Annotated in this window: 55 protein-coding genes, 9 tRNA genes and 2 pseudogenes (1 of these 66 running past the window's edge); 8 read left to right on the top strand and 58 right to left on the bottom strand. The window is 42.6% G+C overall.

Going from position 1 to position 57671, the window contains the following annotated elements:
- The 3 genes from prdA to DW152_RS13260 form a co-directional block, all read right to left on the bottom strand.
- A protein-coding gene (prdA, locus tag DW152_RS07980; protein ID WP_118288366.1) for a D-proline reductase (dithiol) proprotein PrdA crosses the window boundary here: on the bottom strand, positions 1-412 show its 5' end (the start). 1433 nt of this gene lie to the left of the window's left edge; the window shows 412 of its 1845 coding nt (coding positions 1-412); the start codon lies at positions 410-412; its stop codon lies beyond the left edge, outside the window.
- A gap of 174 nt (positions 413-586) precedes the next feature.
- Complete coding sequence (locus DW152_RS07975) at positions 587-1987, bottom strand: proline reductase-associated electron transfer protein PrdC (RefSeq protein WP_118288365.1); 1401 nt, start codon at positions 1985-1987, stop codon at positions 587-589.
- Between the two features lie 286 nt (positions 1988-2273).
- Positions 2274-2371 (bottom strand) — tRNA-Sec (locus DW152_RS13260).
- Between the two features lie 348 nt (positions 2372-2719).
- On the opposite strand from DW152_RS13260, the gene DW152_RS07970 reads away from it, so the two are divergent.
- Both DW152_RS07970 and DW152_RS07965 read left to right on the top strand, forming a co-directional pair.
- Positions 2720-3754, top strand: coding sequence for a proline racemase family protein (locus DW152_RS07970; RefSeq protein WP_021859784.1), 1035 nt, complete (start codon positions 2720-2722; stop codon positions 3752-3754).
- 176 nt (positions 3755-3930) lie between these two features.
- On the top strand, positions 3931-4518 hold the full coding sequence (locus DW152_RS07965; RefSeq protein WP_021859785.1) for a TetR/AcrR family transcriptional regulator: 588 nt from the start codon (positions 3931-3933) through the stop codon (positions 4516-4518).
- Positions 4519-4594: 76 nt separating this feature from the next.
- On the opposite strand, the gene DW152_RS07960 is transcribed toward DW152_RS07965, so the two are convergent.
- The 8 genes from DW152_RS07960 to DW152_RS07925 all read right to left on the bottom strand — a co-directional run bounded on the left by DW152_RS07960 (position 4595) and on the right by DW152_RS07925 (position 12972).
- Entirely contained in the window at positions 4595-4831 is a 237-nt protein-coding gene (locus tag DW152_RS07960; RefSeq protein ID WP_021859786.1) for a DUF3343 domain-containing protein, read from the bottom strand.
- 19 nt (positions 4832-4850) lie between these two features.
- Positions 4851-5990 (bottom strand): aminotransferase class V-fold PLP-dependent enzyme, encoded by a 1140-nt coding sequence (locus tag DW152_RS07955; protein ID WP_021859787.1) that lies wholly within the window; start codon positions 5988-5990, stop codon positions 4851-4853.
- Between the two features lie 125 nt (positions 5991-6115).
- The gene (locus DW152_RS07950; protein WP_118288364.1) at positions 6116-7063 is read right to left on the bottom strand and encodes a selenium metabolism-associated LysR family transcriptional regulator; all 948 of its coding nucleotides are present in this window, start codon (positions 7061-7063) and stop codon (positions 6116-6118) included.
- Positions 7063-8976: a selenocysteine-specific translation elongation factor gene (gene selB / locus DW152_RS07945; protein WP_118288363.1), complete on the bottom strand. Its 1914-nt coding sequence runs from the start codon at positions 8974-8976 to the stop codon at positions 7063-7065. The genes DW152_RS07950 and selB overlap by 1 nt, the downstream gene beginning before the upstream one ends.
- Before the next feature lie 12 nt (positions 8977-8988).
- Complete coding sequence (gene selA, locus DW152_RS07940; RefSeq protein WP_021859790.1) at positions 8989-10416, bottom strand: L-seryl-tRNA(Sec) selenium transferase; 1428 nt, start codon at positions 10414-10416, stop codon at positions 8989-8991.
- A 29-nt stretch (positions 10417-10445) separates the two neighbouring features.
- Positions 10446-11486, bottom strand: a complete 1041-nt coding sequence (selD, locus tag DW152_RS07935) for a selenide, water dikinase SelD (RefSeq protein ID WP_186855938.1) — start codon at positions 11484-11486, stop codon at positions 10446-10448.
- A 174-nt stretch (positions 11487-11660) separates the two neighbouring features.
- Positions 11661-12266 (bottom strand): sulfurtransferase-like selenium metabolism protein YedF, encoded by a 606-nt coding sequence (gene yedF / locus DW152_RS07930; protein ID WP_021859792.1) that lies wholly within the window; start codon positions 12264-12266, stop codon positions 11661-11663.
- Positions 12267-12318: 52 nt separating this feature from the next.
- Positions 12319-12972 (bottom strand): PHP domain-containing protein, encoded by a 654-nt coding sequence (locus DW152_RS07925; RefSeq protein WP_118288362.1) that lies wholly within the window; start codon positions 12970-12972, stop codon positions 12319-12321.
- A gap of 203 nt (positions 12973-13175) precedes the next feature.
- Here DW152_RS07925 and DW152_RS07920 point away from each other — a divergent pair, with 203 nt between their 5' ends.
- The gene (locus DW152_RS07920; RefSeq protein WP_021859794.1) at positions 13176-14039 is read left to right on the top strand and encodes a class I SAM-dependent methyltransferase; all 864 of its coding nucleotides are present in this window, start codon (positions 13176-13178) and stop codon (positions 14037-14039) included.
- A gap of 97 nt (positions 14040-14136) precedes the next feature.
- A complete protein-coding gene (gene rd, locus DW152_RS07915) occupies positions 14137-14298 on the top strand; it encodes a rubredoxin (protein WP_118288361.1) in 162 nt (53 codons plus the stop codon).
- Between the two features lie 187 nt (positions 14299-14485).
- Here the strand turns inward: rd and DW152_RS07910 are convergent, their stop codons facing one another.
- Entirely contained in the window at positions 14486-15157 is a 672-nt protein-coding gene (locus DW152_RS07910) for an HAD family hydrolase (protein ID WP_117537771.1), read from the bottom strand.
- 195 nt (positions 15158-15352) lie between these two features.
- On the opposite strand from DW152_RS07910, the gene DW152_RS07905 reads away from it, so the two are divergent.
- Complete coding sequence (locus tag DW152_RS07905) at positions 15353-16183, top strand: hypothetical protein (protein WP_118288360.1); 831 nt, start codon at positions 15353-15355, stop codon at positions 16181-16183.
- A 388-nt stretch (positions 16184-16571) separates the two neighbouring features.
- On the opposite strand, the gene DW152_RS07900 is transcribed toward DW152_RS07905, so the two are convergent.
- From DW152_RS07900 to murB, 22 genes are all read right to left on the bottom strand, one after another.
- Positions 16572-16652, bottom strand: a tRNA-Leu gene (locus tag DW152_RS07900).
- A gap of 104 nt (positions 16653-16756) precedes the next feature.
- Positions 16757-18082, bottom strand: coding sequence for an MATE family efflux transporter (locus tag DW152_RS07895; protein WP_118288433.1), 1326 nt, complete (start codon positions 18080-18082; stop codon positions 16757-16759).
- 78 nt (positions 18083-18160) lie between these two features.
- Positions 18161-18233 (bottom strand) — tRNA-Lys (locus DW152_RS07890).
- Positions 18234-18239: 6 nt separating this feature from the next.
- Positions 18240-18311: transfer RNA gene (locus DW152_RS07885), tRNA-Gln, on the bottom strand.
- A 32-nt stretch (positions 18312-18343) separates the two neighbouring features.
- A tRNA-His gene (locus tag DW152_RS07880) sits at positions 18344-18417 on the bottom strand.
- Between the two features lie 67 nt (positions 18418-18484).
- A tRNA-Arg gene (locus DW152_RS07875) sits at positions 18485-18558 on the bottom strand.
- 56 nt (positions 18559-18614) lie between these two features.
- A tRNA-Gly gene (locus DW152_RS07870) sits at positions 18615-18685 on the bottom strand.
- Positions 18686-18692: 7 nt separating this feature from the next.
- Positions 18693-18767: transfer RNA gene (locus DW152_RS07865), tRNA-Pro, on the bottom strand.
- A gap of 120 nt (positions 18768-18887) precedes the next feature.
- Positions 18888-19367: a metallophosphoesterase family protein gene (locus DW152_RS07860; protein WP_021860180.1), complete on the bottom strand. Its 480-nt coding sequence runs from the start codon at positions 19365-19367 to the stop codon at positions 18888-18890.
- Entirely contained in the window at positions 19364-19981 is a 618-nt protein-coding gene (gene rdgB / locus DW152_RS07855; RefSeq protein ID WP_021860179.1) for an RdgB/HAM1 family non-canonical purine NTP pyrophosphatase, read from the bottom strand. Before rdgB ends, DW152_RS07860 begins: the two co-directional genes overlap by 4 nt.
- Positions 19982-21139, bottom strand: a complete 1158-nt coding sequence (locus tag DW152_RS07850) for a THUMP domain-containing class I SAM-dependent RNA methyltransferase (protein WP_021860178.1) — start codon at positions 21137-21139, stop codon at positions 19982-19984.
- Between the two features lie 335 nt (positions 21140-21474).
- Positions 21475-21672: a hypothetical protein gene (locus DW152_RS07840; RefSeq protein ID WP_021860176.1), complete on the bottom strand. Its 198-nt coding sequence runs from the start codon at positions 21670-21672 to the stop codon at positions 21475-21477.
- A gap of 297 nt (positions 21673-21969) precedes the next feature.
- On the bottom strand, positions 21970-22434 hold the full coding sequence (locus DW152_RS07835) for a DUF1700 domain-containing protein (protein ID WP_118288359.1): 465 nt from the start codon (positions 22432-22434) through the stop codon (positions 21970-21972).
- 164 nt (positions 22435-22598) lie between these two features.
- Positions 22599-24710 (bottom strand): glutamine synthetase III family protein, encoded by a 2112-nt coding sequence (locus tag DW152_RS07830; protein WP_118288358.1) that lies wholly within the window; start codon positions 24708-24710, stop codon positions 22599-22601.
- A gap of 159 nt (positions 24711-24869) precedes the next feature.
- The gene (gene fba / locus DW152_RS07825; RefSeq protein WP_021860173.1) at positions 24870-25736 is read right to left on the bottom strand and encodes a class II fructose-1,6-bisphosphate aldolase; all 867 of its coding nucleotides are present in this window, start codon (positions 25734-25736) and stop codon (positions 24870-24872) included.
- A 58-nt stretch (positions 25737-25794) separates the two neighbouring features.
- Positions 25795-26253: a prepilin peptidase gene (locus DW152_RS07820; protein ID WP_118288356.1), complete on the bottom strand. Its 459-nt coding sequence runs from the start codon at positions 26251-26253 to the stop codon at positions 25795-25797.
- 261 nt (positions 26254-26514) lie between these two features.
- Positions 26515-26586, bottom strand: a tRNA-Glu gene (locus tag DW152_RS07815).
- Between the two features lie 118 nt (positions 26587-26704).
- Complete coding sequence (locus DW152_RS07810) at positions 26705-27637, bottom strand: diacylglycerol/lipid kinase family protein (protein ID WP_021860171.1); 933 nt, start codon at positions 27635-27637, stop codon at positions 26705-26707.
- An 83-nt stretch (positions 27638-27720) separates the two neighbouring features.
- On the bottom strand, positions 27721-27978 hold the full coding sequence (locus tag DW152_RS07805) for an HPr family phosphocarrier protein (RefSeq protein ID WP_021860170.1): 258 nt from the start codon (positions 27976-27978) through the stop codon (positions 27721-27723).
- Positions 27971-28873, bottom strand: a complete 903-nt coding sequence (gene whiA / locus DW152_RS07800; RefSeq protein ID WP_021860169.1) for a DNA-binding protein WhiA — start codon at positions 28871-28873, stop codon at positions 27971-27973. Before whiA ends, DW152_RS07805 begins: the two co-directional genes overlap by 8 nt.
- 9 nt (positions 28874-28882) lie before the next feature.
- Positions 28883-29767, bottom strand: coding sequence for an RNase adapter RapZ (gene rapZ, locus DW152_RS07795; RefSeq protein ID WP_118288355.1), 885 nt, complete (start codon positions 29765-29767; stop codon positions 28883-28885).
- A gap of 1 nt (position 29768) precedes the next feature.
- The gene (murB, locus tag DW152_RS07790; RefSeq protein WP_118288353.1) at positions 29769-30680 is read right to left on the bottom strand and encodes a UDP-N-acetylmuramate dehydrogenase; all 912 of its coding nucleotides are present in this window, start codon (positions 30678-30680) and stop codon (positions 29769-29771) included.
- A 148-nt stretch (positions 30681-30828) separates the two neighbouring features.
- On the opposite strand from murB, the gene DW152_RS07785 reads away from it, so the two are divergent.
- The gene (locus tag DW152_RS07785; protein ID WP_021860166.1) at positions 30829-32109 is read left to right on the top strand and encodes an HlyC/CorC family transporter; all 1281 of its coding nucleotides are present in this window, start codon (positions 30829-30831) and stop codon (positions 32107-32109) included.
- A 19-nt stretch (positions 32110-32128) separates the two neighbouring features.
- On the opposite strand, the gene DW152_RS07780 is transcribed toward DW152_RS07785, so the two are convergent.
- The 13 genes and pseudogenes from DW152_RS07780 to pdxA form a co-directional block, all read right to left on the bottom strand.
- Positions 32129-32815, bottom strand: coding sequence for a sigma-70 domain-containing protein (locus DW152_RS07780; RefSeq protein ID WP_021860165.1), 687 nt, complete (start codon positions 32813-32815; stop codon positions 32129-32131).
- A 90-nt stretch (positions 32816-32905) separates the two neighbouring features.
- The gene (locus DW152_RS07775; protein ID WP_118288352.1) at positions 32906-33895 is read right to left on the bottom strand and encodes a hypothetical protein; all 990 of its coding nucleotides are present in this window, start codon (positions 33893-33895) and stop codon (positions 32906-32908) included.
- Between the two features lie 311 nt (positions 33896-34206).
- Positions 34207-34473 (bottom strand): hypothetical protein, encoded by a 267-nt coding sequence (locus DW152_RS07770; RefSeq protein ID WP_118288350.1) that lies wholly within the window; start codon positions 34471-34473, stop codon positions 34207-34209.
- Positions 34474-34679: 206 nt separating this feature from the next.
- The gene (locus DW152_RS13750; RefSeq protein ID WP_243059883.1) at positions 34680-35054 is read right to left on the bottom strand and encodes an SPOR domain-containing protein; all 375 of its coding nucleotides are present in this window, start codon (positions 35052-35054) and stop codon (positions 34680-34682) included.
- A gap of 228 nt (positions 35055-35282) precedes the next feature.
- Positions 35283-35810 (bottom strand): annotated as a pseudogene (locus DW152_RS13745) (N-acetylmuramoyl-L-alanine amidase family protein); the annotation flags it as partial.
- 291 nt (positions 35811-36101) lie between these two features.
- Positions 36102-37175: a M24 family metallopeptidase gene (locus DW152_RS07755; protein WP_118288349.1), complete on the bottom strand. Its 1074-nt coding sequence runs from the start codon at positions 37173-37175 to the stop codon at positions 36102-36104.
- A 131-nt stretch (positions 37176-37306) separates the two neighbouring features.
- Positions 37307-37519 (bottom strand): annotated as a pseudogene (locus tag DW152_RS07750) (FAD-binding oxidoreductase); the annotation flags it as partial.
- A 232-nt stretch (positions 37520-37751) separates the two neighbouring features.
- Positions 37752-38432: a FadR/GntR family transcriptional regulator gene (locus tag DW152_RS07745; RefSeq protein ID WP_118288348.1), complete on the bottom strand. Its 681-nt coding sequence runs from the start codon at positions 38430-38432 to the stop codon at positions 37752-37754.
- Between the two features lie 53 nt (positions 38433-38485).
- Positions 38486-39280 (bottom strand): DeoR/GlpR family DNA-binding transcription regulator, encoded by a 795-nt coding sequence (locus DW152_RS07740; protein WP_021860158.1) that lies wholly within the window; start codon positions 39278-39280, stop codon positions 38486-38488.
- Positions 39281-39385: 105 nt separating this feature from the next.
- Positions 39386-39886 (bottom strand): YcxB family protein, encoded by a 501-nt coding sequence (locus DW152_RS07735; RefSeq protein WP_118288346.1) that lies wholly within the window; start codon positions 39884-39886, stop codon positions 39386-39388.
- Positions 39887-39989: 103 nt separating this feature from the next.
- Positions 39990-41021: a 2-keto-3-deoxygluconate permease gene (locus DW152_RS07730; RefSeq protein ID WP_118288345.1), complete on the bottom strand. Its 1032-nt coding sequence runs from the start codon at positions 41019-41021 to the stop codon at positions 39990-39992.
- A gap of 18 nt (positions 41022-41039) precedes the next feature.
- On the bottom strand, positions 41040-42383 hold the full coding sequence (locus tag DW152_RS07725; RefSeq protein ID WP_118288344.1) for a four-carbon acid sugar kinase family protein: 1344 nt from the start codon (positions 42381-42383) through the stop codon (positions 41040-41042).
- Positions 42384-43403: a 4-hydroxythreonine-4-phosphate dehydrogenase PdxA gene (gene pdxA / locus DW152_RS07720; RefSeq protein ID WP_021860154.1), complete on the bottom strand. Its 1020-nt coding sequence runs from the start codon at positions 43401-43403 to the stop codon at positions 42384-42386. It lies immediately after the preceding gene.
- 303 nt (positions 43404-43706) lie between these two features.
- On the opposite strand from pdxA, the gene DW152_RS07715 reads away from it, so the two are divergent.
- Entirely contained in the window at positions 43707-44495 is a 789-nt protein-coding gene (locus tag DW152_RS07715; protein WP_117537763.1) for a triose-phosphate isomerase, read from the top strand.
- 154 nt (positions 44496-44649) lie between these two features.
- Here the strand turns inward: DW152_RS07715 and dhaL are convergent, their stop codons facing one another.
- Both dhaL and rpiB read right to left on the bottom strand, forming a co-directional pair.
- The gene (gene dhaL / locus DW152_RS07710; protein WP_118288343.1) at positions 44650-46416 is read right to left on the bottom strand and encodes a dihydroxyacetone kinase subunit DhaL; all 1767 of its coding nucleotides are present in this window, start codon (positions 46414-46416) and stop codon (positions 44650-44652) included.
- A gap of 146 nt (positions 46417-46562) precedes the next feature.
- Complete coding sequence (gene rpiB / locus DW152_RS07705; protein ID WP_021860151.1) at positions 46563-47009, bottom strand: ribose 5-phosphate isomerase B; 447 nt, start codon at positions 47007-47009, stop codon at positions 46563-46565.
- A gap of 90 nt (positions 47010-47099) precedes the next feature.
- Here rpiB and DW152_RS07700 point away from each other — a divergent pair, with 90 nt between their 5' ends.
- Entirely contained in the window at positions 47100-47885 is a 786-nt protein-coding gene (locus tag DW152_RS07700) for a Cof-type HAD-IIB family hydrolase (protein WP_118288342.1), read from the top strand.
- 117 nt (positions 47886-48002) lie between these two features.
- Here the strand turns inward: DW152_RS07700 and DW152_RS07695 are convergent, their stop codons facing one another.
- The 9 genes from DW152_RS07695 to DW152_RS07655 all read right to left on the bottom strand — a co-directional run.
- Entirely contained in the window at positions 48003-49088 is a 1086-nt protein-coding gene (locus tag DW152_RS07695; RefSeq protein WP_021860149.1) for a M24 family metallopeptidase, read from the bottom strand.
- Between the two features lie 142 nt (positions 49089-49230).
- Positions 49231-49872 (bottom strand): HAD family hydrolase, encoded by a 642-nt coding sequence (locus DW152_RS07690; protein WP_117537760.1) that lies wholly within the window; start codon positions 49870-49872, stop codon positions 49231-49233.
- A gap of 85 nt (positions 49873-49957) precedes the next feature.
- On the bottom strand, positions 49958-51463 hold the full coding sequence (locus tag DW152_RS07685; RefSeq protein ID WP_118288341.1) for a xylulokinase: 1506 nt from the start codon (positions 51461-51463) through the stop codon (positions 49958-49960).
- Positions 51464-51479: 16 nt separating this feature from the next.
- Positions 51480-52532 (bottom strand): 2-hydroxyacid dehydrogenase, encoded by a 1053-nt coding sequence (locus DW152_RS07680; RefSeq protein WP_021860146.1) that lies wholly within the window; start codon positions 52530-52532, stop codon positions 51480-51482.
- Between the two features lie 84 nt (positions 52533-52616).
- A complete protein-coding gene (locus tag DW152_RS07675) occupies positions 52617-53270 on the bottom strand; it encodes a class II aldolase/adducin family protein (RefSeq protein WP_021860145.1) in 654 nt (217 codons plus the stop codon).
- 86 nt (positions 53271-53356) lie between these two features.
- Complete coding sequence (locus tag DW152_RS07670) at positions 53357-54394, bottom strand: 2-hydroxyacid dehydrogenase (RefSeq protein WP_021860144.1); 1038 nt, start codon at positions 54392-54394, stop codon at positions 53357-53359.
- 4 nt (positions 54395-54398) lie between these two features.
- Positions 54399-55928: an FGGY-family carbohydrate kinase gene (locus tag DW152_RS07665; protein ID WP_118288340.1), complete on the bottom strand. Its 1530-nt coding sequence runs from the start codon at positions 55926-55928 to the stop codon at positions 54399-54401.
- A gap of 6 nt (positions 55929-55934) precedes the next feature.
- Positions 55935-56879: a sugar-binding transcriptional regulator gene (locus tag DW152_RS07660; protein WP_021860142.1), complete on the bottom strand. Its 945-nt coding sequence runs from the start codon at positions 56877-56879 to the stop codon at positions 55935-55937.
- A gap of 435 nt (positions 56880-57314) precedes the next feature.
- Positions 57315-57671, bottom strand: a 357-nt coding sequence (locus tag DW152_RS07655) for a dihydroxyacetone kinase subunit L (protein WP_118288339.1), incomplete at its 5' end; no start/stop codon positions are given.

The following is a 57671-nucleotide window of genomic DNA, read 5'->3' as shown; positions in this document are numbered from 1 at the left end:
CTGATGCTCCAAGAGCTCCAACCGGGATCTCAAGATTGATATCTTTTCCTTCTCCGATATGAATCTTTAATGTTCCACCTGCAACCGGTGCTGCTGCAACTGGTGCTGCTTCCTCTGCCGGTGCCTCTGCAACTTCCTCTGCCGGTGCCTCTGTTGTAGGTGCTTTCACACCATCCAGGACATCATTTGTTAACGGGCAAAGAGAATCACAAGTTTTTGTAAGTTTTGCTCCTAATACCTCTTCGATTGTCAGGCATCCATCCAGATTTAATAATCCTGAATCTACCAAATCATCAAAGATAGCCGGATCTTCCAGATTAGCTGGTTCAATTGTGATGCCAGCTTCTGCTCTACAGCATAATACCGCAGGATCATGAGCATGTTCTTTAGCTGTTTCAGCTGTGATTGACATATTGTTTCCCTCCTTGTATTGGTTGAAAAAATCTACCTGTGCTTTATCGCACATAGTAATGTATATATACAGCCACGCCCGGCAGAGAGATTAGTCTCTTTTTCCCCAGGCCGAAGAATCGGGGGTCTAAGGCCCTTGCCTGTACGTGACGGTATTACCTAAAATAGAATGTGATTAAAAGTCAATATCCTGACTTACCTGTTTAGAAACTCTCAGAGTTCTGTACAGTGGATGTCCGACTGTTCTCATAACATGGTCTGTCTGATGGAATACTTTCAAGCCCATCTTCGGTCCGGATGCCATAACTGTGTTAGAGCAGTCAGAGCAGTTACCGATGATGATATATTCACATTTGTCTTTCTTGAACTGCAGGTTGTTCTTAACCTGTCCAGGGCAGTTACCAGGTCTTAAGCACTTCAGTGGTGCACCCGGTTTATTCTCGATCGCCTGTTTACATCTGCACATAGAAACAACGTTTCCGTTCATCTTCTTAGCGATCTCTCTCATACGTTCTTCACTACCACCGCAGGCACATACTAATATACCTACATTAGCTCCGTGAAGATCCGGGAATTCAACAGTTACAAGAATTGCTCCTGTTGTCTTGGTAATCGGTGCATCTAATTCTGTAGATTTACCTGTGAAGGCTCCTCCCATGATGATCTCACCGTATTTGCCATCAATTCCACCTGCTTTCTCGATCAGTTCGCCAACGCTTACACCGACCGGCACATCCATATATACGTGTGCTGCATTACCACCGTTCAGTTTTCCGCGAACCGTTAAGTTCTTGCTGATACATGGTCTCTTCTCATCGATTGCTTCTGCAACTCGACAGGCAGTCTCAACATTTACAACTACTGCTCTTGCAGCTGATGGAAGCTGAGTTGTATCAAGGTTCACACCCAGACACTCTCTTACTACCGCACGTTCTTCTCCCATTGGATAAATATCCGGAAGCAGATGCATTGTAATAGCAGACTCCTTCTCAAGAGCTTTCTGCAGAGCTTTGATTGCTTTGTGATGTTTTTTCTTAATTGCGATAATCGTCTTCTCAGCATGTGTGATTTCCATGCAGTATTTGATACCGCGGATTACTTTATCTGTCTGTGTCTCAATCTGCTGTGTATTGTGCTCCAGTCCCGGTTCACACTCAGCAGCATTGATCAGGATATATCCACAGTCGATGCTGAAATCCTTTGACAGTTCCGGGTTGATCTCCGGATTAATCTCTCCCATCGGAGTCTCTGCCAAGTTAATGTTAAGCTTAACTCCTGTCGGGAATCCAGCTCCTCCCATTCCAACTACTCCGGCTGCTTTTACCATATCCAGTTTACTTGCATCTTCCGGCACATCGATCGGCACGAATTCATCCGGCTGCTCATCTGCAGCTTCAATGATGATTCTGTCATCTGTAATCTCTGTTACTTTTCCGTATACACTGGCATAGATGTTAGCTCCAAGTCCAGTCGGTGTAGCAATCAGTGTACCTTTTTTTACATCCGCCCCAACTTCAACGCACGGTGCACACGGTGCGCCAACATGCTGACGTAATAAAATCTGTACTTTTCCCATGACACTATTCTCTCCTTTTCTTTTATATATAAGTAAAAAACGAAACCTATACCATAGTTCGTTTACTTATTCTGACTTAACTTCGCTGTTACATTCTGTTCTTCTGACTTTTAAACTTTTAATATAATATGTAGATAATGCATACTCTCCAGCTTTCTGCTGTGAGAATATAAATTGTATAATCATTATTATTCTTTTTTTATCCGTTGTTCAGCTCGCCACATTCCTTTATTCATAGATGCTTTCTATAAGTTATTTTTTTAACGTAACATAGCTGCACTTCTTCTGGCGGAGGCATGTGGGAATCGAACCCACCCAGGACGCTCTTAACGCCCCACACTAGTTTTGAAGACTAGGAGGCACACCAGTCACCCATCTACCCCCATATTATACGCTTTTCATTCGCTTGTTAAGAATAGCACAATATTCGTTATTTTTCAACACTTTTTATTTAAATTTATAATATCAAAAAAGCATTGACTTTTCAAGGGTTTTCGTAGATAATAGAAGCAAGAGATTAAACGCGGTACTAGAATACAGTCTATTTGTTAATTTTATATCGTACTTTTGTATAATTATTCGTGTTTATCACTGAATTTGCTCTCATTTTTTTGAGTCTATTTTAAAAAAGGCACATTGCAAACTCGGGGTTTCTATGTGTTTTTATAAAATTTATAGAGGTTTTCTATAAATAATAATTATTCAATATCTCATATTAAGGAGGGACTAATTATGGAGTTAAAAGCAAATGTGAATTTTGCAAACTACGAGGCAGCACTTCAGGTTGTTGACGCACATACAGCCGGAGAATTTTGCCGTATGGTAATCGGGGGATTTCCAGAGCCGGAAGGCAACACTATGATTGAAAAGAAAAAATGGATGGAGGAGAATTACGATCACGTTCGTACAGCTCTGATGCTGGAGCCTAGAGGACACCACGATATGTTTGGCGGTTTCTTATGCAAACCAGTCAGCGACGAAGCAGATCTGGGAGTTATCTTCATGGATACAGGCGGATATCTGAACATGTGCGGACATTGTACAATCGGTTCCGTTACTGTTGCAATCGAAGCAGGACTCGTTGAATCCCACGAAGGTGAAAACGAAGTTGTTCTGGAAGCTCCTGCAGGAATCATTCGTACAACAGCTGTGGTAGAGAACGGAAAAGTTACAGGTGTTACACTTACAAATGTACCTGCATTCGTTTACAAAGACAACTTAACAGTTAATATTGACGGAGTAGACATTCCTTATACTATTTCATTCGGTGGAAGTTTCTTCGCATTAGTTGATACAACTAAGCTTGACATCGGAGAAATCAATGCCAAGACAGTTCCGGCATACACAGCTCTCGGAATGAAGATGCGTGATAAGATCAATGCTGAAGTTAAGATTCAGCACCCAACACTTGACATCACAGAAGTTGACCTTGTTGAGTTCTACGGACCAACACCAAATCCGGATCAGGCTACTATGAGAAACGTTGTAGTATTCGGTGATGCTCAGGCTGACCGTTCACCTTGCGGAACAGGTACAAGTGCTAAACTTGCTACACTTCATAAATGGGGTGAGCTTGGCGTTGGAGAAGAATTCATTTACGAAAGCTTCATGGGAACACGTTTCAAAGGTGTAATCAAAGAAGAAACTAAGATCGGTGATTACGATGCAGTTATTCCAATGGTTACAGGTACAGCTTACCTGACAGGTGTTGCTACATATATTATCGATGGAGACGATCCGTTAAAATACGGTTTCCTTATCGGATAATTATTCATCAGATTATATTTACGGGAGAGAACCTGTTTCTTGGTTCTCTCTTGTTTTATTATAGCAGTATAGAAAATGTATCATGACAGCACGGCTACATCTCCACTGCTAACCAGCGATAAATCACATTTCACGGAATTTACCGCTCATATAACAACGAGGAAAGGAAACATCGTATGCCAAGGAAAAGACAATCCACAAAGAGCCGCATTGTTAAAGCTGCATGGAATTTATTTTTCAAAAATGGTTATGAAGATACCACTGTCGAGGATATCATAGCAGCATCCAAGACTTCCAAAGGTACTTTTTATCATTATTTCAAAGGGAAGGAAGCTTTGTTAAACAGTTTATCTTATCTCTTTGACCAGAAATACGAAGAATTATATGGTGTGATCGATCCTGCATTGTCTGCTTATGACAAATTGCTTTTCCTGAATCATGAATTATTTTATATGATCAAGACAAGTGTGGATATCAAGCTTCTTGCTTACCTGTATTCTTCTCAGTTGATCACCAAAGACAAAAAATCTCTGTCTGATCACAAGCGTTTTTATTTCACATGGATCACAGAGATTATTCAGACAGCTTTAGATAATGGGGAGTTCAAGAACACCAGCACAACTGAAGAATTAGTAAATATCTATGCTATGTATGAACGTGCCATTCTTTACGACTGGGCATTATTTAAAGGCAAATTTGATCTGACAGACTATAGTGACAAGCTGTTACCGCATGTCTTGGATACCTTTGTCGAAGGAGTTTAAAATTTTATAACAACAGGAAAAGAGCAGATGGTTTTCCATCTGCTCTTTTCCTGTTGTTAGTTATGTTGTAGTATACTTATACAAGACACTCATGCATATTTTCTTCCTGAATCCCGTTCTTCTCCATCATCGCTTTGATCTGGTCACGTTCATCCAGGTTCGCGCACCAGGAAAGTCCGCATCCCGCTGATATCGCACGCGGCACCGGAATAATCCTTCCCGGAACATTCTGCTCTTTACAAGCCTTTTCCATAGCCATAGCATCTGCTGTTGTATGGAATGTAATTATAAGTTTCATTTCTTTTTTTCTCATGTCAGTCTCACTACTCCTCTTACTCGTCTTCTGCCAGTTCGTGGATCGCACGAATTGCAGTATCCACTTCCTCGTCTGTATTATAATGGGAAAAGCTGAATCTTACAGCTCCCTGTTCAACCGTTCCAAGTGCTTCATGCATAAGCGGTGCACAATGCCCACCTGGTCTTGTTGAAATACCATATTCAGTAAGAAGTTCATCACTGACTTCTGCGGAATCGTAATCACCGATATTCAGTGTCACGATCGCGCAACGCTCCTTCGTATCGAAGTCGCCGTATATTGTTACACCCGGCACATCTTTTACGCCATTATAAAAACGCCACATCAGTTCTTGTTCACGGGCGCGTATTGCATCCACGCCTGTTCTCTCCAGATAGTCCATGGCTGCATGAAGGCCTGCAATTCCATGTCCATTGAGTGTCCCCGCTTCAAGCGCAGTCGGCATCTGCACCGGATGTTTTTTATTGTATGTCTGCACACCACTTCCGCCAACCTTCAGCGGTCTGACTTCCAGTCCTTCTCTCACATAAATTCCACCTGTTCCCTGTGGTCCCAGCAGTCCTTTATGCCCCGTAAAGCAAAGAACATCGATATGCATCTTCTGCACATCTATCGGAAATATTCCTGCAGTCTGTGACGCATCAACAACAAACAATACACCATGTTCTTTCGCCATATCGCCAATCGGTTGTAATGGGATATAATTTCCTGTCAGATTCGATCCATTTGTACAAATAATCATCTTCGTCTCAGGTGTGATCGCATCTTCTATATCACGGATATCAAGAGTCCCTTTCGGATTGCTTTTCACAATCGTAAGTTTCACTCCTTTTTCCTGCATCTCATACAGAGGACGTAATACTGAATTATGCTCCAACATCGTTGTAATCACATGATCTCCCGGATTCAGCAATCCTTTGATCGCAATGTTAAGACTCTCCGTTGAATTTGCTGTAAATGCAATCTGCTTCGGATTCTCTGCACCAAAGAAACGGCATAACTGATCTCTCGTATCATAAATCACTCTTGCCGCACTTAAAGACGCTTCATTCGCCCCTCTTCCGGCATTGCCCATTGAACTCATTGCCTGCACAACTGCATCAATCACTTCCTGTGGCTTATGCATTGTTGTAGCTGCATTATCCAAATAAATCATAACTCTTATCCTCTCATACAGGCGGATAACCGTCTGCTCTTAGTATACTTGTTTTTAATTCTCCCGTCTAATAGATATATTATATGTTCGTGTCACTTTATAGATCCCATCTATTAGTCTCGTCATTACACCGCTTTCTCGCCCTGTTCTTTCTTAAGTTCATGGCTTTCAAGCCCATAAACTTCTTTTACAATTTTCACAAAACGCTCTGCACTTCTTGATAGCTGATAATTCTTATTATATACAAGATTGATATCTCTGCCGTCATCACTCTCCGGAATAGGGAATGCAAGGAGAAACCCTGCTGCCACTTCATCTTTTGTTGCCAGCTTTGATAATACAGAAATTCCCATTCCCTGTCTGACAGACTTCTTGATTGTCTCCTGATTCTCAATACTTGCAATGATGTCCAGGTCTGTCATCTTGATTCCGGCATCTTTTAACTGATTCTCTGCTTCCTTACGTGTTCCGGATCCTTCCTCACGCATGATCACATGTTCCTCTTTCATCCAGGAAATATCTTCCGGATCCATCTTCTGCAGTTTCTGATATCTTTCTGTATTCGGCGTAATAATTACCAATTCGTCCTTATAGAACGGAATATATTTGCAATGTTTCTTTTCCAGAACCGTTCCGGTAAATCCGACATCTGCCATATGATCAATAATCTGCTGTACCACTTTGCTGCTATCTGTCTCAACAATTTTAATTTGTTCATCCGGATAACGCGCATTAAAACTCATAAGTGCTTTTGGGAGAAGATGCTGTGCCGGAATTGTGGAAGCTGCAATTGTAATTCCATGTTTTTTCTCACCTTTTTCCGTTCCAAAACTCTCTTCTATCTTCTTCTGCAGATCGATCATCTGCTTTGCATATTTGTATAATTCTGTGCCGTCATCAGACAGACTTACTTCTTTTGTATTTCTTACGAATAATCTTGCGTTTAATTCTTTCTCCAGCGATGAAATATGTGCACTGATCGTCGGCTGTGTCAGGAACAGATCTTTTGCCGCTTTCGAAAAACTACCACCTTCTGCTACTTTTACAAACGCTTCTAACTGTTTCAGATTCATTAGTACGCCACCCTTTCACTCTCTGCACCGGTTTTTTTCGTTACTTTGATACTGTCCATATACTCCAGAATAGGTTTTGCACTTTTTCTGCTCGTATCAAAAATGTCTCTTACCTGTGCAATTGTAATGATCGGATCTTCCGACAGTTTTGCTAAGATGATTTCCTTCGCTTTATCCATATATTCAGTAAGCGTATACATGTCATCTGTAACTTTGACAATCTTTCCTTCTTCCAGCAAAATATTTAATATATCGTCTCCGATCTCCCGACTGACTTTTCCAAGATCAATCTCCGTATATTTCAGGAAATCATATTTTGCTTTGCGGAAGCTGTCAAGATAGATTCCGGATACTTTCTCATAAGTATCATCTTTGGTGACTTCATAATCAGGTGTACATAAAAATTCATCTACACGTTTGATGTGTCCGTCGTTTTCTTCTTTTTCAATAATTTTATCAAATACATTTGGCTTCACTTTTTTGAAGAAAGTCATCTGTACTTCTGCTTTTTTCATTCCATAACGGTATGGATGCTCTTCTTCGTATTTCTCCAGTGCATCCGTCAGCTTCTTCGCTGCTTCACGCTCAGAATCCGCATGCCAGACATAAGTATCTTTTCTCATCGGGAATGTGTAAATCGTTCCCTCTTCTTCCAACTCTTTTACATCTTCTGCAACTTCTTCCGGTGACAGTGCAGTAAGCTTCGCAAGCTCTGTACAGGAAATCAGTGTATCGCCGTGTGCTTTCGCATGCAATGCGATAACATCTGCGGAGGAACCAGATTCCTTTCTTTCCAGTTCTTCAATGACATCGTCCTGGAATCTGCGCTTAATCTTCGGATTCGGCTCCAGGATCATGCCTCCACCGATCGTCTCCATCGGTGAATAGAAGCGGACAACAAATTTGTCTCCTCTTCTGACTGCAATCTCTTCTTCCAGGCGAAGCTGTACATAACCACTCTCACCCGGTCCGATTTCTTCCTTGTCAAGAAGAACTGCACGACATAAAATCTCGCTTGTTCCTGTGAAGAAATGAAGCCGCGAATGATTGGTCAGCACGCGTAACGATGAGTCCAGCACATTCAGTTTTACATCAAGAAGATCTGTATTCTTCATACTGTTGACCGGCGCAAGCACGCATCCTCTCTTGATCTCCTTTTTCTTAACGTTGGAAAGATTGATTGCAACCCGCTGTCCTGCGTAACATTCTTTCTTATCCTCTCCATGCACCTGAATGCTTCGGATTTTACATTCTTTGCCAATCGGATACATCTCCAATGTGTCTTCTTTGGATATCGTTCCAGATACAAGTGTTCCGGTGATAATCGTTCCAAATCCTGACAGTGTAAATGCACGGTCAATTGGAAGACGCGGGATCGTGTGAATATCCTTCTGGACAATGTCATCGCTTGTCAGATGCACGATCTCATCGATCAGTTTGTCCAGTCCCTGTCCGGTTGCGGCAGATACTTCCACCACCGGCGCTCCTTCCAGAAATGTGCCTGCCAGCTCGTCTTTTACATCTTCTTCTACGAGTTCCAGCCACTCTTCATCTACAAGATCACATTTATTCAATACAATAATACTTTTTTCAATTCCCAATAAATTCAGAATATCCATATGCTCTCTTGTCTGCGGCATGATTCCTTCGTCCGCTGCAATGACAAGCAGCACAAGATCCATTCCTACTACACCGGCAACCATGTTGTTAATAAATTTCTCATGTCCCGGAACATCGATGATTCCTGCACGATCTCCACCCGGAAGGTCAAAATACGTAAATCCGAGGTCAATTGTAATCCCACGGCGCTGTTCTTCTTCCCATCGGTCTGTATTTCTTCCGGTCAGTGCTTTAATGAGTGTCGTCTTACCATGGTCTATATGCCCGGCCGTTCCAATGATGATATTTTTCATAGCCATTCTCTCCTAACGTACTTCTATCAGACTCTTCTCTTCAAACACCTGCAGTTCCTGTAACTGCTTAGCGAGTAATTTGAAATTCTGTTCATCCATCGTTCTTACATCGATCAGCACAGTGTCATTTGCTGTTCTCGGAATTAACGGCACCGGCATATGGCGCAGTCTTTCTTCAAGCTCTGTAATGCTGATCTTCTCAGGATTGATCGCAACGCCCATACTTGCGATACGCTCCAGAGGGAGAGAACCTCCGCCAATCTGTGATTCAAGTGGAACCACACTGATCTCGGCAGAAAGCTTTGCCGCTTTTAAAATACGGCATAATTTCTTAGCATCTTTAGTCACTTCGTCTAATGATTTTGTAATCATACGAAGAACAGGAATGTTCTGAACTGCCTTTTCTTCGGACAGATATTCCTGTAATACAAGTTCCAGCGTTGCCGCTGTAAATTTATCAATACGGAGAGCACGGGTAAGCTGGTTCTTCTTCATCATATCGATGTATTTCTTCTTACCGATAATGATACCAGCCTGTGGTCCTCCCAATAATTTATCGCCACTGAAACAGACAACATCCGCACCTTTTGCAATGGATTCCTGTACAGTCGGCTCGTGTGTCAGACCGTATCTTTCCAGATCAATGAGCACACCACTTCCCAAGTCTTCCACTACCGGAAGATCATGTTCCTTCGCAAGCGGGATCAGTTCATCAATCCCTACTGTATCTGTAAATCCAACAATACGGTAATTGCTTGTGTGTACCTTCAGAAGTGCCTTTGTCTCTTCTGTGATCGCATCTTCATAATCATCATAGTGTGTCTTGTTGGTTGTTCCTACTTCCACAAGTGAAGCCCCGCTCTGCTCCATAACATCCGGGATGCGGAACTTACCGCCAATCTCTACAAGCTCGCCACGGGAAACAATCACTTCCCCTCCTTTAGCAAGCGAGCTCAAAATAAGCATAACAGAAGCAGCGTTGTTATTGACTGCCATCGCAGCCTCTGCCCCTGTAATTTTGCACAACAATTCCTCGAAGTGCGAATAACGTTCGCCACGTCTTCCGGCTTCGAGATTATACTCCAGATTTGAATATCCTGTTGCAATAGCCGCTACCCTCTTCATATGTTCCGGGCTTATCGGTGCTCTTCCCAGATTGGTGTGGAGAATGGTCCCCGTACCATTCATTACCATGCGCATGTTCGGTGTATGCATTGCAGACACTGTCCGCTCGATCTTCTCCGTCAACGCTTCAATCTGTCTCTTTGCTTCCTCTTCGTCTTCACATTTTGCAATATAAGCACGCAGACGATTCATCTCCAGATGAATGGATTCCATAACCGTCTCCCGGCTATAAGTCTCTATCAACATCTGGACTTTCTCATCAGCAAGCAGCACATCCACTTTCGGGATACTGCGATACAACATATTCTTGTCCATATTTTTCTTCCTTCCACTTTTTCTTTGACTTAAAACAGTCGGATCAACTTGTCGCTCTTAGGTGCAACCTTTCCGATCACCGAAATCGTGGTATCCATGCTTGCATTCTTAAAATCTGCCAGCATCTCATTCAAATTATCCGGTGCCACACTGATTAACAATCCGCCGGATGTCTGTGGGTCATATAGCAGGTCCAGATAATACTCCGGAATGGAACCTGCGTCTACTTTCCCAATAGAATATCCTCGGTTCTTGTATGCTCCGGCCGGGACCAGTCCCATCTTCGCGAAATCGATCGCATCGGTAAGGTATGCAATGTCTTTAACATTGATTTCAAATGTCACATCACTGGCTGATGCCATCTCGACACAGTGACCGAGAAGTCCAAATCCTGTGATGTCTGTGCAGGCGCTGACGTCATATTTCTCAACCGCCTGTTTTCCTCTCTTATTCAGCGATGCCATAACCGTCTGCGCTTCTCTGATTGCTTCCGGTGATGCCATATCTGCTTTGATCGCAGTATTAACGATTCCGCTTCCTATCTGTTTCGTTAAAACCAGGATATCTCCCGGTCTGCATCCGTAATTCTTAAAGATCTTATCCGGATGCACAAAGCCTGATACACAGAGACCATATTTCGGTTCATCATCCTGCACCGAATGTCCTCCTACCAGAACAGCTCCTGCTTCCTTCACTTTGTCTGCTCCTCCGGCAAGGATATCCCCTAAAATAGCTGGATCCAGGCAGTTCGGGAATCCAACAATATTCAAAGCTACTGCCGGTTCTCCTCCCATCGCCCACACATCACTCAGTGAATTGGCTGCTGCAATCTGTCCGAACATATACGGCTCATCTACGATCGGTGTAAAGAAATCCACCGTCTGTATCATAGCAATATCATCTGTCACTTTATATATAGCGGCATCGTCCGACGTCTCAATACCTACGATCAGGTTCTTGTCCTCGAACTTCGGCAACTTACCCAGAACCTGGGCAAGGGTCTCAGGACCAATCTTAGCTGCTCACCCTGCCGTCTTCGTCAAGCTTGTCAGTTTTACATCTGATTTCATACTTGTTTTCTCCTCTCCTTGGTATTGAATGTAACTTCCGCCTCCTGCGAGGCTGTTTCCGCTATACATCTATTATATAGCCTGTTAAATATATGCAAATAAGCCGGACTTCCTGTGCGACTCACAAGTGTCCGGCTCTATTACCTCTGTTACAAAATCTGTCTGGACAAATGATTAAGGTCTGATGATCTTACCAGCACCTGCCATTGTCTCAACAATACTGTACATATTTGTTACAGTCCCTACCACCAGTTTTTCTTTCAATCCATAATAATCAAGGCATGTTCCACATGTCAGAATCTGAACCCCCTGTGCTTCCAGTGACTTCAAATCTTCCAATGAATCAGAACCTTCTGTGGTCAGAGTCGCTCCACCATTATAGAATAACATAGTTTTAGGTAAAGTATCAAGCTGTGTTATTGCAAAGATGAAACCTTTTATTAATACTTTTCCAAGTTCATCGTTACCAGATCCCATGCGGTCTGAATTAATTACTACAACTGTGTTATCTCTTGCGTCCGGCATACAAGTCTCCTCTCCTTCGCTTACTGTCTCAGGTGCTCCGTTCATCTGGATCGTAACTTTGTATTCTTTGTCAGCGATCTTCTCAGACTTTACTGCACCGCCTGAGCTTTCAGCCATCTTTGTTACGTTCTGAACAGCGATCTCATTGTCAACTAAAACTTCGATCGTCTCCGGGCCTGTGAGCGCCTGCATTGCCTTTTTGGTCTTTATAACCGGGATCGGGCAATTATCTCCCATAGCATTAACTGTAATCATAATGATTCTCCTTTCATGCCTTCCCTTTTTTATCTTATATAGATATATTCTATCATTGATGTGCGGAAAGGTAAATAGATTTCTTATTTGTAATTATATGATATTGTCCATCCTTATAAAAAGCCGGACACATCGTTCCTTTTTTAAACACTTCCAGAAATTCTTCCATTGTATGTACTTTCTCCGGAAAATAAGTGGCGCATACACCAACTTTCTCCGGTATATGACAGTCACTGGAACCAAGTGTGAAAAGTCCAAGTTCTTCTGCATATTCAGCAGCCTTATAACATGCTTCAAGCGACGTACTTCCATTCAAGACTTCCAACCCATCCAGTCCGTGCACGGTGCGTAAATTATCTTCCAGTCCTCTGTTATTATTGCGAAATGGATGTGCTGCAAAACACACGCCGCCCTGCGCTTTGACAAGATCAATAAAATCCTGTGCAGGTATCCGTTCTTTCGGATACTCTTCAATTCCAAATGCCACTATATCACCCTGCAGGGAGAAAAATTCAATTCCTGTAAAGATCGGAAAATTCTCACGTCTGGAATATTCTGCTGCATATTCCTTAAGCCCCATGCTGTCATGATCTGTAATGCAGATTCCGTCCAGTCCTTTTGCCCTGGCGATGCGTACCATCTCATCCAGTTTCAGAAAACTGTCTTTGGAATATGTCATCTCATGCATATGTGTATCGATCAGCATAATCATTTCCTCCCATAGTTGTCTGTTTTTCCAACTGTCCTTCTCTTTCTATTATATAAACTCCTGTCCCGTGCTTCAAATAGAGTTTTTTAATATATATTCATTATTATAGAAGATGTCTATAGACTTTCTTTTTCTTTTCCCCCATGCTATAATCTTTCATGAATGACTATGCTAACAAATCATGAGAAAGGTTTTTAATTATGTGGATTGCAGATCAATGGAAAGATTATGAAGTAATAGATTGCAGCAAAGGAGAAAAACTGGAACGCTGGGGTGATTTTCTTCTTGTGCGCCCGGACCCGCAGGTAATCTGGGATACCAAAAAGACAAACAGTGGCTGGAAACATCCGAACGGACATTATCACCGCAGTAAAAAAGGCGGTGGCGAATGGGAATTTTTCGATTTGCCAAAACAGTGGCAGATTCATTATAAAGAGCTGACATTTAATCTAAAACCGTTCAGCTTCAAACATACCGGACTTTTCCCGGAACAGGCAACCAACTGGGACTGGTTCTCCGATAAAATCAAAAACGCCGGACGACCGGTAAAAGTTCTGAACCTTTTTGCCTATACCGGAGGCGCTACTCTTGCGGCTGCCGCAGCCGGAGCAAGTGTTACACACGTAGATGCATCCAAGGGAATGGTTACATGGGCGAAGGAAAATGCAGCATCTTCCGGTTTATCCGATAAACCGATTCGCTGGCTTGTCGATGACTGTGTGAAATTTGTAGAACGTGAGATCCGCCGTGGCAATCACTATGATGCGATCATCATGGATCCACCTTCTTATGGAAGAGGTCCGAAAGGAGAAATCTGGAAAATCGAGGATGCCATTCATCCGCTTATCAAATTATGTACGAAGATACTCTCTGCTGATCCGTTGTTCTTCCTTGTAAATTCCTACACAACCGGTCTGGCACCTGCTGTTCTGACTTATATGATCGCGACAGAACTTGCACCATGGCACGGACATGTAGAATCCCAGGAAATCGGTCTTCCGGTCAGCAGCACCGGCCTTGTCCTCCCTTGCGGAGCATCTGGACGCTGGTCTAAAGAGATATAGCATTTTTGTCCGATATGATGTATGCTATAACTATAAGATGATGTTTGGGAAAATATCCCGGACAAGGACACGAAAGGTTTCTAACGGAGGAGAAAAGATGGAAAAATATGTATGTCAACCTTGCGGCTATATTTATGATCCGGAAAATGGGGATCCGGACGGAGGTATCGCTCCCGGAACAGCTTTTGAAGATCTGCCGGACGACTGGCTCTGCCCGATCTGTGGTATGGGAAAAGAAGTATTCGCAAAAGAAGACTAATACGGATACGCCGTGTAAACTTGTCAAAAAAACATGGACATAACAAAAGAAGACCAGCTGTATATTGAGAACCCCTCAGCATACATCCAGTCTTCTTTTTATTATGTATGAAACACACCATATTGCATAATTTCCCCATGATATCTCATTGGAAAATATAATTCCAAAGAGTTTTTATGATTGAAAATTATACACTCCCCTCTAAAAACGGAATCACTTCCCCAAGATCAGCAAACTTCCGGTAAATCAGCTTTTTTATCTCTTCTGTCGGCTGGAGCAGATCCGGAATCATGATGGTATGTAATCCTGCTGCCACCGCCGACCGGATTCCACCCGGTGCATCTTCAAATGCCAGTCCGTTTTCCGGACGCAGTGCAATACTCTCACAGGCACGGAGATAGATTTCCGGATCTGGTTTTCCTTTTGTCACCATATCGCCAAATACACCGCCGTCAAACCACTGATAAAGTCCCGCATCCGTCAGCACGCGCTCTGCATATTCCCTGCTTGACGAAGTTGCCACTGCGGTCTTGTAGTCATGCGTCTTTGCATATTCCAGTAACTCTGCTGCTCCTTTTTTCACCGGAAGTCCCTCTGTATCTGTAATCTGATAAAAATATTTGGATGTCAGTTTCTGAAATTCTTCATAAGGAAAATCTGCGCTGATCGCATTTTTAAAATACTGTCTGCGGCTTTTTGCATTCATTCCCAGTGTATGGTAGATCTGCTGCCCCATTCCTTCTATTCCGAGTTCTTTGCCGGACAGCTCCCACGATCTCTGCACAATCCGCTCCGAATCAAGCAGCAGACCGTCCATATCAAATACAAGTCCTTCTATTTTATTTCCATTTATTTTCATGACAATGCTCTCCTGTATCTCCAATTATTACTCATGATAGTTATTTTACATCATTTGCCTTAGTTCGATTGTTTTCTATTATACACAATTCTAAATCTAAAGAAAACCTTATGTCTTCCTGAAATTTTTGTGATATCTATTGTATCCATCCGATATAGATACTAAAATGTAAATCGTTTTAGGAGGGATTTTTTTATGAGTATGAATACTGCAAATAAGGGAAAAGATATCTTCGACAATGATTTTGAAGTTATCTACGAAGGGGATCTTCCTGATATTAACATCGATACGGATGATAATTACAAAGACGTACTTTCCAGTCTTTCCGATCTGGATACAACAAAGCATATCGATTATGTGGAAGAAAATTATACTACTTCATTCGATGAGACGCCGGAAGAATATATGAAACGAAAGCGCGGCGGCAAGGTATCCGGCAATGATTCTGACAAAAAACGTTCTTCTGATAAAGGCGGGCGCAAAAAAGGCGGTTTTCATCTGCCAAATTTTCTGTCTCCTTTGAAGAAAGGCGCAGCAACCGGTGGAAAGGTCGCTGCTAAAGCAACACGCAAGACGTTGAATCTCCTGCTCCGTGCCGGAACTCTGGTACTCATTGCTATTATTTTCTGCATGCTGGGACTGACATTCTGGAAAAACGCTCCGGCTTACGGAAATATTGCTGCGGCGGTCGCACAGAAGAATTATATTCTGGGTGCTTATCTTGGTGTTGCCTTATTCCTGCTTCTCGTGGAAGCAGTCACATTTTTAATCGTGCTTTTCGGAAGCAGTACTTATGGGAAACGCGGACACCGTTACGATAAAGGCAAAGGCTGGTTTTCTTTTATTTTCATCTATGCAGGTGCATATCTGTCTCTGTATTTTGGAAATCTGATCCCGGCTTCCCCAGCTCCGCTCCAGGGCGTAAAAGGCGCATTGCAGCTCTACGGCGGACTTGCTTCCGCCCTCCTGCCGCTCTGCGTGCTGGGTGTTGCAAGCTGCCTTGTGAGAAAATATGTGATACGGTAGTTAATCAGTTTTCTACAGATGCTATAGTTATTGAATATATTTAATAAAGCAAAAGCAGCTCCATGCTATGAAATCTCAACTGAGATACATAACGCGGAGCTGCTTCTCTTATGTTCCGGGGGAAATGTCCCCTTTTACATATTTACTTTTATTTATCCTTAATTTCTTATCAGTTAATCAATTGAAATGAGTGTACGCCGTGTGTACAACCATTAACATCAACGGTCATGTTATTATACTTTCCGACTTTTTCAGCAATTTCTTCCTTGAAAAGTGTTTGACCAAGGAGTTTTGTTGCTGCTTCTTTCTGTCCTGCAACAGTCTTTAAAAAAAGACCACCACTTTCGTGATGATCTTCTTCGTAATTGATATTATATCATGTAGCAAATGCGGATGACAGGACTTGAACCTGCACGTCGGGGACACCAGATCCTAAGTCTGGCGCGTCTGCCAATTCCGCCACATCCGCATGCAAACTGCCTAAATAATATACTATATTTTCTGCATATTTGTCAACTGGTTTTTTATAATCATCTGTTTCCTGTTATTGCCGGGACATTTCGAAAATTTTCCTTAAATAACCTGATGCTCCATCCATTTTCCACTTTTAAAGCGTATACTGTAAATAATCGCACGGACTGACCAGTCAGTGAACATTCCGATCCATACTGCAATCGGTCCGAAATCGAGCACTCTCGCAAGAAACATCGCAAGTGTGACACGACAAAACCACATGATGAGCGCCGATGTAATCATCGTAAATTTCACATCCCCGGCTGCACGGAAACCGTATGCCGGTATAAATGCCAACGACCACACAATTGGTTTTGCAATGGTGATACAGCCAACCATGAAAATACACATTTTTGCACTCTTTGCTTCCATTCCACCGAAAATCGTAATTGGATGTACGAGCGCAAAGATCAGCAGACAGCTTGCAATCACGACAACTTCTGACACGGCTGTCATCTTCTTAATATAGTAGGCTGCCTCATCTTTTCTTCCGGCTCCCATACATTCTCCGACTACCGTCATCAGTCCGACACCTATTCCAATTGCCAGAATGCCATTCAGATTTTCCAGGATATTTGTCATTCCCTGCGCAGCAATTGCGGCCGTCCCCATCATAGACACCGTAGACTGGATTGCCAGTTTACCAAACTGGAACATACTGTTTTCGATTCCCGACGGAATACCAAGATACAGAATCCGGCGGATCTGTGACCAGATAGGGCGAATACTAAGATACCCCCTCAGGCGGATAATAAGTTCCGGACGGCGCAGAAGACACAGCACTGCAATCATCGAAAATGCACGCGACAACATGGTCGCTGTTGCCGAACCGATAACTTCCATATGAAATCCCCATACAAACAGTATATTTAATATGAGATTCAGAATATTTGCACACAGTGAAATCATCATCGGCGTTTTACTGTTTTCCTGTGCACGGAATATGGACGAACCATCATCATACAACGCAATAAACGGATAGGATATCGCCGAAATAATAAAATATTGTCTGGAATATTTCATAACCTGTGGTTCTACTTCTCCAAAGATCAACCGCAGAAGCGGTCCATTTGCTGCCAGACAGATTGCTGCAATCACCACAGACAATACAAATGTGATGAACAGAAGCTGTCTTGCCGCTTCATTTGCTTCTTTTTCTTTTTTGCATCCAAGATATTGGGAACATACAACTGTTCCTCCTGCCGCCAGTGCATAAAACGCCTGAACGATCAATACGTTGATGGCGTCTACCAGACTGACTGCTGAGATTGCCGCCGAACCCAGATTGCTGACTACCATTGTTCCAACTGTTCCCATCATGGAATTTAGCAACTGATCAAATGCCAACGGTGCCATCAGTTTCCACAATGCTTTATTAGAAAACATGTGTTTTCCCACTTTTTTTCCTTCTTTCTACATAAACAAAAAAACGCAAACCCCAAAGGATTTGCATCTATAATTCAGTGAGCGTGCGGGGATTCGAACCCCGGACAACTTGATTAAAAGTCAAGTGCTCTACCACCTGAGCTACACGCCCATATAACTGGGCTAGTTGGATTCGAACCAACGAATGCAGGAGTCAAAGTCCTGTGCCTTACCGCTTGGCGATAGCCCAATAATACATTCTCTCTTTACAGAAAAAAGAAAGGTGGGTAATGGGACTCGAACCCATGATATCCAGAACCACAATCTGGCGCGCTAACCAACTGCACCATACCCACCATATATTACTTATCGAACTATAGCTGTCCAACTAAGTACCACATTATTAAATTGTTGTGGTTCTAACGAGCCTGGGGGGATTCGAACCCTCGACCTACGGCTTAGAAGGCCGTTGCTCTATCCAGCTGAGCTACAGACTCTTAAGGATAAGCTCCTCAGAACTATCACTTTCCCAAATGTCTGTTGACACTCGGAAAGCGGGTGATGGGAATCGAACCCACGTATCCAGCTTGGAAGGCTGGTGTTCTACCATTGAACTACACCCGCAAGATTATCGGGGTGACAGGATTCGAACCTGCGACCTCCTGGTCCCAAACCAGGCGCTCTAGCCAAGCTGAGCCACACCCCGATATTGTTTACTTCGTGTCATCTTGTTGTATCTCCGTGACACAATAGCTATTATATAGCAAGGTTCGAATATTGTCAATAACTTTTTTCATTTTTTTGTAATTTTTTTACATGTCTTTTCTTATACATATTTCAGCTCAATCTCTGGCATGCCCGATGCATCAATCTCCATGATCATATAGGTCTTCTGACGCCCGCTCTGACGCGGGTAAGAGATACTTCCCGGATTCAATATCGTCACGCCGTCTTCTTCATGCAGCGATGGCTTATGTGTATGTCCATACATCACAATGTCAGCGTCTCTGCCTTTAGCTTCTTTCAGCAAATCACTCTCTCCCATAGATACATAATAATAGTGTCCATGTGTAATGAAAATGTGATTTCCTTCCACAACGAATTCTTCTTCCTGCGGAAGATCACTGAAATAGTCATTATTTCCGGCAACGATATGTACCGGACAGCCCGCCAGTGCTTCTATATAATCAGCCCCGCCTTCCACATCTCCAAGATGGATAAGCATATCAATCGGCTTCTCCCGCTCCAAAACCTGTTCCAGAGATACGTGAGCCTTATGTGTATCACTTACGATCAGTATTTTCATTTCTTTTTATTCTCCAGAATCTCACGCATTTTCCGAAGTCCTTCTCCTCTGTGGCTTCGTCTGTTCTTCTCTTCCGGCGCAAGTTCTGCGCTGGTACATCCACATTCCGGCAGATAGAAAATCGGATCATATCCAAATCCGTTTTCTCCGGCAATCTCATGACCAATAATGCCCTCCATCGTGCCGCGCACAACTTCATGGCTTCCATCCGGAAGTACAGCTGCGATCGCACAGACAAACCGCGCTGTACGTTTTTCGTCCGGCACACCATCCAGACGGTCTAAAAGCGCCTGATTTTTAATATCATAGGAAGTATCCTCTCCCATGTACCGCGCAGAATAGATTCCCGGCTCTTTGTTCAGATAATCGATTTCCAGGCCGGAATCATCTGCCATCACAACTGCTTCTTTGTATTCCGGCATCTCATGTGCGATTTTCGCAATCTCGGATGCTTTGATCAGTGCATTTTCTTCAAATGTGGTTCCATCCTCTACAACATCTGCCTGAATCTCTGCTTCTTTCTGTGAGAGAATCTCCAGTCCCAGACCGTCAAGGATCATACGGACTTCCACCATCTTATGCTCATTTCCTGTCGCAAATATTATTTTCTTCATCTACTGCTCCTCTCTCGGTTTTCTCGGCGGCTTCGGGCCCATAAACTGATAGAAATATGTCTTCAACATTCCATTGTAAATCTTCCGGTTCTTATCCGCTTTCCGTCCGAAATAACGCTGTGCATCTTCATAAGAAGTAATCATGTAAGCCGACCAGCTGTCAAGCCCTGCAAAGCTCTCGCCAAATGCACGATACAGTTCCGGCAGGTCTTTCTTATCTTCCAGACGTTCTCCGTAAGGCGGGTTCGTCACGATAAATCCGTATTTCTTCGGATGGCTTAAGTTTCTTACATCTCTCTCCTGAAAATGGATCAGATGATCCACTCCGGCTTCTCTTGCATTTCTTCTTGCGATCTTAATGACCGATCCATCGATATCATATCCCTGAATGTCCACATCGATATCGTCCTTAATCAGATCATTTGCCTCGTTGATCACGTCATACCACATCTTCTTCGGGATCAGGTTCGTCCACTCTTCTGCCGTGAAGGAACGATTCATTCCCGGCGCGATATTTGCAGCCATCATTGCAGCTTCTATCGGAAATGTTCCACTTCCGCAGAACGGATCTACGAATACACGGTCTTTCTTCCATGGTGTCAGCTTGATGAGTGCTGCTGCCAGAGTCTCCGTGATCGGCGCTTTGCCGGAAACTTCACGGTATCCTCTCTTGTGCAGGGACACACCGGATGTATCGATTCCTACTGTCACGATATCTTTCATCAAAAATACACGTACCGGATAAGAAGCTCCATCTTCCGGAAACCACTCGATTCCATAATATTCCTGCAGCCGTCTGACCATTGCTTTCTTCATAATAGACTGGATGTCTGACGGGCTGAATAATTTACTCTTAACAGACGCTGCCTTGGCAACCCAGAATTTTCCATTCTTCGGAATATAACGCTCCCACGGCAGGTTCTTTGTCTTGTCAAATAATTCTTCAAATGTTACCGCTTTGAAACTTCCTGCTTTTACAAGGATTCTCTCTGCTGTCCGCAGGAAAATATTGGCACGACAGATTGCGTCTTCATCTCCGTAAAATGTCACTCTTCCATCTTCTACTTCTGCGATATCATAGCCAAGGTCTATGATCTCTCTTTTTAAAACTGCCTCCAACCCAAAATGGCATGGTGCAATCAATTCTATTTTACTCATATATTTCTCCTGTTTCTTCCGTACTTTTCTGTTTGTACTCTTTCTTAGTATATTCTACATAAAAAAAGCGTGCAAGGTTTTTATAACAAAGAATATGACTTTGCATATCTGCCGGAAGATTTTTATATAAAAAAGGCTTCCCTGAAAATACCTGTATCTTCAGGGAAGCCTTTTTGTTTACTTCATTATAAATGACTACCATCATAAAGCGTAAACTGCATCACACATTATTTGATTTTTGCTTTTGCTGCTTTTGACCATGCCGAATAGAGTTTGACACTCTTTCCGCCATATTTCACTGTCTTATAAGTGTGGATTGTTACGCCATTTTCTGATTACTGTCTCTCTTTGTAGCCGTGGCAGTTGCTATCAGAAGAATTTCTATTGGATTCATTCTTGTCGGACTGCCCATATGCATTCTTTTTGGATGCATTCTTATTATATCCGTTTTTGTTAGATGAGTTCTTGTCTGCGATGTTTTTTCCATAAGCATTCTTATCAGATGCATTCATGTTTGATGAGTTTTTTGCCATTTTAAATTCCTCCTAATTCTTTTTTAAGTTACAGGATTATTGTGTCCATCTGCATCTGTTTTATGTATCTTTTTCACAAAAACAAGCTTACAAATATATTAAGATTTTTTTAAGGTTTTTCTTGCTTTTTGACTCTTGCTATATTATACTTAAACTTGTAGAAAGGTTACTTTCTACAACCCCTTATTAATTATTTATACTCCCCTCAAAAGACCGATGGCTCCCCCATCGGTCTTTTACTTTATATTTTTCTTTTTATCACAGGGATTAATCAAATTTTTCTTCTGCTTTCATTTCTTATCTTCGTCTCTGTCCGATTACCCGGAGAATCCACATCAACACAATAAGCGGAAGAACAATCGGCGCAAGAATGCTGATAATCCCTCCGATCACTGCCACGATCAAGACGATAATTCCAACAAGCCCCAGTATCAGAAGAAGTTTCTTCCACCAGCTGTCCAATCCAAATACATGGACATTGCCATATCTATTCTGTTTGCCGGAATCATATTCGCCATTTGCAGTGGTCTCACTTCTGTATTCACCTTCTGTGTACTCCTGGTTCTCCTGTGCATCTATGATCGTACGGGCGATCGCCCATGGATCTCCCAATTCATCTATCACTTCTTTTTCGGATTTTCCTTTCGCTACTTCATCTGTAATATACTGCTTATAATAATTCACATTCTCACTTACAACTGCACCACTTAAGTCATTGCCAAGTGCGGCTCTTAATTTTTCCAGAAATTCCTGTTTCGTCATTCTATTATCTCCTTAATCAGCAAAATGTGCCTAATAAAAAACCTTGCACTTAGGATAGCACATACAAGTTGCCATTCCAAGTGCAAGGTTCTTAAAATTTTCTAATGAATTTATAAAAATCAGGAGTTCATATTTATCGTATCTTTTATCTATCGCAAAACCGATTACACTTCAAAGATCAGATCTCCATATGATGGCATCGGCCATGCTTCTTTGTCTACGATCATTTCCAGTTTATCAACCGGTGTACGCAGAGTTTCCATTGCAGGTACTACATCGAAGTGATAGAATCTTGCCTGCTCTTCACCTTCATCCATAGCTGCTGCCTTATCAGTTACAGCACTGAGTGCATCCAGTGCGCTCTTTGTCGCAGCCAGGAGATCACTTGTTTCTTTCAGCAGTCCAGCCTGTACGGAAGCGTCTACTCCTGCTTCTTTCACCGCAAGTACTGTATCTGCCAGAGATTTTGTATATTTGATAACAGCCGGGATGATCTGTTTGCTTGCCATGTCGATCATTGTACGCGCTTCAATGTTGATAGCCTTTGAGTAGTTCTCATACTTAATCTCTACACGTGATTCAAGCTCTGCCTTTGTGAATACTTTAAACTTCTCAAACATAGATACTGTATCTTCTGTTACCAGTGCTGGTACAGCTTCTACCATAGATTTGATGTTCGGAAGTCCTCTTCTCTCAGCTTCTTCTACCCATGCATCTGCATATCCGTTACCATTGAAAATGATTCTCTGGTGCTCTGTTGCATATTTCTTGATCAGATCATGTACTGCCATATCGAAGTCATCTGCTTTCTCCAGGACATCACAAGCCTCTGAAAATGCCTCTGCTACGATTGTGTTAAGTACAACGTTTGATCCGGAAATAGAATCTCTTGATCCTACCATACGGAACTCAAATTTGTTACCTGTAAATGCAAACGGCGATGTACGGTTACGGTCTGTTGCATCTTTTGCAAGATCTGGAAGTGTACTTACACCTGTCTCCAGTCTTCCACCTTTCAGACTGTGTGTAGCTTCTCCGGTATCTACGAGCTGGCGGATTACATCTTCAAGCTGATCTCCAAGGAAAATAGAGATGATAGCCGGAGGTGCCTCGTTTGCTCCCAGTCTGTGATCATTTCCTACATCTGCTGCAGATTCACGAAGCAGTGCTGCGTGTTTGTCTACTGCTTTCAAGATACATGTCAGCACCAGTAAGAACTGTACGTTCTCATGCGGTGTCTTGCCTGGCTCTAACAGGTTCTTACCATCATCTGTAGTCAGTGACCAGTTGTTATGTTTACCGGATCCGTTGACACCTGCAAATGGTTTCTCATGAAGCAGGCATTTCATTCCATGCTGGCATGCAATTCTCTTCAATGTCTGCATTACCAGGTGGTTGTGGTCAACAGCTACATTTGCTTCACCGTAAATCGGTGCAAGCTCATGCTGTGCCGGTGCAACTTCGTTGTGCTGTGTCTTGGATGCAACTCCAACTTTCCACAGTTCAATATTGACGTCCTTCATAAATCCGGCAATTCTCTGACGGATGGTTCCGAAATAGTGATCGTCCATCTCCTGTCCTTTTGGAGGCATCGCTCCAAATAAAGTACGTCCTGCATAAATAAGGTCTTTTCTCTGCTCAAACTTTTCAGCATCTACAAGGAAATACTCCTGCTCTGCTCCAACAGAAGGAGTTACTTTCTTAGCTGTTGTATTGCCAAATAAACGAAGCAGTCTCAGTGACTGTTCATTGATTGCCTGCATAGAACGCAGAAGCGGTGTCTTCTGGTCAAGTGCTTCTCCTTTGTAAGAGCAGAATGCTGTCGGAATGCAAAGTGTAGCGCCTGCTGCATCATGTCTTACAAATGCCGGTGAAGTACAGTCCCATGCTGTATATCCTCTTGCCTCGAATGTTGCTCTAAGTCCTCCGGATGGGAATGAAGATGCATCCGGCTCTCCTTTGATCAGTTCTTTTCCGGAAAAGCTCATCAGCACTTTTCCGTTCGGCAGTGGTGCAGAAATAAAAGAATCATGTTTCTCAGCGGTAGCTCCTGTAAGGGGCTGGAACCAGTGTGTATAATGTGTAGCTCCTTTCTCAATCGCCCACTCTTTCATCTCGTGAGCAATTACATCTGCTGTTGCAAGGTCTAATTCTTTTCCCTCTTCGATAATCTTCTTCAGATCCTTATAGACCTTCTTTGGCAAACGCTCTTGCATGACAGTATCGTTAAATACATCTTCCCCAAAAATCTCAGCTACTTTCAATGCTTCACTCATGTCTTTTCGTTTCCTTTCTTAATCGTGTCTTGTTGTCTGTATTCAAATATTGTTGAATATGTAAGAAAAAGGCACTCCAACTTTCATTGGAACGCCTTTGTTCTCGCTACGCCTGTTAGTATAACTCAATTGTCTGAAAAAGGCAAGTATAAATTGAAATTATTCTGCTTTTCCAACAGATCCGAATAATTCCATCTTCTCCTTGACAGTTTCGATGATTGCTTCGTATCCTGGTTTTAAAAGCTTACGAGGATCATAGCCTTTTCCTTCCTGATCTTTACCCGCCTCGATATATTTGCGTGTTGCATCAGCAAATGAAAGCTGGCACTCTGTATTAACATTGATCTTAGCTACTCCGAGATCAATTGCCTTTTTGATCATGTCATCCGGAATTCCTGTTCCACCATGAAGTACCAGTGGCAGTTTTCCTGTCAGCTTCTGGATTGCATCCAGAGTCTCAAAACTTAATCCAGCCCAGTTTGCAGGATATTTTCCGTGAATGTTACCGATACCTGCTGCAAGCATTGTAACACCAAGATCTGCGATCTGCTTACATTCGTTCGGATCAGCACACTCACCCTGTCCGATAACTCCGTCTTCTTCTCCGCCGATAGAACCAACTTCTGCTTCCAGAGAGATTCCTTTCTTGTTGCAGACTTCAATCAGTTCTTTTGTCTTTGCAACGTTCTCTTCGATTGGATATTTAGATCCGTCAAACATGATAGAAGAGAATCCAGCCTCGATACACTTATAACTTCCTTCGTAAGTACCGTGATCCAGATGTAAAGCAACCGGAACAGTTGTTCCAAGCTCACCCATCATAGCTTCTACCATAGCAGCAACTGTCTTGAATCCAGTCATGTACTTTCCTGCTCCTTCAGATACTCCAAGGATTACCGGAGATTTCATCTCTTCAGCCGCATTCAGTACTGCTTTTGTCCACTCCAGATTGTTGATGTTGAACTGACCTACTGCATAGTGACCTTCAACTGCTTTTTCAAGCATCTCTTTTGCTGATACTAACATATCATATTCCTCCAATTCTTCAATTCACATTTCATTTTTTTATTATAGACCATTACTTTCAAAAAAACAAGGACAAAGAAATCAGCATTCCCGCACTCAGAAACGGGCCAAGCGGGATACTCGACTTCCGTTTCACCTTTTTGCACAAAAGCATCACGATTGTCCAGATTCCTGCCAGCAAAATGCCAGTAAAAAACGCTTGCCAGATTCCATTTGCACCAAATAAACTCCCACCTGCTGCCATTAATTTTACATCTCCGCCACCAACAGCACCCGGCTTCCATGCTGCCAGCAGAAGTAACGGCACACTGACAGCAAACACTCCAACGCACACCGCCTGACACGAAAGTTCAGGGCAGAGCATCCGGTACGCTGCCGCCAGCGCTCCAAATGCCAGCACGGAACGATTTGAAATTCTGTGTGTACGCGCGTCCTGTCCGGCGATCCACACCAGACAGGTGGCAAGCAGATACAGCATAAACCATCTGCACAAATATATTTTTGAAAATATCATCATAAAATTATATCTCCTTTTACTACATTATATGATGCCAGATCAAAAACCTGACACCACGATGTGCTTGCACATGAGTGGTTTTATGGCTTAGCGCCCCTAACATCAATTATATTTATCTGTATCAAAAATCTGTATGAAAGCAAAAATGTACTATTGCGATGTCATAATTTCAGGAATTATGCAGGCTGAACTGCCTGACTTGATATTGTAGATATATAAAACAAAACCGGAATTCATAATGAACTCCGGTTTCATACTGAGTGACTCCCAGGGGAATCGAACCCCTGATTCCAGCGTGAGAGGCTAGCGTCTTGACCGCTTGACCAGGGAGCCTTGCTCTTTCGTACTTGCCTAGTATAGCAAACATTCTATAAATAAGCAAGTACTTTTTTTCATTTTTTATGTTTTTTTGCAATTTTTTCTACATCCCTGCATTTTTCGGCTGCTTTCGCTAGTTTTCTTTCTTGTGATTCACAGACAATTTCTTCATTTCATCTTCCGGAACCATTAGATGTAACTGTTTCTGCAAATTCTCAATGACAACTTCATCATGGCTTCCGCCATACTCCCCATCCAATGTCCATGGGATCTCTTCAATCGACTCGAATGTGATCTTGCCTGTCTTGAATGTGTACATATGCTTTGTGTCCACCTGTTCGATCAGAAGTGATGCGATGATCTCCTGTAAAGCAATTGGATTCTTCGGTGTCTTAATCAATGTAACTTCAAACAGACCGTCGTCAAATGCGACTTCCTTTCCGATCATATTGCGGAAACCGCCTACAGATCTGGAATTTGTTACCATTCCGAATACAAATTCGTCCTCGATCACCTCTCCGTCATGTTCTACTTTGATCCGGTAAGACGGAATGTTAAACAGACGCTTCGTTCCTTCCAGAAGGTATGCAAGATGTCCGAGCACATTCTTTAATTCCTGCTTTGTCTCATAAGATACATCCGTAAATAAACCAAACGCGGCAATATAGACGAAAATACCGTCATTGAATTTACCGACATCACAGCAGAATTCGGAACCATTCACTGCATTGTCCGCAGCTTTCAGAACATCTTTCGGAATATGCAGGCTGTTCGCAAAGTCATTCGTTGTTCCAGCCGGAATATATCCGATCGGATCACGGTCTTCACGTTTCATCATTCCGGTCACAACTTCATCCAATGTTCCGTCACCTCCGCTGCACACAACCAAATCATATGTACTGGCATCATATTCGGATATTTTCTTATATGCGTCATGATATGCCTGCGTCGGATAGATCACCACTTCATAACCTGCTTTCACAAAAATATCTACAACGTCTGACACCTTTGGTGCGAGCATGCCTTTGCCGGCATGCGGATTATATACAAACAGTAGTCTTTTCATACTCCGCTCTCCTTTCACTCGTCTGAAAAAGAGTTCCTTAACCGGAACTCTTTTCTTATGTCTTATATTATCATTATGTATGATTATTTGTTAGCAACGAGGAATGCTTCCACACCTGCTACTGCCTCGGATTCATCCTCTCCGTCTGCTGCAACAGTAATCGCCGTTCCTTCTGAAAGATTCAGGCTCATCATTCCCATAATACTCTTTGCGTTAATCTTCTTATCATCCATCTCGATATATACCTGACTCTTATACTGGCTCGCTTCCTGCACAAGGTGTGCAATCGGTCTTGTTTCCATATCCATGCTGTTTCGAATCGTAACAGGCTTCTTAATCATAGTGTTGCTCCTCCTTATTTTCCCTTAACTTATTCGCTATCTCACTTAATTTCCTCAGTCTGTGATTCACACCTGATTTTCCTACAGGTTCACGTAACAGACTTCCCAGCTCCTTCAGTGCTGCATCCGGATATGCCAGACGTGTAAGGGCGACGTCTTTCAACCCATCCGGCAATTCATCAAAACCAATCGTATCCCGGATATATGCAATATCCTCCATCTGCCTTACTGCGGCAGAAACGGTTTTGTTAATATTAGCAGTTTCGCAATTCACTTTCCTGTTGACGGCATTACGCATCTCTTTCAGGATCCGGACATTCTCCAGCTCCAGTAATGCAACATGCGCCTCCATAACATTCAGCATATCCACAATCTGGGAACCTTCCTTCAGATATACAACATGCATTCGCTTCCGCTGTACAATCTTCGCATCGGTTCCGAAGCTGTTCATCAGAGTCTTCAGATGCTCTGCCCGTTCTTCCTGCGCACATACAATCTCCAGATGGTATGACTTCGTAGGATCACTCATTGATCCCGCCGCAAGAAATGCGCCCCGAATATAGGCTCTTTTACAACAGACCGCCTGAACGTCCGCATTCTTTACCGCAAGGAGTTCTTCTCCCCTCCAGAAAAGATGATAACTCCAGTTGTCCTTTCCTGCATGTCTGCGAATTACGATATCAGTCTTTATATTAAATGTTTTTCTCATTAATGTAAAGCATTTTCTTGCAACTGGATAATTTTCCGTGTCCACCTGCAAAGTGATTCTGCCCTTAAAATCTTCCGAAAAATGCCCACACATTTGCACAATTGCAGAAAGTTCTGCAAGATTGCAATGTCTTGCATCCGTCGAATGTTCTGCCAGTTCTTCTTTTATTTTCCCGGAAAATGACATTTCCTGCTCCTATCTTGCTTTCGTTTTAGCATCCTTTTCAATGTCTCTGTGTTCGATTCTAACGCCATAGTTTTCTTCATTTTCCCGAAGTGTTTCATATAATGCATTCGCCAGAGTTACGGATCTGTGTTTTCCACCGGTACAACCGATTCCGATCACAAGCTGCGTCTTTCCTTCTGCCACGTAATTCGGAATCAGAAATTCAATCATGTCTGTCAGTTTCTCCAAAAATTTCCAGGATTTCTCATTTTCCATAACATAATCTCTGACTTCTTTGTCATTACCGCTCTTTGAACGTAATTCTTCTATATAATATGGATTCGGCAGAAAACGGACATCAAATACAAGATCTGCATCACTTGGGATTCCGTATTTAAATCCAAAAGACAGAACTGTTATGTATAAGTTCTTGTATTCCTTGTTTTCTACGAAAATTTTATTCAGTTCGCCTTTTAATTCGCGCGTCAGCATATGGCTCGTATCCAACAGGTAATTTGCCTTCTTCTTAAGAAAGCTTAATTTTTCACGTTCCTCGGCAATTCCTTTGTCCACTCTCTGGCTGCTGCCGGACAATGGATGAAAACGTCTTGTCTCTTTATATCGTTTGATCAGCACATCGTCACTGGATTCCAGGAACAGAATCTCATAAGTAAGTCCTGCTTCATCCAGCTCACTAAGTACACGCTCCAGTTCTTTGAAACTCTGACCGCTACGGATATCCACGCCAAGCGCCGCCTTATTCATCTCTGTACCCGGCACACTTAAAAGCTCCGCAAATTTGGGAATCAATGGCACCGGCAGATTATCTGCGCAAAAATAACCCATATCTTCCAGCATCTTAAGCGCTGTACTTTTTCCTGCTCCCGACATACCCGTTACAATCACAAATCTCATACTAGAACTCTCCTAATCTTTTTACTTCCGGCTCTAATTGCACGCCGAACTTTTCCTCCACTCTGTCTGACACCTGCTGCATCAGTTCTACGATATCTGCTGCTGTCGCATGATCCTTATTAATAACAAATCCGCAATGTTTTTCGGAAACCTGTGCGCCTCCTACCTGAAAGCCACGGAGATCTGCATCCTGGATCAGTTTTCCGGCGAAATATCCTTCCGGTCGCTTAAATGTACTTCCGGCACTCGGATATTCCAGCGGCTGTTTTGTAATGCGCTTTTCCTTCAGCTCATCCATGTAAGCCCTGATCTCATCTGCATTTCCACTCTTAAGTTCAAGAACTGCCTCTATGACAATGTAGCCTTTTTTTGCGATTACGCTTGTACGGTATCCCAGTTCCAGCTCTTCCTTCGGAATCGTAAGGAATTCTCTCTCATCCGTCAAAACTGTCACTTCCTTCAGAACATCTTTCATCTCACCACCGTATGCTCCGGCGTTCATCACACAGGCGCCGCCGAGCGTTCCCGGAATTCCTGCCGCAAATTCAAATCCCGTAAGACTTTGCTCCAACGCTTTCGCTGCAACCTGTGAAAGCAGTGCTCCCGCCTGTGCGCAGATTACATTTCCCTCGCAGGTAATCTCATTCATCTCTTTGAAAATCTGGATTACAACGCCTCTGTAGCCTTTGTCTCCGACCAGAAGATTACTTCCATTTCCAATTATATAATAAGGAACATTCTCCGCTTTACAGCATGTAATAACCTGTAAAAGTTCTTCCTTTGTCTTCGGTACCACGTATACGTCTGCCGGGCCACCTACCCGGAACGTAATATGATTCTTCATCGGTTCATCTGCTTTCACCTGTGCAGACGAAAGAATCTGTTTCAATTTATCATATATATTCTGATTCATCTATGATTTCTCCTTATAGAATAGAGTTTGTCTTTTATTCCTTGTACATCATACAATAAATAAACTGCAAATTCAACGAACTCTTGCAAAATACCATGAAATGCGCTATATTAGTGCCATATACAAACCAAAAGGAGTGATATTTAAATTGGGTTCGGATGACGCCATACAATTTATAATTCTGATAATTCTGCTGCTTCTGTCGGGGTTCTTTTCTTCCGCAGAAACGGCTCTTACAACTGCAAGTCAGATTCGCATGCGCACATTGGAAGAAGAAGGCAATAAGCGCGCGAAGACTGTACTTCGTATCACGGAAAATTCCAGCAAATTGCTAAGTACAATCCTCATTGGAAATAATATCGTGAATACGGCTGCCGCTTCTCTGGCAACAACTATTGCCTACAAGCTGGGCGGATCTATGGTCGCTGTCGCAAGTGCGATCATTACAGTGCTGATTCTTCTGTTCGGAGAAATCACGCCAAAGACAACTGCGACTGTTTACGCGGAGAAGATTTCTCTGCTTTATTCACCTGTCATCAGCTTTCTCATGAAAGTCATGACACCGGTTATTTTCATCATCAATGGACTGTCCTCTTTGATTCTTCTTATTTTTCATATCGATCCAAATGCGAAGAATCGTACAATGACTGAAAATGAACTTCGTACCATTGTAAATGTCAGCCATGAGGAAGGAGTTATTGAATCCGATGAGAAAGAAATGATCTACAACGTGGTTGATTTAGGAGATGCGAAGGCAAAAGATGTTATGGTACCGCGTGTACATGTAACATTTGCGGATGTAGAATCGACTTACGAAGAACTGATTGAGATTTTCCGAGAAGATAAATTTACAAGACTTCCGATTTTTGAAGATACAACCGACAATGTGATCGGTACAATCAATATGAAGGATCTTCTTTTATATGATAATACGAAAGAATTTCATATCCGTGATATTTTAAGAGAAGCATATTTCACTTATGAATATAAGAATATTTCCGAACTTCTCGTTGAGATGCGAGAATCCTCTTTCAATATCGCCATCGTTCTGGATGAGTATGGCGAAACTTCCGGTCTGATTACACTTGAAGACATTCTGGAGGAGATCGTCGGTGAAATCCACGATGAATATGATGAAAATGAAGAAGATTTCGTACAGGAAGTCGGCGAACGGGAGTACCTGATTGAAGGTTCCACGAATCTGGATGACTTAAATGACCGTCTGGATCTTGATCTTACTTCAGAAGATTATGATTCCCTCGGTGGATTTATCATCGAACATCTGGATCGTCTTCCGGAAGTCGGAGATTCAATCACAACGGAAGATGGTATCCGTCTTATTGTCGAAAAACTAGACAAAAACCGTATCGAAACTGTCCATGCTTACTTGCCGGAACCACAGCCGGAAGAAGAGGGCGAAGAAGATTAGGGCAAAATTAAGAGGTGGATTATTCCACCTCTTCTCCTGCTAATTTCAGAATATCTGCGATCTCTGCTTCTGTAATTCCAAGCTTATCTGCAACTTCATCCACTGCAACTTTTCTTCCATTCTCCTCGGTCATATCACGGATCGCCTGATCCAGATCTGAGACTTTCTCTACCATGCGGTGATCTCTTCTCGTTGTCTCATCCTGTGACTCCAGAAGTACATCGATTCCTGCCCGTACTTTTTCCATAATCTTCTCTTCTTCCTCTGTCTGGGAAAGTGCAAGCACCAGGCTTAAGCTTCCTTCCTGTATCATATCTCCGAGAAATACATTGCCACGATGCATTTTCAATGCTTCATCCACGATCTTCGGAAGATAGTAAGCCATCTTCTCTTCCATCGGTTCTTTTGCCGTTTTCTTCTGTATCTCTTCGATACTTCTGCGGTATTCCACGAGATATGCCTGTTCTTCTGTACTGAGTTTTGTCGGCTCTTCCGCCATTCTCACTACGCCCGACTTCTTCTGATAACCATAAACCGATACTTTCTGAGACAACAGATAATCACACACAAGATCAATCTGCTCTTCGGAAAGTCCGTCTTCTGAGAAAAACTTCTCGACTTCCTCTTTCTGCATCTCGCCGCCCTGTGCAACTGCTTCTTTTAATATATCACCTAATTTTTCTTTAAACTCTAAACGACCTGCCATATATGCCTCCGCTTTTATATTATTTCCTGATACGTGTATCAATCGAATCAATGATAACATAAAATCCGGTGGCGCGTCAAAATATAGTAATTATAGCAGTCCTGCTTTCTTCTGAAACTCTTCCACGGAATCTGCTCTCGCCGCTGCTTTCAGCCAGCTTGTTAAAGCCTGTAGATCTTTTTCAGATCTGATTCTGTTCTGAAGTGCTTCCGGGATATCGCCGAGTTCCTGTAAGATTTCCAGCAGAGAATCTATCTTACCTTTCTGTATTCCAGCCGCTTCGCCCTCACGTATTCCAGCGGCTTTGCCTTTCAGCATTCCAGCAGCTTCGCCCTCACGCATTCCTTCCGCTTTTCCATCTGCATACTCTTCCATGCGTATTAATCTTTCCCGCTTTTCCCATGTGTAATCCAGATGTGTCATTTTCTTCACTTCATCCCTTCTGTTTTTGAAAAAGTCTTCCAATACATGATTATCTATGCAATCTTTTATCGCACTGTCCACTGCTTCTTCCAGATTCATTTCCTGCCTTTGATTCTCTCTTACCTTTTCCACAAAATATGTATAGCCTTCCAGTACTGCTGATTTCTTTTTCAATGTCTGATTGTTTTCTGGATTGATATTGTAAACTTTGCAGATGATCTCTATCTGCGGTTCCACGACTTTGTGGTAAAAAGAATCCGACAATCTCATTTCTTCGTATTCCGGTCTCTTTTGCATTCCATTATAGAATACAATAAAATGCGGTGTCGGTATCTGTATCTGTTTCTTGCTGAACAGATCCTTGTCATTATCCTTCAACCAGTCTTCCAATGCATTTACAAAGTATATCAGACTCCTGAGTGGCATATTCGGATTGTATGTGGATTGATGCTCATAGAAATTGATGTTCATATCAATAATGAATGAAGCATCATTCCGAATGGAGAGCGATACACCTCGCTCCAGCTGAACAATCTCCATATCTTCCGGGTTGGTATACTCCGAATCGTTTAATGCATTGTAAACTTCCAGCGCATTTTCTTTGCTTTCCATTAACATGGAAAACACATCACTTTTGTACTCTCTGTTTTTTCTCATGAATTTCTCCCTTCTTTGTTTTGAGTCCTTCACAAGAAATTGTGCGGTCTTCTTAAGTACCTTCAGGACTCCTGCTGTTTTTCGTGAAATTTAAAAGCATGAATTCCTTTCAGATACTTTAGATATAAATAGACACGCTTGAAAGCGCAAAAGAAAAAGATGCTTTTATAGGAGTTTAACACCAACAAAGCATCTTTTCAACTTAATTTTTATAACTTTTGTTAAAGCCTGTAAATCTTTTTCTGGTTGTATCCGGGTCTGAAATGCTTCTGGGATATTACCGAGTTCCTGCAAGATTTCCAATACAAAATCTATCTTGCGCTTCCGGCTCCCGGTCTGTGATGGCGGAACAGATAGAAAATACCTCCGAACAATCCGAAGATGATTGCCGCATAAAGTGCTATGCACATTACATTTACAATGCATCCTGCCGATGTAGATCCTGCTGCCACCATGCAGAATAACATTCCAATACCAAATACCAGCACGCACCATCCTACGATCAAAGTTGTCAGGAATACACCGTCTGCCATATTTTCAGGGACATATTTATTTACCGTTTCCCATATAAAGTTCATAACTTTTCCCTCCTCATCCGGAATAAACCTCTATTATGCTTATATCTTTGTGAATTCTTGGAACTTACAGCCACTTATGAGCAGCGCTCATGTGGCTTTCGTTCTCTGGTTCTGGTATCATTATAAGTATAGAGCGTAAAATCTAAGGAGTATCTTATGTTAAACTCTTGTAAAACTCTGCCTGAAATTTTATGAGCATCGGTATTTTATTTTCCCCGGATGACAAGTGTATCGTACCCGTCTCTGCGGAGTTTTCTCTCCATGCGAACAGCTTCCATAAGCGTCATGAATGGACCAACCTGCACGCGGATATACGGACCGGATTCATCCAGATATGCCGGATAGCCTGCCGCCAGAAGTTCATCTAACAGGCGCTGTGCATATACCCAATTGCGGTACAGACCGACCTGTACACGGTAAGCACCCGGACGTGACAGGCGAGCTTTCTCAGATAATCTGTTGTCTGGACCATTGCTTCCGGATGACTCTGTATTGTTGTTCAATGTATCATTTCTGGCTGTTTCCACGTTGTTGTTCGTTGCCGCGTTTCTGGATGACCCTATGCTTTGTTCCGACCGCATACTCTCTAAAAGATTCGCGCTTTCTGCAGCACTATCAATATTATTCAGAGCATTATCCGTAGAATATTCTGCATATGGCACTTTATTACTATTTGCAGAATCCATCTCATTCAGTCTATTTTCATTGTTTTCAGAATATGTCTCACTCTGTCTATCAGCGTCACTCTCAGATGACAACATTTCCTGCCCGGTTTCCGTCTGGTTCACAGCACTTTCTCTCGCCACTTCTTCCAGCGTTTCCAGTATCCCATCTGCAATTGCAAGTGCGATATCATCAAAATTCTCGTCAAATAACTGATTGTCTGTATTTGAATTAAGGAATCCGACTTCAACGAGAACTGCCGGCATTTTTGTCCGTTTCAGAACAACAAGATTTGGTCTTGCTTTCACACCCAGATTTACAAAGCCTACCGTTTCGAGATTCGCATTGATATTTTCCGCCATCCTGTATTTGATTCCGGAAAGATCGTAAACCAGGCTTTCTACACCGGATACAATATTATCCTGTTCAAAAGAGTTGCGATGAATAGAAACAAAATAATCGACACCTGCTTCATTTGCCTCCATTGCTTTCTGAAACGGTGTCTCATAAATATCTGTCGTCCGTGTATATTCTACATCTACTCCGCGGTTCTGCAAAATCTGTCCGATTGCAAGTACAAGCCGCAGAGTATCATCTTTTTCTCTTCTTCCATTATAAACAGCACCCGGATCAGTTCCTCCGTGTCCCGCGTCCAGCATAATTGAATATGGCATAAGCTGCCTCCTGCATATTTTTTCTTATTTAGAATATGCAAAAAGGCAGCTTATGTGTACGAATGTTATTCATTTTTTGATTCCATATTTAGCTTAATCAAGAAAAGCACCAGAAGTATCTCGGATGGCTCTGCTTTCGTATTCACTGTCGGAATCAGTATCAGATCTGCTCCCATCAGCGCTTCTGTAAAGAAAATGCTGAAACTTGAACAGTCCCAGCATTTTCTAAATCAATCATCCCATAAACGTGATGAACCTTACATATTTAAAACAATTCAGACAGAAACTTGATTATCCAACAATACGATATTTCTTATCTACTGCGTTCAGAAGTTCATGTCCGTCTTCCGTTACAAGAACAAGGTCTTCTACACGGACACCGTATTTGCCTTCGATGTAGATTCCCGGCTCGATAGAGAAGATCATTCCCGGCTCAGCAACATTCTTGTTGATCGGGCTTACATCACCGTACTCGTGATCTTCCTGTCCGATGAAGTGTCCAAGACGGATTCTCCAGTACTCGCTGTATCCAGCCTCATCGATCAGATCTCTTGCCTGTGCATCGATATCGCAGAAACGCATACCCGGTTTGATTACTGCTTCTGCTTTCTCAACTGCTGTACGAACAAGATCATGAATAGCAGCCTGCTCATCATCTACACTCTTGCAGTAGAATGTTCTTGTCATATCTGAGCAATATCCTTTCCAGATACATCCCATATCAATCAATACACATTCACCGGCTTTTAATGTACGTGTCTCACTTGGTGTGTGGTGCTGGTCAGCAGCATTTGGTCCGAAGCATACGATTGTATCAAAGCTTACTCCGCTTGCCCCCTCTTTTAAATACTCAGCATCAATGAAATCAGCGATCTGTTTCTCTGTCATGCCTTCTTTGATATACTCAGCAGCTCTCTCCATAACTTTATCATTGATGATGGAAGCTTCTTTCATGATCTGGATCTCTTCTGCGTTCTTGCAGGCACGAACATCATCTACACAATCAGATCCCCAGATTGTTTTCATCTTCGGGCAGCGCTCCTGAAGCGGGATCAAGAAACGAGCCGGCCATGTCTTGTCGATTCCAAGTGTGCTCTCTGTATCGATGTGTTCCATCAGAACACCGATCTGGTCATCCATATCGCTGAACCATACTTCTTCAAATCCTGTATTTGATACATAATACAGGTAGTTTAAGAATAAAGTGTGTTTTCCGTTTGCTCTCAGAAGCAGTGCGTATAATCTCTCTCCCGGATTAACCATGATTCCTGTCAGGAAACGGATGCTCAGCGGATCAGATACTAATAACTGAGACAGTCCTTTATCTTCCATTTTTTTCAATACGCGGTCAATTCTTTCGTTCATTTCGAAATACCTCCTAATGTATAATTTCGTTTTTTTTATCATATCACAATTAGTTCACGCAAACCAGTACTTTAGTCTAAACTGCGGTCGAAAATTTTATATCTGCGCAACCTTGTGCGGATTCAGAATATCGTCACACCATATTTCACGGCACGCATGCCACCTGCATTTGTGCTGATATTTCCACCGATCGTTGCAGATTTTTCTCCCGGATCCGGTGGATAGAAGAAATCATGCTTGATCGCTACCGAAGAACCTACCAGACCGGTTCCGGATCCACGCGGTGTAACCGGAATTGTCTGCTCATATGCATATTTCATGATCGCTGAAATCTCTTCTGCGGATTTTTTATAATTTCCCATGATTATGCTCCCTTCTTTGCTTCGATCTTCTGAATCAACTGTGGCAGTATCTCATAAAGATCTCCCACCAGACAATAATGCGCTGTTTTAAAGATTGGAGCTTTTGGAACACTGTTTCATATCGTTATAACATAAAAAGAGTCCCCTTAAGTAGATTTGGGTTATTTACCATGTCTACTTAAAAGAACTCTTTCAAATATCTACAGAGCTTTTCTTAACCAAGTACTTCATCGATCATCTCGAAATGCCACTTAAGTGCCTGAAGTCCTTTCTCTCTGTCACCTTCTCTGAGTGCATCCACAAGATGTCTGTGACACTCGTTTAATTCTGTTTTTCGATTTTCGTTTTTCAAAATCCCATATCGCATATCTTCAATAAAAATATCAAATACACCGGAGCACGCTTCCAGAATATCAATCAGAAGCTGATTCCCGGACGCTCTTGCAAGCGTGTAGTGAATGATCTTATCTAGCGTTGCATTGTTTTTGCTGTCACCGTTCTTATCCAGCTTCTCTACGCACTCTTCCATCTTTGCAAGATCCTCCTCCCTCACACGATCCAGAGCCAGTGTAAATGCAAGCACTTCCAGAGAGTATCGTACCTGTGAGATCTGTTTGTCATTGACTTGATCCATGGCAAACATCATCGCCATCGTCTCGGTGATGCTCTTCTGAAATTCACAGGTAACATAATTGCCGGAGCCTTGCTGTGAGCTGACGATTCCCATCATATCCATAATCCTTATCGCTTCCCGCACAGAATTACGGCTGACTTCCAGTTTCTCCGCAAATTCCCTTTCCGGTGGCAGCTTTTCACCCGGTTTTAATTCACCGGACAAAATCATTTTCTTTACTTTTTCTATAACTCTGGCATATGCCTTCTCTTCGCGTGCCATACTTTTCACCTTCCGGTCTTACATTCTTCTCCATATAATCCTGTACATATCCTCTATGCAATCACAAGAGAGATATTGGATTCCTGCGCTTTTTTAATGTTCTCTCTGCTCACATCACTGTCCGTGATAATCTTATATACATCCTGGATCGGGCAGATCACAGAGACGTATCCGCCTCCGAATTTACTGCTGTCAGCAAGTACATAAACCTGTTCCGCAACTTTCAGTATCGTACGTTTCACCTGCATCTGCGGTGTCGCAATCGACGTCAGTCCCACATCAAAATTAATACTGTGCACACCAATAAATGCTTTATCTACATGGAACTGTTCCATATTCTGAAGTGCTGCTTCTCCCATTGTTGCGGACAGATGTCCGCCTACATGTCCACCAATCATATAAAGTTCTACATGATCTACCCCAGCCAGCTCATTGCCCGCAAGCAGAGAATTTGTTACAACGGCAAGTCTTTTCTCCGGATGTTCTTTGATATAAGCAGCCAGGTAAAAACTGCTTGATGCATCATCTATGATAATCGTATCTCTGTCCTCAATAAATGCGTAGGCACAGGCTGCGATCTGTTTTTTACGCTCTACATTGCGGTAAATACTCTCTGCCGAATATTTTCTTACCGTCTTGCTGTCAATCTGCAATGCCCCGCCATGGGTACGTTTCAGAAGCCCTTCCTGATCCATATTTTTAATATCGTTTCGGATCGTCACTTCTGAACATCCCAGTTCTTTACTGAGTTCTGCTACTCTGACACTTCCTTTTTCTTCCAGTTTTCGTAATATTGCCTGTCTGCGTTCTTCCATTTCTATCACCTTATAATTTATTACCGAGAACATTTGCTCTCTTCCTGTACTTTTCCTCTTATATTTCATATCATCTTAAGACTCTGCCACTGGCAGTTTTCTCCGGCAGAATCTATAACAACAACGACTGCATTGCCATTAGTGCATACGCACTTTGCTCTGCCCAAGCTGCGTTGCAATGATCGTAAAAATCGGTACAAACTGATCACCAAAATCAACTTTTGGAATGATCATTGCATTATCTTTTCCATAATAAATACCTATCGTCTTCGGCGTTACCACTGCACGCTCGATCTCATCCCATTTATAATTCTTTGTATTTCCATCATTTTCTGCAACAATACCTTCATCTGAAAATGTATAATCCACAGGATTGCAATATTCCTGGTTCACTTCCACTTGCTTTGCTGCACGCATCTTAAGCTGCAACGGTGTACCGCCAAGGAAAATCACTGCTGCGATCAGGTAAAAAACAAGACCTGTCACTCCTGTATGATTCGTCGTATACATAATGACTCCCATAAAGGCAACTGCCAGTCCAAGAATGTTGATCAGAAATCCGCTGAATTTTGAATAAGCATGAAACAAAAGGAAATCATAAAGATATTCTTTTGTCATGCGAACGGTAATTTTATTCATGATACCAAAAACCTCCTGCAAATATTTTCTTTTAATGCGTATAAAACAAAAAAGCCCTTTTATATTATACCATACAAAAGGACTTTTTTTCAGTAAATAATTCTTAGTGAGCCATTTTCTCGTATGCCCATCCTTCCGGACTATAGATACCTTTCTGTCTCTTCTGCATATATTTATCAAATGCAGCAGTGATGAACGGACACAGGAACAGTGTAATAATAGATGCTGTTGCACACTGTGCTGTTGCCAGACTTACAGAATTTGCCAGAGTCGGATCTGCCTCTGCAACAGCTGCCGGTGTCATAGCTGAGTTCAGAGCTGTTGTACCGATTGCAGCACCCATAGCATTTCTCTCTTTCTTCGGAAGCAGTAAGTTGATGATGAAGAAGAACAGTACTGCAGTTGCTGCTGAAATCAGTCCAAGTACAATTCCTGATGCTCCTGCTTTTAAGATTGTCTTTACATCTGTCTTAGCTCCGATAGAGATTGTCATAAAGAAAGTTACGATCGGCTGTGCTGCTTTACAAGCATTACGGAAGCCTTTATCTAAGTTACCCCATACAAATCCAATCAACAGAGGAATGATAACTGCGATCAGAGAGTTGATCGGGATATTGGCAAGTCCTGTTGCTCCAAGTGCGATCAATGTGAAGAACGGACCGTCATTTAATGCCAGGATGGATACAGCTCCTGTATCTGTTGCATTACCAAACTGAGAAGATAATGAAATATACAGAGAACTGTTAGAGTTTGTAATCGCTGCAATAAATACGAATGGTGCGATTCCTAAGAATCCCTGTGGTCCGCAAAGCTTACCAACTACAACTCCTACGATAACTCCAAGTAAAAATTTAACACCAGTCATAACAACACCTTTATATAAAGGCAGACCAACCTGTTTTACGTCGATCATAGATCCACATACAATCAGGAAAAATCCCATCATGCAGGCATTTCCTTCATAAAACAATGCTGTTACATATCCACCGATCTGGAAGAACTGTGGAATAAATGTTGCAATTACAACTGCGATAACCAGCGGGATGATTACAAGTCCACCCGGAAGGTTTTTCATTTTTTCAAGAATTGGGTAATCTTTGCGTTCACTTTGAACATTTGTCTTTTCGTTGCTCATTTTCTCTCTCCTTATCTCTTATCGTGCAGATTCTCTGAACAGTCTGCTTACAATATCACATGCGGTATTGTCATTTCCGGTAAGTCCCCCTTTACCGACAACCGGGAGTCCGCTGTACTTACTGCCTACGAGGCGTCCGACATCTGTCTGTGGGATGACATAATCCATAACTTCGATACACTCTACTCCAAGCTGGTAGCATACATTTACCATGGTGTCCCCACCGGTTGTGTAAAGTCCTGCGACTTTCTCTTTTCCGACTTTCTCCAGAAGCTGTGAAACAATCATACCCAGACCTGCATTGATTCTGTTCGCGCTCATGCCACCTGCGTAGTGTCTCTTGTTGTCTTCTTCATCCAGATTCAGAAGTTCTCCATGAAGAGCTGTCTCAAAAAGGATCGCTCTTGGCTGATTGTCAGATTCCAGAAGTTCTGCCGCTTTGTTTACAGCTTTGAATACTTCATCCAGGGCAACATCACCGCCCTCAATAAGTGGAAGCGGTTCTACACTAACTCTCACATGACGAGGATCCTGACACAAGATTTCCATCTGTTTCTTTGTAACCGGAGTCGCGCTTCCTGCTGCGATCAGAACTGTCTTTCCTGCCTCATCTGCCTGCGGAGGAATATTCGGTTCCTCGGCACTGATCAGTTCTCTATAAAATGCAAGTTTTGAAGTAAACGGTCCCGGATCTACTGCAACAACATCCCATCTTAAGCTGATACATGCCTTTGCAATGTTTTCTACATCTTCCAGTGTGATTCCGTCTACGACAATCACTTCACATCCTGCTTTTTTCTGTTCTGCAAGAGCTTCTTCAATGACTTCTTCTCCTGCAAGAACTTTATCTAATGTAACCAGACCGACTTTTCTTCTTGTCTGGCCTTCCAGTAATCTTGGAATATAATTTTCTTTTACCGGAGTACGCACATCCTGTGCAACCGGCGTATTGATCAGAGCCACACCATCGATAACGGAATATCCGCCAACCAAGATTCTTCTGGACTGTGGCATAGCAGGTACTACTACTGCAACTGTACCTTCTTTCATCTGATCCAGCATTGCATCGATTTCTACACCAACACCGCCGCGAAGTGTAGTATCAATACGTTTTGAAAAATATTCAACGCCCATTTTCTTCAGAGCGATCGTTGCTGATTTTACTTTATCATAAGCTTCATTTGCAGGAAGCGGACGGCTGTTACTGCTGATCAGGATTGCATCCAGTTCATCAATTCCTTCTGTCTTCTCTGCTGCTTCTTCGTTAAAAAATACCGCTGTTCTGGCTTTGGATCTTGCAAGGAGCACACCTGTTGTTGTTGCTCCTGTCAGATCATCTGCCACTGCTCCGATTAATGGCATTTATTTACCCTCTCTTTCGTGCTGTTTTGCAGCATACTCAGCTACAACCTTCGTAGATTCGATCAGACTTACACATCCTGCGATTCCTTTTCCCGCGATATCAAATGCTGTTCCGTGATCTACAGAACTTCTGATAAACGGAAGTCCGAATGTCAGTGTTACGGATTTTTCGAAATCAAGTGTCTTACAAGCAATGTGTCCCTGATCGTGATACAGAGAAAGGATTGCATCGAATTTACCGGATTTGCCAATGTTAAATACAGAGTCAGCCGGGCAAGGTCCGATTGCATTGATTCCTTTTGCTTTTGCAGCTTCAACAGCCGGTCCGATATCTGTAAGCTCTTCTGTTCCGAATAATCCGTTGTCTCCGTTGTGTGGATTTAATCCGGCAACTGCGATCAGTGGATTCTCGATTCCGACTTTACGAAGTTCTTTATCAATGTTGATAACGTTCTCTAAGATTACGTCTTTTGTTGCATAGTGGCAAGCGTCTACCAATGACATGTGACGGCTTACAAAGAATACTCTTAATTTATGACATGAGAACATTGTCAGCGCATATGGAGAATTTGTCTGATGCTGATAAATCTCTGTATGTCCAGGCTCTTTTACTCCGACTAATTTGATAGCTCCTTTGTGGATCGGAGATGTAGAAACTGCATCTACTTTCTTAGCCATTCCAAGTTCGATAGATTTCATAACCCAGTCGATTGCCATCTGTCCTGCAAGCTTCTGCTCTTTTCCCCACTCGATAGAGTCTGTATCGTAATCTCCTGTTTCCAGAATATCGATTGTTCCAAATTCATATTTTGCTTCGGAAGGATCTGTGATCTTGTTGTATTTTAATTCTTTTCCAAGAACCTTTGCAGCTCTTTCCATGATTGCCTGACTTCCGATCACAAATGGTTTACAGCATTCATGAATCTCTTCTGAAAGCATAGTTCCTACTACAATCTCTGGTCCGATACCTGCCGGATCTCCCATTGTAATTGCTGTAACTGGTCTGAATTTCTCGCTCATTTTTCTCTTCCTTTCGTTTTCGAATACTTTCGTTTTATGTTTTGTATTTTTGTTTTGTTTTCATTTGTTGATTTTATTTTATTACTTTTGCTTTCGTTTTTCAATAGCTTTTTATCATTTCAGTAGATTCAAACACATTTTCATTACAGTTTTTGTGAATATTTACTATTATTTGCGCCTATTATTTCGTTTTTTTTCGTTTTTTCGTTTTGTTATTTTTTTGTCATGGATTTTGTTGCATTTTTTTCGTTTCGGATGTATAATGAAACCAACAATTTTTCATATAGAATCGAGGAGGATGACATGAAGAAAAAGTTATACTTTGGAAGTAACCTGAAAATGTACAAGCCTATCAAGGAGACTGTAGAATATCTCCAGTCACTGGTTGAACATACAAAGGACATCAGCCGTGACGAGATTGAACTGTTCATCATTCCTTCCTATACAACACTGGAAAGTGCAGTGAATAAAGTAGACCGCAATTATGTAAAAATCGGTGCACAGAATATGTGTTGGGAAGACGAAGGTCAGTTTACCGGAGAGATTTCACCGGTTATGTTAAAAGAACTCGGGCTGGATCTTGTAATGATCGGACATTCCGAGAGACGTCATGTATTCGGAGAGACAGACGTTGAAGAGAATAAGAAAGTAAAAGCCGCTCTGAATCATGGCTTCACGACTCTGCTCTGCATTGGTGAGACTGCTGAAGAGAAGAATTTCGGTATCAGCGCAGAAGTGCTCCGCACACAGTTAAAGGTCGGCTTCCACGATGTTCCGGTTTCACAGGTTCCGAATATCTGGGTTGCTTATGAGCCGGTATGGTCCATCGGTGTAAATGGAACACCTGCTTCCGCAGATTACGCAGAAGAGATGCACAAAGTTATCAAAGAGTGTCTGCAAGAGATCTTCGGTGATGCTTCTAAGGACATTCCGGTTCTGTACGGTGGAAGTGTCAATCCCGGCAATGCCAATGAACTCATTGTTCAGCCATCTATTGACGGATTATTTACCGGACGTGCTGCATGGCAGGCAGACAAGTTTGACAAGCTGATCCGTGATGCAAAAGCTACTTACGAAGCAGCACAGGCATAAGTCCTTTTGCTGTTTGCTTACTTATATTATTTATCAATTCCAAAAGAAGCCCCGTTTCACCGGTATGTGTGAAACGGGGCTTCTGCTGTTATTTCCCTATTAGTTTTTATCCACAATACAGACTTTGAATTTTGTAATTTATCCACACTGCTTTTTACTTCTCTTCACAGATATCCTCTACAAATTCACGCATTCCCTGAATGATCAGCCACACAGACGTTGCTCCTGCATCCTGGTATCCGATGGCACGTTCCATCAGTGATTTGGCGCGTCCAAATGCTGCCTGATATTTCTTTGTGTTCTCGACACCTGCTTTTGCGGCTGCCTCCGCTGCGCGCAGCATCTCGGCCAGGCTCTTTTCACTGTTTGCTTCCATTGCCTCTACTGCCGGAGCAAGTGCATCCACCATCGTCTTATCACCGACTTTCGCTTTGCCTCTCTCCTGGATTGCTGCAAGGCTTTTCTTTTCCATATGCGCCAGTTCTTCTGCACCGATAGCCTTCTTCGCTTCCATGCCTTTGGCACCGGCAAGATACAGGCTTCCGAAAACAACACCGGATGCGCCACCCATTGACAGGAGCATTGCCTTTCCCGCCGCCTCGAAGAGTGCATAGACATTCTCTTCATTCTCCATATGGGAGAGTTTTTTCTTAACTTTCTGCATGCCGCCCGCCATACCGATTCCATGGTCTCCATCACCAATGGCACTGTCTACTTCTGTCAGATATGGTTTCTTTGCAATGATTTTATCAGCAATATATAAAAGCATATTTCTTGTATCAGCCGCATTCAGTTCTTCCAGAATTCCGGCTTTGCTTCTTACAATCTCTGCCGCTTCCACGTCATTTACATCAAATTCCGGTTCTGACTTAATCTGTACATCTTCCGTCTGGCCGCCGGCTGCTTCACCGGTATTTCCCGTAAGCTCTCCCTTCGCGTAATACGGACAGTAACATGGCATATCATAGTATTTCTTCAGTTCTTCATCCAGTTTAAATAAAGTAATGGAAAATCCACCCATTTCCTGACTGGTACAATAATTGTTCAGATCTGTATCGTAAACTTTGATTCCATCTGCATCCAGAAGCTTTTTCACTTTGCGGAAAGCAATTGCAAGTTCTGTGATCGTTGTAGAACCGAGACCGTTTACAAGTACACACACTTCATCGCCCGTTTTCAAATCCGAATCGTCCAGAATCTGCTTATACATCTTCTCGGCAAGAACATCTGCATCTTCCCACGTAGTGCGCAGTACACCGCGCTCGCCGTGCAGTCCCATGCCGTATTCAATCTCGCCTTCGCCCAACGTAAATATCGGCTGTTCCACTCCCGGAAGCTGTGCAGGTGCAGTTGCAACACCAATCGTTCTTGTATTATCTCTTGCCTTCTCCGTAACTCTGACAACTTCTTCTAATTCCAGTCCTGCATCACATGCCGCACCTGCGATTTTCACAACAAATACATCTCCTGCGATTCCGCGTCGGTCCTCGATACGCTCCTGCGGTGCGGATGCTACATCATCCCACACGCGCACATGTGCTGTCTGGATTCCATCGTCATTTAAGAACTCTTCGCCCATATCAAAATTCAGATTATCTCCCGCATAGCAGCCATACACAAAAAGAACACCTTTTCCCTGCTCGACTGCCTTCGCTGTCTGGTAAATCGTGTTCGGATCGGGGGATGCAAATATATTGCCGCACGCCGCTGCATCTGCAAGTCCTTTTCCGACAAAGCCGGAAAACATCGGTTCATGTCCGCTTCCTCCACCGATCACCAGTGCCACTTTGTCTTTTCTTCTCTGTTTTAAAATCACACCGTTCACATCCGGATGTTTAACATAATATCTGCTGTAAGCGCTGATATAGCCTTCCATCATCTCATCTACAACGTGTTCCGGATTATTTATAATCTTCCGCATCCTGCTGTCACCTCTTCTGTCATTATTTATATCTAAATATCTGCCGCTGCTGCTCTCTTCTGGCTGTTGCCTCTATTATGATTGTCACGTCATTATAGATTTAAAGTTAAAAGATGCCCTTACAGGCATCTTTAACAGACCATTTCTTAGTTATCTTTATTCTCAATCGCCATGATCATATCGACACGAGTCTGGTGTCTTCCACCTTCAAACTCAGCGCCAAGCCATTCATCAATGATCATCTTTGCAAGCTCAATGCCCACAACACGTGCACCAAACGCTAAAATATTTGTATTGTTGTGCTGTTTGGACAGTTTTGCAGAATACGGTTCTGAGCATACAACTGCTCTTACGCCTTTTACTTTGTTGGCAGCCAGCGAGATTCCGACTCCTGTTCCGCAGATCAGAATTCCGCAGTCTACTTCGCCGGATACAACTGCACGTCCGACTTTCTCACCAAATTCCGGATAGTTACAGCTCTCCGGTGTGTTGGTCCCATAATTGATAACTTCATATCCTTTCTCTTCCAAATACTCCATTACCTGATTCTTCATCTCTAATGCTGCATGATCGTTACCAATTCCAATTTTCATAGTATCTATCCTCTTCTTTCATTTAATTTCTTTTTATATTATAATAGTTACGGATTTAATTAGCAAGATACGAAAAGGAGAATACACTTTATGATAAAATACATCGCCAGCGATCTGGATGGAACATTACTTCAAAACGGGGCGCAGAAACCGGATAATGAAACTTTAGAACTTATCCGCCGGCTCACCGAAGTCGGAATTCATTTCATTGCCGCCAGCGGCAGACAGTATATCAATATGTACCGTATGTTTGGTCCTGTGCAGGATATGATTTCTTATGTTTCGGAAAATGGTGCCCTCGTCATGGATCAGCACAAAGCCGTCACCAAAGGCTCTCTTGACCGTGATCTTGTCCTTCGCATCACCGAATATGCCAAAGGATATCCGGCATGCAACTGCCAGCTTTCCTGCGAAAGCTGCTGTTATACCGATTCCAAAGATCCATTTTACATAAAACATATGACTGACGTTGTCCAGTATGATATGGCGGTTGTGGATAATTTAGCTGACATAAAAGAACCGTTTTTAAAGCTTGCCATGTGTGATTTCTCCGGCAAAGGAACTTCCGCAATTGAGCCTTTCTTCCGCAAGGAATTTGGTGATGAGATTAAGATCGTCACTTCCGGGAACGAGTGGATTGATTTTGTCGCACCGGATATTAATAAAGGAACTGCTCTTGAAAAACTGGTACATTATCTTGGATTTGATATGTCTGAAGGAATTGCTTTCGGCGATCAGTTTAACGATATCGAAATGCTTCAGATGGCAGGCGACAGTTATGCACTTTCCGGATGCGCGCCGGGCGTTGAAGCTTATGCGAATCACATGACAGATTCCGTGCAGGAAGTACTGAAGAAAGTGCTTGCTGAATTATAAAGACTACTTTACAACAAAAAAGCACCGCCCCATAACCGATACAAATCAGCTATGGAACGATGCTCTTTCTTATGTATAAATTATACCGCTCTCAATAACTTGTCCTAAGAGTTCTTCTTACTCTTCCGGAACAATGATCAGATCTTTTGTGAAGTCATTCAGAACTTCGCATCCGTCTTCTGTGATGATTACAAGGTCTTCGATACGAACACCGATGTTCTCATCCGGAAGATAGATTCCCGGTTCAACTGAGAAGCACTGTCCAACCTGGATGATATCTGTATTTACAGAAGATACATCACCAAACTCGTGGTCTTCCAGTCCGATAGAATGACCTGTTCTGTGTGTGAAGTACTCTCCGAAGCCTTTCTCCTCGATGTAATTTCTTGCAGCAAGATCAACGTCGCACATTCTTGCGCCCGGTTTTGCAGCTTCGATACCACGTCTGTTAGCTTCTACTACGATATCATAGATCTCTTTTGCACGATCGGAAACTTCTCCGATGAAGACAGTTCTTGTCATATCAGATGCATAGTTGTCTTTGAATCCACCGATATCAAGGATTACGCAATCTCCGCGTTTTCCTTTGGAATCATCTGTTACATGATGTGGATCTGCTGCTCCGTGTCCATAAGCTGTGATCGGATCAAAAGATACATCCTCACATCCTAATTCTTTGTAGATCTCACGCATCTTAGCGTTCAGTTCTTTCTCTGTCAGACCTTTTGCTACCCAAGGAATGATCTTCTCCATAGCAACATCGTTGATCTTAGAAGATTTTCTCATTAAATCCTGCTCTTTTTCATCTTTGATCATACGGATATAATCAATGATCGGAGAACCATTGACAAATTTGCTTCCTCCGCCAAGTTCCTGCAGACGGATTAAGAATTTGGATGGCCATGTCTTGTCAATACCCATGGTCTTGTCTTTCTCTACATATTTGCTTAAGATCTCTACTCCGTCCTCAATATCATCATAATAAATGATATCTACTCCGAGATCTCCTTCCTGTGGAAACAGTTTGTTGATTACAAACTTATGATTTCCATTCACATTCAGATACAGTGCTAAAAGTCTCTCTCCCGGGAAGATCCATTTACCTGTCAGATAAAAAATCGCAACCGGATCGGATACGATCATCTGTGGTACATCATGCTCCTCCATTGATTTTAATACTCTTGTTACTTTTCCCTGATCCATTGTCTGTCCCAGCCTTTCTATTTATTTATAGACATTTTAAATCGGCAGTGAAACACTACCGATTTAATTTTGATTACATTATATGCTTTTCCATAACAAAAGTCAAATTTGTCAGACGATTTTTTGTATCATCTTCTTTTTATTATATTTTTATATCCCGTATACTCTTAATCTGCTGATCTGCTTTCGATATATCCTGCATTCCGGAAGTCGGATTGTCATATCCGTAGCAGAAAATGCCTGCTGCCTTCGCAGCTTCGATTCCCGCACGGGAATCTTCTACTGCCACAGCTTCTTCTGCATTCACTCCGGTAAGTTCAAGCACTTTCAGATATACATCCGGTGCTGGTTTCTTCTTCGGTATCTCATCTCCGGAAACCGTCACATCAAACTGCTCTGCAATTCCCAGAAGCCTAAGCGAATCATCTACAAGAATACGGGTAGATGAGGAAGCAAGCGCAATTCCCATTCCTTTTTCCTTCGCATCCATTATCAATTCTACCAGCCCGTCCGATGGCTTTACATCATTCTCTTCGATTTGCTTTGCCACCAGGTGATACTGCTCTTTTTCCAATGCGTAAGGCTCTCCCTCAATCTGATAAATCTCGATTACCTTCCGCCAGAATCCGCTGGATGATTTACCCACGGCTTCCGGCATCTTCTCATCCGGAATGATCCCATATTTTTTAAACATCATCTGCCTTGCATTCTCATGCAGTGGCTCGCTGTCTAAGATCACTCCATCCATATCAAAAATGATTAATCTTGCATCTTGTTTCCCCATAATTCTATCCTCAGTCTCCATCCTTCTTATTATCATTGTTTCCTGCACATTTTTTAGAACTGTGTCGCTTATTATTTTACATTTTTTATTTGATCTGTGCAAGTGCCGCAAACTGCGATTTCAAACTTTGATAAGAATCCAGATAGATCTGATATAACTCTTTATATATCGGTATCCATTCTTCCACCGGCTCTACAATTTTCTTAATCTGTAATGCCGCCCTTGATGCGTCTTCCGGTGTCTTGTACTCGCCCATAAATGCTGCATTCATGTAGCCGAGTCCACCCGGTGCTCCAAGATTTACTGACGGTATCTTGATCTCCTGGCCGATGACAGATGCCTTGATTTTCAGCCAGATATCACTCTTGCTGCAACCACCGCAGCAGATGAAATCGCGAATTGGGATTCCTGTCTTGATCGCCTGATCCAGATTATCCTGCAGTGCAAAACTGGTGCCTTCCATAACCGCACGTAACATTTCCGCACGGGTTGTATTCATATTCAGCCCCATAAAAGTTCCTCTTGCATTCGGATCCCAGATTGGTGCACGCTCTCCTGCCATATAAGGGAGGAAAATAAGTCCTGTCGGATTTTTTGCACCGGCTTCGATTTCTTTATTTATTCTCGGATAAGCGTCATTTTGCGGTGTCTCGCCGCCGTACAGCGCATCACGAAACCACTTCAGTGAACCGCCGGCTGTATTCATAGCACCGAATAAAATGGTTGTGTTCTCTTTCACACCACGAAGATAAGAAAGCTCATTACATGTCACAAGTCCGTCAAATCCAAACATGACAACCGAACTTGTTCCTGTCATCTCTGCAATGCTTCCATCTCCGTAAACGCCTACTTCCAGGGCTGCTGCCGATGCATCTACTGCACCACCTAAAACAACCGTCTTCGTAGAAAGTCCGGTCTCTTCTGCTGCTTTCTTTGATACATGTCCAATGACATCCATACAGTCATAAATATCCGGCATGATCTTCGTATCTCCGCCAATCGCTTCAAATAATTCTTCGCTCCAGCAGTTGTTATGCACATCGTAAAGCTGTGTCAATGATGCATGTGTTGCATCAATGGAAAATACTTCTGTCAGTTTATAATTGATATAACCATTCACCTGAAGAATCTTATGACATTTCTTCATCATATCCGGATGGTTACGTAAAAACCACATAAGCTCTGTCAGCGTAAAATACGTGTCCAGACGGTTGCCGGTGATCTCATACACCTTCTTCGTACCGATCTTCTCTTCTAATATTTCTAATTCTTTGGTGCTTCTCCGATCCATCCAGATCAACGCATCGTGCAGCGGCTCGCCTTCTTTTGTCATAGGAAGAACTGCCGGTGCCTGACTGCTGACAGAGATTACTTTAATATCTTCTGGGGCAACCCTGCTCTCGGTGAGAATAGACCTTATGGACTCTGCGACGCCCTTCCACCAGTCTTCCGGATTCTGTTGTGCCCATGATGCCTTCGGAAGCAGTGTCTTGTACTCTCTTCCAGCTTCTGCTACGACCTGTACACCCTCGCCAAAGAGAATACATTTTACCGTAGTCGTTCCTATATCAATTCCAATGGAATATTTCACCTTGAACGCCTCCCCTCTACTTCAATACCTCCGGATTGCAGATGAATTTCGGCTGCTCATGTGCCAGAATTTTCTTAACATCCGTAAGCACGATTTCTGTCTGATGTCCAACAATATCTCTTGCTGATCCTGCAAGATGCGGTGTCAGAACAACATTTCTCAGAGATAAGATCTTATCTCCTGCCGGGATAGGTTCAACCGGATATACATCCAGACCTGCTCCGGCAATCTTTTTATCTTTTAATGCATCGTATAATGCGTCATAGTCCAGAACTTTCGCACGTGCTGTATTTACAAAGTAGGCTGTAGGTTTCATAAGTGCGATCTTCTCTCTGCTGATCAGTCCGACTGTCTCCGGGACAACATTACAGTTTACACTGATGAAATCAGCTTCTTTCATAACTGTATCCAAATCTACTTTCTTGGCATCCAGATAATCCATCTGCTCCTGTGATACATATGGATCATAAATGATCAGGTTCATGCCAAGTGCATGTGCTCTCTTTGCAACTTCTCGACCGATCATACCGAAACCGATCTGTCCAAATGTCTTGCCATACATCTCCGGTCCGCCGCCATATAATGCGAAAGGTGCATCCGGATCCATGGACCACTCAGACATTGTCTCAGCACGCTTTCCACCGTTGTCGTGATACTGTACATTTGTAAGCTGGTCTGTATATTTTAACAGATGATCTGTTAAACTCATGTTCTTGGATACACACATCAGAAGTGCGATCGTGTGCTCAGCAACAGCAATCGCATTTCTTCCACCGGCTCTTAATACCGGAATTCCTTTTGCTGTAGCAGCTTCGATATCAATACTTGCAAATGCTTCGTTACGGCAGCATACGATAATCTTTAATTTTTCTGCTGCATCAATAACTTCTTTTGTAATATCTTCAAATTCGGAGATCAGAAGTTCCACGTCTTTAATTTTCTCTTTCATCTCCGGTACCGGCATCTTAATTCCGGTTACACCATATCCTGCGAACTCATAATCTGTAGTGATTGTTTCCAGCATATCTGTGTAGTTTTTGTCAAATCTTGCTGTAATTAATGTTTTCATTGGTCATATCTCCTTTTTACATCCATCTCTGCTTAAATAGCGCCGGGAGCTTTAAAGCTCCCGGTTATCATGCCTGTAAACGGCTTATTTCTGTCCGTATTTGTGAAGGAAGAAATCATGGAAGAATGCAATATCTTCATCGGAGATCTGTACCGGTCCACCGATAGACTGTACATTGATATATACCATAGCTGCTTTTTCCAGAACCTGTGATCCTGTTAATGCTTCGGAAAGATTTCTTCCGATTGTAATCTCTCCATGGTTAGCGATAAGAGCTCCTGTACGATCTTTTAAAGCTTCTACAACTGTCTTAGCCATCTCCTGTGATCCTGGCATTGTGTAGTCTGCAACACGAACATCTCCACCAAGAATCTGTACCTGGTCATCGCAGATCGGAGGAATTGGTTTTCTTGCTGTAGCCATTACCAGTGCGTAATTAGAATGTGTATGTACGATACCGTTCATTTCCGGTCTGTCTTTGAAAATAGCTGCGTGGATCGGTGTTTCTACAGATGGTTTTAATCTTCCTTCATATTCCAGAGTGTTCATATTTACAAGAACCATATCTTCCGGACATAAGCGATCATAATCCATTCCTGAAGGTGTGATTACCATATATTCATCATCTACACGAGCAGAAATATTTCCCCATGTTCCTGCTACCAGTCCGCTGTGGTACATTTTCTTAGCTGTTTCACATACTTCAATCTGTGCTACTGTCACTTTGTCTCTGTTCATTTTCATTTCCTCCTTAACCCTTTAAGATCCTTCTTTTTCATTTTATTTTTAAGATGCCTGCCCATGCAGGCACCTTAAAGTTCTTCTTAGTATCTGTACTGATATAATAAATGTTCGCCGTTCAGGAATCTTCGAACGTCAGATACAATCTGTTTTGTATGATTTACAAGTACGTCATTTGTTGCTCCTGCAATATGCGGTGTAATTACAACGTTGTCCAGTTCTGTTACATATGGATGGTTGCTTGCGATCGGCTCACTTGCATATACGTCAAATGCTGCTCCCGCGATTCTCTTCTCACGAAGTGCTTCGATGAGTGCTTCTTCATCCAGGATTGCTCCTCTGGAAGCGTTGATGAAATATGCAGTTGGTTTCATCAGTGCGATTCTTTCTTTACTAATGATTCCGGTTGTCTCCGGTGTAACTTTCATATGGCATGTAATGAAATCAGACTCTTTCATCAGTTCTTCTACTGTATTGACTTTGCGGATACCGATTTCCTCAATGTCAACTTCTCCCTGATATGGATCGTAGATCAGAAGCTGCATGCCAAATGCTCTTGCGATATGTCCTACACGTCTTCCGATACTTCCGTATCCGAGGATACCAAGAGATTTACCTTTTAACTGTGTACCTTTAAATACCATGTAAGGTGCATCCATCTTCATATCCCAGATAACGTCTGCTTTCAGTCCTTCTTTTGTTGTCTTATGTGCATCCGGGTTGCCAGTATATTTTCCTTCTTTTAATGCTTTGTATGCCATCGGAATCTTTCTTGCGATAGAAAGCATCAGACCGATTGTCATCTCTGCTGTGGAATCTGAGTTTCTTCCAGGTGTATACAGAACCGGGATTCCTCTTTCTTTTGCAGCTGCCATATCAACATTTACCGGCGTTGCTCTTGTGCATGCGATCAGTTTCAGATTCGGCGCACCTTCGATAACTCTTCTTGTAATATCATCATAGCTTGTGATGATAATGTCTGCATCTTTTGTCTTCTTTACAAGCTCATCCTCTTCCATCTTCGGAAGTCCGAGTGCCCATCCGTCCAGCACGACATCACCCATCTCGTATAATGGCTTTAATTCTTCTTCATTGTACTCTGCGGTAAAAAATATTTTCATTTCTCTAATCCTCCTTAATTGCCTGAATTTTCTTATTCATCTGGTGTCTGTAGTCCCAGATCTGTTGATTGTGAATTCGTACCTGTCTGAAAAGTTCATATAACAGATCGTATTTTTCTGTACGTTTCAGATTCGGTTCGTATGTCTGTTTAAATACACAAGCTTTCTCTACCGCCTCCTCATAAGACCTGTATATTCCAAGTTTCACACCTGCGATCAGCGCAACACCTTTTGCACCAAGTTCTTTTCCTGCAGGTATCATAACTTTCATTCCCATTACATCTGCAATCATCTGTGCCCATACCGGGCTCTTTGCTCCGCCACCGGCAAGATATAAAGTCGCATGTTTATCTACATTCTGCAGACAGTCGCGGATAGAAAGACTTAAGCCTTCGTATACTGCCCGGATCAGTTGTTCTCTCGTTGTAACCTGGCTGATTCCGAAGAAGCTTGCTCTTGCATATGGATGATAAAACGGAGCTCTCTCTCCCGCCACGCTGATGTACGGATGATAAACGACTCCGCCGCAGCCTACCGGCACGCTTTCTACCATTTTATCAATCTCAGTGAAATCTTTTGTATTTGAAATATTCTGAAGCATCCAGTCAATGTTTGGTGTGCCGTTCAGTGTCGGCTGTAATTCTACATATAATTCTTTGATCGGATGTTTTTCGTATCTGGAATTCTCTGCTCCAAAATCGCAGTCTTCCTTTCGCATAACCATCTCACTGGCACATGTTGTGCCGAGGATGACGCAGGCATCTTTCTCATGGATCGCACCAAGTCCGATTGCTGTTGCTGATGTATCCAGTGCTCCGGCAACGACCGGTGTACCTTTGGCAAGTCCGGTATCTTCTGCCACGCTGTTAAGGATTGTTCCAACTACTTCATCTGAATCCACCGGATCCGGAAGGTAATCACGATATTCAAAAATATCTAATTCTTTCATCAGATCTTCTGCAATCTTACCGGTCTGTGCATCAATCAGGGAAGTGAAACTGTCGGTGATCTCTGTTCCGATCTTGCCGGTCAGATTATAACGGATCCAGTCTTTACAGAATAATATCTTATACCCCTTATCCAGCACATCTTTGCGATGAGACTTCATCCACCGCAGAAGCATCATCTGATTGCCAAGAAGCGGCGGGGTTCCGGTTGTCCGGTGATAAAGTTTACCGATCTCAGGATGTTCTTCCGTGATCTTATGTACTTCTGCAACTGCACGTCCGTCACACCAGAGAATTGCATTCTGCAATGGCTTTCCTTCTTTGTCGATCAGCCAGCATCCTTCTCCCTGTCCGGTAACTCCGATGCCTTTGATATCTTCTGCTGCAACTACTTTTGAATCCATCAGTTCTGTAATGCAGGCTTTGACTTTTTCCCATACGATTGTCATATCCTGTTCTTCATTGTTCCCACCGTCGTTGATCGTCTCGCTCACACGGCTTGCAACCTGTATCTCTGTACCTTTCTCATCGAACAGGACTGCCTTGACATTTGACGTTCCGACATCAATTCCCATAATATAATCCATGCTTTATCACTCCTCTTCTTTTACGATCTCAAGAATCTCTCTTGCCGTCGTTTCATCTGTAATCAGTGTATCTATACAATTCGTACGAAGAGCTGCTTTGATTGCCTGCACTTTCTTGGCACCACACGCTACAAGAATTACATTTGGAATTCCCTTCAGGCATTCTACATTGGCACTCAGCAAACGATCTGACAATGGACAATTATCCCAGGATCCGTCTTCTCTGATTGGATTCATTGCAATATCTCCAATAAATCCCTCTGCACGGAGCATCTGTATATCTTCCTTTGTAATATGTCCTCTTGTGCACATCGTAGACTGCTCTGTTAATTCACCAACTCCAAGTACCGCTATATTGCACTTCTTCATTAATTCAAAAGAAGCTTTGATACTTCTCTCTTGCATCAGCATCTTCTTTGTTTCTTCATGTTCTACAACCACCGGCGCATATAACATATAACTTGCACAGTCCAGCTTGTTCGCAAGATTTCGTGCGATCTCGTCAGACTTTTCAACCTTCTGTTCTATGTTCTGCGCTCCCATAAGCTGTACAACCCGGCATTCGCTTCTCTTGTGATAAACCATCTGATCTACAACCTCTGCCAGTGTGTGTCCCCAGGAAACTCCTACTGTGTCTCCCTGCTGAATCTTATCCTCCATATACTGGGCCGCTACGTTTGCTACTTTATATATTGCTGTATCTCTCTCGCCATAATCACTGGCTACAATCACCTGTTTTAAAGTATAGGCTTCTTCCAGCTTACACTCCAGCTCAATATTATCTCTTTCGTAGCCTTGGATACTGATATTTACAATTCCAAGATCCATCAGCGAATTGATGATCTGATTCACTTTCTGTCTTGTGAAGGAAAGACGTTTTGCAATCTCATCTTGTGTCATTCCCAGGGTGTAATACCAATATGCAATCTTTATATATACATCTTCTCTCATATATCTCTCCTTGGTTACATTTGTAATTTTATATTACATTTGTATTTAGTATAGCATTTTTTGTGCTTTTGTCAATAGTTCTCGGACATATAAGATGGCACTTTTTTGCCTTAAATACGCCATTTTTCAAGCTTTTCATGACACTTTTTTCACAATTCTAAAAGAAGCCGGAAGATGAGTCTTGCTCTCTATCTCCCGGCTTCTTTTAAGCTATCTCAGAACTGTCTTTCCGATGTATGATAGTTCCTTATGCTGTTTAGTTCTAAAAATGCCATACAAATTGTTTCGTACTTTGTACTCCCACAATTCTGCCCTACATTCGCATATCGTGAAGCTTACGATCCACTTTTATGCCCATATTCGGGGCGGGGCACTAAGTCATAAAACCTCTCACGTGCAAGCACATCGTGGTTTCAGACTTGTGCCCCTGGCATCTTATAATAGTTCGCTGATTCCGTCCGCCATTGCGCTGAGGATAATGCAGCAGGAGGTTGCTCCTGCATCCAGCACACCTCTGGATCTCTCGCCCAGACGGCTGGAACGTCCGAATTTTGCTACCATGTCCTTGGTAGAATCGCGTCCTGCTTCTGCAGCTTTCTTCATCTCTGCCAGTGCTTCTTTGAAATCTTTTCCTTCTGCTCCGGCTGCTTTCATTACGTCCACGGATGGCGCCAGTGTATCTACTAATGTCTTGTCTCCGACTTTCGCATCTACGATCCCGTACAGTCCGTTCAGTCCGGCTTCCAGCATTGTTCCAAGATCTGCCGCTGTGATCTCATCCAGATCTTCTCC

It is taken from the genome of Dorea sp. AM13-35 (assembly GCF_003473885.1).
Lineage (GTDB): Bacteria > Bacillota > Clostridia > Lachnospirales > Lachnospiraceae > Dorea_D > Dorea_D hominis.
This window is presented reverse-complemented; position numbering and strand designations above follow the sequence as displayed.

Excerpts from the sequence above, each read along its gene's own strand:
- DW152_RS07975 (WP_118288365.1), bottom strand. The coding sequence starts at position 1,987 with ATGGGAAAAGTACAGATTTTATTACGTCAGCATGTTGGCGCACCGTGT.
- DW152_RS07970 (WP_021859784.1), top strand. The coding sequence starts at position 2,720 with ATGGAGTTAAAAGCAAATGTGAATTTTGCAAACTACGAGGCAGCACTT.
- DW152_RS07965 (WP_021859785.1), top strand. The coding sequence starts at position 3,931 with ATGCCAAGGAAAAGACAATCCACAAAGAGCCGCATTGTTAAAGCTGCA.
- DW152_RS07960 (WP_021859786.1), bottom strand. The coding sequence starts at position 4,831 with ATGAGAAAAAAAGAAATGAAACTTATAATTACATTCCATACAACAGCA.
- DW152_RS07955 (WP_021859787.1), bottom strand. The coding sequence starts at position 5,990 with ATGATTTATTTGGATAATGCAGCTACAACAATGCATAAGCCACAGGAA.
- DW152_RS07950 (WP_118288364.1), bottom strand. The coding sequence starts at position 7,063 with ATGAATCTGAAACAGTTAGAAGCGTTTGTAAAAGTAGCAGAAGGTGGT.
- selB (WP_118288363.1), bottom strand. The coding sequence starts at position 8,976 with ATGAAAAATATCATCATTGGAACGGCCGGGCATATAGACCATGGTAAG.
- selA (WP_021859790.1), bottom strand. The coding sequence starts at position 10,416 with ATGGACAAGAATATGTTGTATCGCAGTATCCCGAAAGTGGATGTGCTG.
- yedF (WP_021859792.1), bottom strand. The coding sequence starts at position 12,266 with ATGATTACAGTTAATGCTATGGGAGATAATTGCCCGATCCCGGTTATA.
- DW152_RS07925 (WP_118288362.1), bottom strand. The coding sequence starts at position 12,972 with ATGCTGATCGATACACATATGCATGAGATGACATATTCCAAAGACAGT.
- DW152_RS07920 (WP_021859794.1), top strand. The coding sequence starts at position 13,176 with ATGTGGATTGCAGATCAATGGAAAGATTATGAAGTAATAGATTGCAGC.
- rd (WP_118288361.1), top strand. The coding sequence starts at position 14,137 with ATGGAAAAATATGTATGTCAACCTTGCGGCTATATTTATGATCCGGAA.
- DW152_RS07910 (WP_117537771.1), bottom strand. The coding sequence starts at position 15,157 with ATGAAAATAAATGGAAATAAAATAGAAGGACTTGTATTTGATATGGAC.
- DW152_RS07905 (WP_118288360.1), top strand. The coding sequence starts at position 15,353 with ATGAGTATGAATACTGCAAATAAGGGAAAAGATATCTTCGACAATGAT.
- DW152_RS07895 (WP_118288433.1), bottom strand. The coding sequence starts at position 18,082 with ATGTTTTCTAATAAAGCATTGTGGAAACTGATGGCACCGTTGGCATTT.
- DW152_RS07860 (WP_021860180.1), bottom strand. The coding sequence starts at position 19,367 with ATGAAAATACTGATCGTAAGTGATACACATAAGGCTCACGTATCTCTG.
- rdgB (WP_021860179.1), bottom strand. The coding sequence starts at position 19,981 with ATGAAGAAAATAATATTTGCGACAGGAAATGAGCATAAGATGGTGGAA.
- DW152_RS07850 (WP_021860178.1), bottom strand. The coding sequence starts at position 21,139 with ATGAGTAAAATAGAATTGATTGCACCATGCCATTTTGGGTTGGAGGCA.
- DW152_RS07840 (WP_021860176.1), bottom strand. The coding sequence starts at position 21,672 with ATGGCAAAAAACTCATCAAACATGAATGCATCTGATAAGAATGCTTAT.
- DW152_RS07835 (WP_118288359.1), bottom strand. The coding sequence starts at position 22,434 with ATGACGAAACAGGAATTTCTGGAAAAATTAAGAGCCGCACTTGGCAAT.
- DW152_RS07830 (WP_118288358.1), bottom strand. The coding sequence starts at position 24,710 with ATGAGTGAAGCATTGAAAGTAGCTGAGATTTTTGGGGAAGATGTATTT.
- fba (WP_021860173.1), bottom strand. The coding sequence starts at position 25,736 with ATGTTAGTATCAGCAAAAGAGATGCTTGAAAAAGCAGTTGAAGGTCAC.
- DW152_RS07820 (WP_118288356.1), bottom strand. The coding sequence starts at position 26,253 with ATGATGATATTTTCAAAAATATATTTGTGCAGATGGTTTATGCTGTAT.
- DW152_RS07810 (WP_021860171.1), bottom strand. The coding sequence starts at position 27,637 with ATGAAAAGACTACTGTTTGTATATAATCCGCATGCCGGCAAAGGCATG.
- DW152_RS07805 (WP_021860170.1), bottom strand. The coding sequence starts at position 27,978 with ATGATTAAGAAGCCTGTTACGATTCGAAACAGCATGGATATGGAAACA.
- whiA (WP_021860169.1), bottom strand. The coding sequence starts at position 28,873 with ATGTCATTTTCCGGGAAAATAAAAGAAGAACTGGCAGAACATTCGACG.
- rapZ (WP_118288355.1), bottom strand. The coding sequence starts at position 29,767 with ATGAGATTTGTGATTGTAACGGGTATGTCGGGAGCAGGAAAAAGTACA.
- murB (WP_118288353.1), bottom strand. The coding sequence starts at position 30,680 with ATGAATCAGAATATATATGATAAATTGAAACAGATTCTTTCGTCTGCA.
- DW152_RS07780 (WP_021860165.1), bottom strand. The coding sequence starts at position 32,815 with ATGGCAGGTCGTTTAGAGTTTAAAGAAAAATTAGGTGATATATTAAAA.
- DW152_RS07775 (WP_118288352.1), bottom strand. The coding sequence starts at position 33,895 with ATGAGAAAAAACAGAGAGTACAAAAGTGATGTGTTTTCCATGTTAATG.
- DW152_RS07770 (WP_118288350.1), bottom strand. The coding sequence starts at position 34,473 with ATGAACTTTATATGGGAAACGGTAAATAAATATGTCCCTGAAAATATG.
- DW152_RS13750 (WP_243059883.1), bottom strand. The coding sequence starts at position 35,054 with ATGCGGTCGGAACAAAGCATAGGGTCATCCAGAAACGCGGCAACGAAC.
- DW152_RS07755 (WP_118288349.1), bottom strand. The coding sequence starts at position 37,175 with ATGAACGAAAGAATTGACCGCGTATTGAAAAAAATGGAAGATAAAGGA.
- DW152_RS07745 (WP_118288348.1), bottom strand. The coding sequence starts at position 38,432 with ATGGCACGCGAAGAGAAGGCATATGCCAGAGTTATAGAAAAAGTAAAG.
- DW152_RS07740 (WP_021860158.1), bottom strand. The coding sequence starts at position 39,280 with ATGTTCTCGGTAATAAATTATAAGGTGATAGAAATGGAAGAACGCAGA.
- DW152_RS07735 (WP_118288346.1), bottom strand. The coding sequence starts at position 39,886 with ATGAATAAAATTACCGTTCGCATGACAAAAGAATATCTTTATGATTTC.
- DW152_RS07730 (WP_118288345.1), bottom strand. The coding sequence starts at position 41,021 with ATGAGCAACGAAAAGACAAATGTTCAAAGTGAACGCAAAGATTACCCA.
- DW152_RS07725 (WP_118288344.1), bottom strand. The coding sequence starts at position 42,383 with ATGCCATTAATCGGAGCAGTGGCAGATGATCTGACAGGAGCAACAACA.
- pdxA (WP_021860154.1), bottom strand. The coding sequence starts at position 43,403 with ATGAGCGAGAAATTCAGACCAGTTACAGCAATTACAATGGGAGATCCG.
- DW152_RS07715 (WP_117537763.1), top strand. The coding sequence starts at position 43,707 with ATGAAGAAAAAGTTATACTTTGGAAGTAACCTGAAAATGTACAAGCCT.
- dhaL (WP_118288343.1), bottom strand. The coding sequence starts at position 46,416 with ATGCGGAAGATTATAAATAATCCGGAACACGTTGTAGATGAGATGATG.
- rpiB (WP_021860151.1), bottom strand. The coding sequence starts at position 47,009 with ATGAAAATTGGAATTGGTAACGATCATGCAGCATTAGAGATGAAGAAT.
- DW152_RS07700 (WP_118288342.1), top strand. The coding sequence starts at position 47,100 with ATGATAAAATACATCGCCAGCGATCTGGATGGAACATTACTTCAAAAC.
- DW152_RS07695 (WP_021860149.1), bottom strand. The coding sequence starts at position 49,088 with ATGGATCAGGGAAAAGTAACAAGAGTATTAAAATCAATGGAGGAGCAT.
- DW152_RS07690 (WP_117537760.1), bottom strand. The coding sequence starts at position 49,872 with ATGGGGAAACAAGATGCAAGATTAATCATTTTTGATATGGATGGAGTG.
- DW152_RS07680 (WP_021860146.1), bottom strand. The coding sequence starts at position 52,532 with ATGAAAACATTAATTACAGCAAGATTTGACAAAAACTACACAGATATG.
- DW152_RS07675 (WP_021860145.1), bottom strand. The coding sequence starts at position 53,270 with ATGAACAGAGACAAAGTGACAGTAGCACAGATTGAAGTATGTGAAACA.
- DW152_RS07670 (WP_021860144.1), bottom strand. The coding sequence starts at position 54,394 with ATGAAAATATTTTTTACCGCAGAGTACAATGAAGAAGAATTAAAGCCA.
- DW152_RS07665 (WP_118288340.1), bottom strand. The coding sequence starts at position 55,928 with ATGGATTATATTATGGGAATTGATGTCGGAACGTCAAATGTCAAGGCA.
- DW152_RS07660 (WP_021860142.1), bottom strand. The coding sequence starts at position 56,879 with ATGAGAGAAGATGTATATATAAAGATTGCATATTGGTATTACACCCTG.